The sequence below is a fragment of the Sphingomonas sp. EC-HK361 genome, from assembly GCF_902498785.1.
Taxonomy (GTDB): Bacteria; Pseudomonadota; Alphaproteobacteria; order Sphingomonadales; family Sphingomonadaceae; genus Sphingomonas.
In genome coordinates this window covers 1-42,568 of sequence record NZ_LR701491.1, presented here as the reverse complement: position 1 = coordinate 42,568, position 42,568 = coordinate 1, and the positions used below count along the sequence as shown (strand labels likewise).

The following is a 42,568-nucleotide window of genomic DNA, read 5'->3' as shown; positions in this document are numbered from 1 at the left end:
AGAAATGGCGGCGGGTCTGCCGCCGGATATCCTTCACCACCCGCTCGGCAGAGGCCTTCACCAGCGATTTTGCATTGGAGGATTTGGGCTTCATCTTCGTTCCTTCGTCACTACGACGAAGCCCAAATCCTCCTTACATCACAACCTCAAATCTGTGCCATTGGCGCTGACGGCGGACACCGCTGACTACCGTCCTCGACACCGGCCTGTTCGACGATGCGGAGGCGGAACGGCACCCGCTCTGGGCGAAGGAGCTATACGGCTTCGCGCATCATCGTCCCGAAAGCGAGGAATATGGTATCGAGAGCTTCGTCTATCGCGCCCGCGCGCCGTTCGATCCGGTCCGGTTCCACGCCTTTTCCGAAGGCGGCTGGCCGAACGTGATCCGCGCCAAGGGGCATTTCTGGCTGGCCACGCGCCCGGACTGGTGCGGCGAGCTGGCGCAGGCGGGGGCGCAGACCATGACACAGGCGCTCGGCCGGTGGTGGGCCGCGATCCCGCCCGCACGGCACCCGACCGGCGAAGCATTCCAAGCGATGATGGCCGAGAAATGGTCGCCGGTCTGGGGCGACCGGCGGCAGGAACTGGTGTTCATCGGCATCGGCATGGACCAGGCCGATATCCGCCGCCGCCTCGATGCGTGCCTGCTTCCGGCCACGGCGTTTACGCCACAGCTCTGGGCAGATCTGCCCGATCCCTTTCCCGCCTGGGGCGTGCGGGAGGCGGCGTGATGGCGACGGTCCTCTCTGCGTCTCACGCGGTCGAGCACGACGATCCGGTCGTCCTGCGTTCGATTTTGCAGGAAGCCATCAACATCGCGATCTGGAATCGGCCCCCGCCTTTTCGAGCAACGCAGCATAATCTTGGCGGATTCACCGAGGTTCGCCTGCGTGGCGATCCGACGACAATTGACGCGGCGCTTGCCGCATCGGATCTGACCGATCTGCCGTTTGCCGAAGCCTTGCGTCTCGATATCGCGTTTCTCGCCGCGCGTTTCGCCGATATCATGGCGACCGATGAGGTGGAGGTTAGGCTCGAGCGCGTGACGACCAACGCCTGCTGGAAATTCCACGCCGATTATACAACGGCACGCCTGATCACGACCTATATCGGACAGGGTACCGAATGGTGTGATGCCGCTGCTGCCAAGACGCGCCGATTGGCGACTGGAGCGGTCGGCCTCTTCAAAGGGCGTGATTGGGCACCGGACAATCCCATCGTCCACCGCTCGCCCCCGATCGCAGGTACGGGTAAGGAAAGACTCCTGCTCGTCATCGATCCTGCACGACCACCGCTCGACTGAGGTAAGTGGATTGGTCGACAGCCCAGCAGCCGAACGGGGACAACGGCGAATGCCTCGTAGTCTGTCAATAGCACCCCACCAGCGTGTTGAGCCGAGGTCCGGGTCGATCGGCGGAGCTTGGTGGAGCCGGTGCTTGAACGAGTTGTTGCGCTTCCTGAAAGCTTTCCGGCGACAATCGTTTCACCTTGCCGCGCTGATCAGCCTGCTGGCATTTGTCGCCAACGCCTTGATCCTGCAGGCGCATCGACATCTGGAGCATAGGGGGGTTGGCGCCACGCATCATGTGGCAACCAACGCCGCACCGCTGGTTCTAGTCCAAGGCGCGGATGAGCCGTGTCCGCTTTGCGAGGCACTGTCGTTTGACGAGCCCTATGTGCAACCGACCGCGGTTGCATTCTCCGTCCGTCTCACCCCAAGCTTTTCAGCGTCTCTCCAGTTCACGAAGTCACTGCTGCTCGCGGCTCGCGCGCACGATTGGCAAAGCCGCGCTCCACCCGTTTCCGGTTGATCTGATCATTGGCGATGCAGCGGGGCGGCAGGACCGACCGCTGTGTCGCCTGCATTACGCCGCAAGGCGGATCATCCAGATTCTCGGAGTTCATCATGCGTTCCACCTTTTTGCTGGGCGCGGCCGTTGCCGCGCTCGTTCCCGCCTGTGCGTTGGCGCAAGTCGCCCCCGACGCGACACCCCCGGCCGATACGAGCAAGGACATCGTCATCACCGCATCCCCCATCGAACACGACCGCGACGATACCCCCGCGATCGTCGCCAAGGTCGATGCAGAGGACATACTGCACCAGGGCGGCGCGAGCATCGCCGATTCGCTTGCCAAGGTGCCGGGCATTGCCGCGACGGGCTTCGCGGCGGGCGCCAGCCGGCCGATCATCCGCGGCATGGACGCGACGCGGGTGCGCATCCTGGAGGACGGCACGAGCTCCTCGGACGTGTCCGACATCGGCCCCGATCACGGCATCCCGATCGATCCGCTGGCGGCGCGCAGCATCGAGGTGGTGCGCGGCGCGGGCACGCTGCGCTACGGCAGCCAGGCGATCGGCGGTGTCGTGAACGTCATCAACAACCGCGTGCCGACGACGCTGTCGGACAAGCCGTTCCAGGCAGAGCTCGACGGCACCTATGGCACCGCATCGGACCTGGGGCAGGGGGCGGCGCTGGTCGATGCGACGCTGGGCCATCTTGCGCTGCACGCCGACGGCTTCATCCGCGACGAAGGCGATTACGACACGCCACTCGGCACCCAGCAGAATTCGTTCTTCCGCGGGCACGGCGGGTCGCTGGGCGGCTCCTATTTCTTCGGCGGCAGCAACGACAGCCATGTCGGCGTGGCGGTGTCGCAATATGACGCGAAATACGGCATCCCGAGCGACACGACCTATATCGACATGCGCCAGACGAAGGTGATGACGCGATCCTCCTTCGCGCTGGGATCGGGACTGCTCAAGTCGCTGAACGTCGACGGCAGCTATGCCGACTATGCGCATGACGAGAAAGAGCCCGACGGCACGATCGACACGACGTTCAAGAACAAGGAATATAACGGTCGCGCCGAACTGGTGTTCAACCGCATCGGCTTCATCGACAATTCCGCGCTCGGCGTCGAATATCAGCATCGCGATTTCTCCGCGATCGGCGAGGACAGCTCCTACCTGTTTCCCTCCACGCAGGAGAGCGTCGCCGGCTATCTCTTCACCGACATGCAGCTCGCCGACCGCCTCCACATCGAGGCGAGCGGCCGGGTCGAGCATGTGCGGTTGCAGGGCACGCCGGCATCCGACGTGCTCACGACGCCCGAATACACCCCGGTCAGCGGCGCGATCGGCGCGCTCTATACGGTGATCCCGGCGATCAAGCTGGGCGTGACCTTCTCCAGCACCGGCCGCGCGCCGGCGCTGACCGAGCTGTTCGCGCGCGGCGGGCATGACGGGCCGAACACCTTCGAGACGGGCGATCCGAACCTGAAGATCGAACGCGCGAACTCGCTGGAGGGCACGCTACGCGTCCGCTCGGGCGGCTTCCGGCTCGACGGCAGCATCTACAGCACCTGGTTCCGCAACTATATCTATGGCGACCTGACCGGGCGGACCTGCGACGACGACGGCGTCTGCGCCGTGGGTGGCGACGGCGATCTGCGCGAGCTCAATTACCGCCAGCAGGGCGCGCATTTTCGCGGGGTCGAGGGCGAGGCGAGCTACGATCTCGTCAAGACCGAGCACGGCGTCTACCAGTTCAGCCTGCTCGGCGACTATGTCCGCGCGACGCTGGACGACGGCAGCAACGTGCCGCGCATCCCGCCCTATCGCATCGGCGGCGGGCTGAACTGGAAGGGCGACCGGCTCGATACCGGGTTCAACCTCATCTATTCCGGGCGGCAGGACAAACCGGGCGTGTTCGACACGCCGACGCCGGGCTATGTCGCGCTCGACGGGCAGATCGCGGTGCGGCCGTTCACGCGCTATCCGGGGATCGAGCTGGCGCTGGTCGGCCAGAATCTGACCGACGATGTCCAGCGGCTGTCGACCGCGCTCAACAAGGATCAGGTCGTCATGCCGGGACGCCGGCTGCTCGTTACGCTGAAGCTGGCGAACTTCTGATCGAAGTGACCGCCGCCGGATAGAAAGTTCCGACGGCGGTCATCTCGGATGACCTTGGTTTGCACGTCCATCCGCCTCGGTCACCTCCCGCTTCGATTCATGGGCAAAAGCTGGTAAACGAGCGCCGGTTCGTCCGTCGCGGTCGGCGTCGAATAGTAATGGATGGTCGCGACCTGTCAGCAAGTATCGACTGAGGCGTTCCCATCGACCGCGTTTTAGCGCTCAACGTGCGACACGCCGCCGAAGCTGGCCGGATTTTTTACCAATTGACCGGCTGGCGCGATGACCATCGGCGCGCGTTGTCGTGCGCCCGGCGCTACCGAACCCACAGCGTGCAACGCTCGTATGCCTCTCGAGGCTTGGCGCCTACCGGCGGGCTGGGCAGGCAACCCCGCCATCAAAGGCTGATCGCCTTGTGGCCATACAGGCTGTCGTAAAGTAATGTAGAGAATGTTCTCTGACTTGACGGTGCCGGGCACATGCCAGCCAATTTCAGCCGCGTGACATAGAAATTCTCCAATGATCCGAGTGCCCATTTTTGTCCCCGATGGGGCCCCACGGGGAACAAAGCTGGGAACTCAGGTTGTTGGGAAATTTCGGTCAGTCGCAGTGGTAAAGGCATAGGTCTTGAAATTGCGTGGCCTTGTGCTGTTCGCGGGCTCGAATCCGCCATTTAGTCCCGCGCGTCGCGCAGCGCTTCCAACTCGGCCAGCCTGACGGGGTCGTCGGCTGCCAGCACCTCTTCGAGGTAGTAGCCATACGATATGTTGCGCACCACCTCCTGCGCCTCGCCGCTGTATCCTGCTGCTATGATCGCAAACGCATCCACCAGTTCCCGGAGGAATCCCTTGTCCATCTCTTCGAGATGGCCGCCCAGAGCCTCCATCATCTTTACCGCCGTATCGGGGTTTAATTCCTCTTCATCGGTCAGTTCGAGGAATATGACATACTCCGCAATAATCTCCGCAACCTGCATGGCGATCATGGCTTCACCACCTTTACGTGAATGTTGGTGACGTTCATCTTCTTAAGGAGCTTCAGCGCCTTGATTTTTTGGTCAGGCGTGGGAACTTCCCACGTTCCGATAAGACGGTGTTCTGCCAACACCTCCGACTGCCGCAAAATCTGGGCCCGCGCGTGCGGCCTATCGATGACAGACCATTTCCGGTCGATCACATAATCGCCCTGGATGCCGTCGAACTTCACAGGCCGCTTCGAACCGTCGGCCATCGTCCGCATCAGCGTCGGCGCCTCACCGGCGCGTGCACCGGGCGCGGTGTCGTTATAGGCTTTCCAAGGCTTTTTCGATCTGGTCGTCTCCCTCACCCAGCCGATCTGCGGCGGCTCATATATCGTGCGCGGCCTGGCCATGCGAAGTTGCCGTAATGCGGCAGTCTTGGACAGCGCCGCCCCCGGCGCTGCCATCAGCGCGACGTTTCCGACAACCGTCCCCGTGGCCCGACCGAAATCCCGCGCCGACGCGTTGGCGACGGCATTTGCAGCGCGCGACATCTGGATATGAGCTGGGGTATCCTCGCCAGCGATCGCGGCATCAATCATGCCCGCCACCCCGCGGCCCGCGTTGCGAACGGTGGTCGCTGGATTCGTCGTCAGCGCAGCATGGACTCCCGCCACCGCTTCTTTTCCGACGTCGTGAAGTCCCTCGCCGACGCCATCGACGAATTCGGCGACAGGGTTTGGCTGGTTAGCGGGCCGCGGTGCTGGAACGCGCTTTGGTTGCACGTCGACCGACGGACGCTCTACTGATTTCTGGCGATCTGTTGCAAGCGATCCGGCACGCGGCGCATCTGCCGTTGGCATTGTCGCGGTCCGCAAGTTAATACGATCCCGCATACGCGGGGCGCGCCTGCTACAAGCAGACACGCGACCGCTCGCGCCGTCGGCCGTATTGGTTCCGCTCGCGCTATAACGTTGTCCCGCGCCCGTAAAGGTGAACCGGCCGTCAGCCGGATTGTGCCATGGATTGAACTTGAGTTCGAGACCGTCAGTGCTGAGAGCGGGCGGCAGCTTTCCTGTTCGCAGCCAACATGAAAAAGCGCTCGATCTCTTACCGCCAGATTTTTCGATCATGCCGCCCCGTCCATTGTTGCGGCGAGAACATCTGAGCAACATCTTCCAACAAGTCAAGCGTGAAACGCGGCAACCCCGCAGGCGGGTGCCCGCTTTTGTCTTCTATGAGATGGATTTTCACGAGAGTGGTGCACCACTCCCGATCAAGCGACGGCTCCATGGGTGCCTAATGGTCGGGATCGCCATTAGCCGCGATTTCGAGTGGCTTCATCGGCCCGCTGACATGATTCGATCGGGTGCGACCCAGGCTTTGGCGATGAACTGGCGTGCATAGCCTTGACGGTTCGCGGCGTCACTCGCGCGCAGTTTCGCCAGAAACACCTCGCCGAGCCGATCAACGGCTTGCGCGGTCATTTTGCGATCGGAGGAGGATAACTGCCGCTCGATCAGCAGGATTTCCTGCTGGAGATCAGTGCGGCGGGTTCGCTGGACGGCGAGCCGCGCGGTGAAGTCGACATCGCAGGCGGAGATTAGGCCCTGCTCGGTGAAGTCGAACATATTCTGGACCGCGCCCTCGACTCTGGTTCGGTGCGAAACGCCTTCAGGTGCCTGACACTCGCGCACCGCAGCCGAGCTGTCATCAAGCACGTTGGCTGAGGAACTCGCGAAGTCTCTCGGGACGAAATAGCCGTTCGGCCGCGGTGTCGATGACGATAGCCTAAAGGTTCTCGTCGCGGATGCTCGTGCCTTGGCAGGCAGTCTCGCCGCGCACGCGCCCTGCACATCAGCCGCCAGGTTCCTCAGCGCGCATCGACTGGCGCAGCGGGATCACCTGCGCAGCGCCCTCATAGACCAGCGGGCGTATGGACGCGTGGTTGGCGCCGTCGTGGAAGACGAGCTTCATCTTCAAGGATGGCGGCATTCCCGAAAAAGCCCCCTGTCGCGCCCCGATCGAGAGGGTCGCCGCACGATCGTTCCAGTAGAACGCGATCCGCGTGGCTTCGCCGTTCAGGTGGCCCTGCCCATTCCCCGCATCGTCGTAGAGCACGAAATGCCCGTCGGCGCCGGCATACACATGGATTTCGATCTCGCCGGGGGGCGTCGCTGTCCGATCGAGTCCCTGCACCATCGGCACGATGGCGCCGGCGCGCGCGAACAGCGGATGGCTTTGCAGCGTGATGTCGATCATCGGCGCTGTTCCGCCGCGATGACGCCGCCCGCTATGGAGGTCGTACCAGTCGCGTCCCTTCGGCAGCACGACCGGCAGCGCATGGCGTGCCGGAAGCTGCTGACGGCGGCGGATCGAAGGCGTGATCCATTCGAACCACAGGCTGACCGCGTCGGGAGTTGGCTGGCGCTGCTCCAGCAGGAAATCATAAGCGCGGCCGACGACGAGATCGGCGGTGAAGTCGAAGAATGCATCGCCCTCGTGGCCGCGGAACGACACGCCGCCGGTCGCGCCGTCCGCCTTTGCGGCACCCGACGCGCCATCGACGACGACACGGTGATCGAAGACGAGGCGGATCGCGCCCTTGCCGATGACGCTGAAGCGGTGCGGCCCGGTTTCCTCGGCAACGATGCGGCCGGTCCAGCGCAGCGAATAGGGTTTGCCGGCAAGCGCGGCGGGCAGATCGCCCGACCAGCTCATCTTGATGTCGTCGGTCAGGCGTGAGGACACGCGCCGTTCGAACTGCGCGCCTTCATAATATTCGATCCGCGCAGCGGGCGCCGCAGCGCCCTGGACGCAACGGCTGGGGATGAACTCCTGCATGTTGCGGCTCGCATGCTCGAACGGGCGGTCGACGATCCGCACCAGCAGGTCGCGGCCGAACAGAAACGCCGCCTGTTCCGCGCGGGCCCGCGGGTCGTCCGGAAAGTCCATCGCCAGCGCACGCATCGGCGTGTCTCCGTCATACACGGCCGCAGCCGCGACGGAATAGATATAGGGCATCAACCGATAGCGCTGGCGCAGCGCCGCTTCGAGCGCGTCGTAATGGGGGTCGCCCGGCTCGCCGAACTGCCACAGCTCGCGCGGGATGTGGGTGCCGTGCGCGCGGAAGACGGGCAGGAACGCGCCGAACTGGAACCAGCGGACGTAGAGCTCCTTGTAGGCCGGGTCGGCCAGCCCCTCGGGATAGCGATGAAAGACGAGAAACGCGCCGATGTCGCACGTCCACCACGGAATGCCCGCCATCGAGAAATTGAGCGCCGCGACGATCTGGTTGGCGAGCGTGCCCCAGCTGGCAAAGATATCGCCCGACCAGGTGACCGCGCCGAATGCCTGCTGCCCGGCATAGGCGGAGCGGCTGAGGATGACCGGGCGCTTCGCGGGAATGTCGCGCCGCATGGCGTCGCTCAGCCCGCGCGCCTGATACCAGGAATAGGTGAGCAGATTCTCGGCGATCGGCCCGGCGGCCATCCACCCGTTGGCGGCGAAGCTGGCAGCGGTGCCGTAACGCTCCCCGGTCGATCGCAGCTCGGGTTCGTTGCCGTCGGTCCACAGCCCGTCGACGCCGATGTCGATCAGCCCGCGCTTGATCGACCGCCAGTAGAGTGCGCGGGCGTCGGCGTTGCTGACATCGAAGACCTTGCCGCCAGACCAGTGCTCGCCGGGCAGCAGATAGCCCTTCGCGCCCATCGCGCGGTACAGATCGGTCGCGGTGCCGAAGGCGGGCCAGATCGAGGCGAGCAGATGGACGTCGGCCGCGTGGACGTGATCGACCATCGCCTTCGGATCGGGGAAGGTCGCTGCATCGAACTTCATGCCGCTGAAGTTTTCATTCCCGCCCCAGTATTTGTAATCGAGCACGATCGCGTCGAGCGGCAGGCCGCGGCGGCGATATTCGTCGACGACCGCGACGAGATCGACCTGGCGCGCGTAGCTCTCCTTGCTCTGCCAATAGCCGTACGCCCATTTCGGCAGCAGCGCCGCCGCGCCGGTTAGCGCGCGGTAGCCGCGGATCACCGCGTCCATGTCGACGCCGAGGCAGACATGATAGCGTATCGTATCGCCGGCGACCGAATGATAGTCGATCGCCCGACCGTGCGAGCGGAAATGCGCCGCGGTGCCGGTATCCCACAGCAGTCCCCACCCCGCGGTCGAGACGAGGAACGGGTTCACCGCATCGCTGTTGGCCTGCGCCAGAAAGACGCTTTGGCCGCGGTAATCGAACACCGGTTCGCGAAACTGGCCTAGGCCGTGCAGGCGTTCGGTCGCGCCGATCGTGAAGCCCTGCCGCCGGGTCGTTGCGACACCCGCGAGCGGCAACGGCGTCGGCGCCTCGGCAATGACACGCCCCCCATCCGGCGTATGGAACGCCAGACACCCGGTCCCGCGATCGATCGCGACGCGAATGCCCTGGCCGATCATCGCAAGGACAGGGCCGGTTTCTGCGAAGCGCACGGGCAGACCGTCATGCGCGAAGAAGCCGCCGGCGCTTGCCAGCTTCGCTGCGGGGCAATGGATGACGCTGGCGACCCCCGCCGCGGCGATGCGCACGCGCGTCACGGCCGGGCCCCTGTGGATCAGCACCCCGTCGTGCAGCCGCTCGATCCGATCGACGGGGATGCCCTGGGCGCCCTGCGCCCATCCCGGCAGCAGCGCAGCGGCGACCAGCGGCGAGGCGCCGGCCAGCAGCGTCCGCCGTGTTAGCGCAGGCATACGGAGCCGATCGTCCGTCATCGCTTCACCCTTCGTCACGGCCGCGCCGAAAGAAAAGAAACCGCCGCGCCCCGATTGCGCGGGATCGCGGCGGCCAAGATTCGTCCGGGGAGGACGATGGGAAAACCGCGCCGATCGTCAGTTCCGGATACGGATACCGAAGGTCAGGCGCCGTTCGAAGATGTTCTGCTGGTAATAGAGATTCTCGAACTGGGCATATTGCTGGTCGCTCGCGCTCGTCAGGTTGGTCCCCTGTGCGAAGACGGTGAAGTTGGGGGTGATATCGTAGCTGGCCGAGGCATCGAGATAGCCGACCGGCTTCGAATAGATGGCGAGCACGTCGCCATCGGCCACGCCGTTGACCGACTGCAGCCCGGCAAAGCGCTTCGAGCGCCAGTTATACGCAACACGCGCCTGGACCGGGCCCTTCTGGTAGAAACCGATGAGATTGTACTGATATTTCGAATTGTCCGGAACGGGCAGCGTCTTTCCGAACAGATCCCTGTTCGAACTTTCGCTGTCGGACAGCGTGAAATTGGCGTTCGCGCCGAACCCGCTCAGGAAGCCCGGCAGGAAATCGAACTGCTGCTGATAGCCGACCTCGATTCCCTTGATCTTGCCGCCGGTTCCGTTGCCGGTCGTCGAGATGACGCCGCCGGCGCGCACCACGCCGTCGGCATCGGCGATCGGCTGGATGGTGTTGATCGATTGCGGGAACGACTTCACGTCGAACAGGAACACCGCGGCGCTGAACAATCCGCCCCGCCCGAAATAGAATTCGTACGAGGCGTTGTAGTTGTTCGACTGATACGGTTCGAGATCGGGGTTGCCCGAGTTGCCCTGCAGGAACACCTGCAAATCGGACGGCAGGTTGGGGTAGCGGCCGTTGTTCGCGCCGTAATAGAGCACCCGGCCGGCGCCCAGATCGAACAGGTTGAGCTCGCCCACGACCTTCGCCGCGGCAAAGCGCAGCTTCTGACGATCGTCGATGTCGAGCGTCAGATTGAGCGAGGGCAACCACCGGTCGATCGTCTTGCGCGTGACGTTGGTGCCGAGGTTGATGAACACGCCGTTGTAATTGCCGCCCGTGCCGATGAAGCGGTTCGGATCGGTCGTGTTCGCATAAACGCTGCGGCGCGTCGTCGTGTAGCGCACGCCGACATTGCCCGACAGGTCCATGCCGAACAGCCCGCCATTCTCGGTACCGAAATTCGCCTGGAGGTAGGCAGTGCCCGTCTTCTCGGTCACGCGGAAGCTGCGGGTCGGATCGTTATAGGCCGCATTGCCGGGATACAGGCTGTTCTGAAACGCGAGCGGGTCCGACATCGCGTTCGGATCGATCGCGGGAATGCCGCCGCTCGGCACGCCGCCGAAGATGAAGTTGTTGTAGTTGCGCACGCGGTCGCCCAGCTGCGCGAAGGTGTAGATCGGCAGCACCGAGCGGCCTTCGATCGCCGCGTTGCCGGTATGACCGATGCCGGCATCCTTGAAGTAATACAGATCGCCCGGGCCGTTCAGCGTGCCGAGACCGTCGACCGTCACCGGCGCCAGCAGCTTGTATTCCGATACCGAGACGTCGCGGGTGTTGTAGCGGATGCCGGCGTCGATCGTCTTCAGGAACCCGCCGACCGTGTAGGTGCCATCGGCACGAAACGCGTCGGTCTTGGCGGTGCGTTCGTCGCCATAGCCCCAGGTCGAGAACAGGATCCAGTTGGCCGGATTGCTGACATCGGTGCCGAAGTTGAGCGTCGGATATTTGGTGGTGTAGTCGATGCCGACGTTCACGGCCGGAAAGCCGTTGGGGTTCTGGAAACCCGTGCACGCCGCGGGTGCGGGGTTGACGCGGCAGGCCGCTGTCGTGCCGCGCGTGATCGTCGGGCCGGTGACGGGCTTCGAATCCGCCTGCGATGAATCCGACGTGCGCCGCGCATCGCCGTGCACCCAGCGCAGCGTGCCCTTGAACACGCCGTCATTCTCGTAGGTGAGCTCGAGATTGGTATTATAGGTGCGCGAGCGGCTGTTGGTCGCCAGGCTGTTGGCGGTGAAGCCCGGCAGCGCGAAATTGCCGACCGTGACGACGCCGTTCTCGTCCACCTGCGATCCCGGCAGCAGCGGGCGCGGCGCATAGCCGCTGTTCAGCTGGATGTTGACCGCGCGCAGATCGTCGTTGAGCTTGGTATACGCGACATAACCGGTGAGCGTCAGCTGATCGGTGATCGCGAACTGCGCCGACGCGTTGAGGCCATAGCGCTCGCGCTCGGTCTGGCGGTTGGAGTTGCTGACGACCGCAGGCTGATAGACGTAATCCTTATCGGCGAACTTGTTGCTGTCGGTGATGTCGCCGTCGCCGCGCAGGTCGGTACCCGATAGCGCGTCGGTCGAGATCAGCCAGCTGTTGCCGGTGTCGATGCCGATATTGGCGAGCCTGGCCTTCGAATAGGACCCCGCCACCAGCAGCCCGAACCGCCCGTTGTGATAGCCGAGCAGGCCGGAATAGAGCTGGTTGAACTTCTTGACCCGCGACCCGTACGACGTTTCCGCCGACCCCGTCGCCGTCAGCCCCTCCTTCAGGTCGAACGGGCGCCGCGTCTTCAGGTCGATCGTGCCGCTGACCCCGCCCTCGACCTGGCGCGCGCTCGGCGACTTGTAAACATCAACGCCCGCGAACAGCGACGGGGGAATATCGGTGAAGTTGGGCTGCGCGTTGTCGATGCTCTGGCCGCCGAGGAACTGCTCGCCGTTGAGCGTCACCAGCACCTGCCCCAGCCCGCGCACATTGACGCTCGATCCCTCGCCTGCCGAGCGCCCGATCTGGATGCCGGGCACACGCTGGAGCGAATCGGCAATGGTCGCGTCGGGGAGCTTGCCGATATCCTCGGCGACGATGCTGTCGACGATCTCGGCCGATTGGCGCTTGATCTGAACCGCCGCGCGTTGCGCGCCGCGCACGCCGACCACGACGATGTCGTCCGCCGCAGAGTCCGCGCTCGGTTGACCGGTGGAATTGTCCTGCGCCGCCCCCGATGTCTGCGCGGGATCGCTCGCGGTCGCCTGCGCCCAGGCCGGCTGGGACAGCGCGATCGCGACGAGCGAGGCCGCAGCGAGAACTGCCCCCCGGCGAACCCGGCTTGCGGCGGTGCGATCAAAACCCTTCATCAACCTGCTCCTTCGGCACCGCCCCACTTGTAAGGCGCATTGTCCTTTTGGCCGCCCGCATGGGGGTGACCTGTAGAAAGCCGAAGTGTCGCTGCCGGGACGGGCGCAATCCTGCGCCGCCGATCCGCAACCCCGCCGTCATGCCTGGGTCGCCACATCCTCCCGAGCTGCTCGAACGTCAGCCTTCGTATCGCTCATTCCGCAGCACGCAGTCATCGTCAAGGATTAAATAAAGGAACTTCCTTTTTTATAATGCAAGACGACAAATTGGCCACGCTATTGCAGGATTGACATGTCCCAGGGCAGCCTCAGCCGATCGTGCGAAGGCGGTCGCGTAGCGGCGGATGAGCCGCTTTGTCGTCATGTCCTGATCGAAGACGCCGTACCATCCCTGCGGTTCGTGCGGCGGATCGCCGAGATAGCTTCGGTCACCGGTCCGAAACCGGTGATCGGGATGCTGGGCACGCCCTTCGCCGTTCCACGCCCAGAAATTCAGCCCCGCGAGCGGGCCGCCCGCGCGCGCATCGGCCGCCACGCTTTCCATGATGAGCCGGTAATAGCCATCGCGGTGGATGGTCGGCGTTCCCGGCGCATAGCCGGCATCGCGCGGATAGCCGAACTCCTCGATGACCAGGGGCTTGCCCAGCTTCACCGCCAGCGCGCGGTGATCGCGAATATAGGCCAATGTCTTCGCCTCGCCCACCGCGCGGGTGCCGGCGAGATCGGCCGGATCGATCCAGCCGAAATTCTGCGGCCAGATGTGGATCGTCATATAGTCGACCGGGGCTGCGGCATCGGCGACGCAGGCCATGCTGTTCGCGCACCCGATCGTGCCCTCGGCCCCGCTCGACACCAGATGATTGGCGTCGATCGACCGGATGAGCCTGGCGGTCTTGCGGATCCAGGCCTGATAGGCCGGAAGGATGCGGGCGGTCGTTGCCGGGCTTTCGCCGGGGCGCGGTTCATTGGCGAGCTGCCACGCCATGATCGCCGGATCGTCCGCATAGCGCCGTCCCGTCACACCGTTGGTGCGGCCGACGAGCGCGCAGACATAGGCGTGATACAGCGCCACCGCGCGCGGATGAGTGTAGAAGCCCGCGGTATAGTCCGCGAATTCCGGCCAGGGATGCGCCGGATCGTGGGCGTCGATATATTTCCCGCCATTGACCCAGGACAGGTAGGTCATCATGCCCCCCGACCATTCCCAGAAATTGTTGAGATAGATGACGGCGCGCATCCCGCGCTTGCCCAATTCCGCCAGGAACCAGTCCAGCCCGGCCAGCAAGTCCGGATTATAGACGTCCGTCTTCCCGCGAAACGCCGGCGAGATCGCACCGATAAGCGGCGAGTCCTCCGATGCGCCCAGCACCCGAACATTATCGATGCCGAGCGCGACCAGTCGGTCGAGTTCGCGCCCCAGTCGCGCACGGTCCCCATAGGCGGTGTCGGCACCGAGATAGGCGGCGTACCACATGTTGGCGCCGACATAGCGATAGGGCTTGCCGTGCAGGCGAAAGCCATGCCCCGCAACGGTGACGAAATCGGACGATGTGCGTGATCGCCTTGAACCGGCGATCGCAGGTAGCGCCGTCAGGCCGAGCAGGGAGGTGCCGGCAGCCAGTATCTCGCGGCGGGTCGTCATGGCTTCTCCAGTTGCAGGCGCTCAGTTCGGGATCGGGTTGCGCCTTAATCGCGCGATCTCCGGGGATTTGCCAAAACAAATTTCCTTTTTAAGATGGTGGGCGTCGAAAGGGACGGAAGACGTTGCACCCCGCCCCGGATCGGCGGAGAGCATCTGCATGATCCCAGCAAATCCGATCCGCGAAATCCGCTACGAAGGCGCCGATGCCTTTGCGCAGGCGGTGGCCGACGATCCCGGCCCGCTGGTGCTTCGCGGACTCGCCGCGGACTGGCCTTTGGTCGCGGCAGGTCGCGCCGGGCCCGAGGCGGCGGCGGCATATCTCGCGCGGTTCGATCGCGGCAGCACCGCACGCGCGATGCGCGCCGCCCCCGCCGAACGGGGCCGCTATTTCTACACGCCTGACATGCGCGGCTTCAATTTCGAGACCGCGCAGGTGCCGATGACGGTCCTGATCCGCCAGCTGATCCTGTGGCTCGACCGCGACGATGCGCCGTCGCTCTACGCCGGGTCGGCTTCCACGCCCGAGCATTTGCCGGGTCTCGCCGAAGCCAATCCGATGCCGCTCGCCACCCCCGGCGCGACGCCGCGCATCTGGATCGGCAACGCCTCGCACATCTCGACGCACTATGACGCGTCGGAGAATATTGCGGTCGTGGCGGCGGGGCGCCGCCGCTTCACGCTGTTCCCGCCCGATCAGACCCCCAATCTCTATGTCGGACCGCTGGACATGACGATCGCCGGCCAGCCAGTGAGCATGGTCGACCTGCGCGCGCCCGATCTGGATCGCTACCCCCGCTTCGCCAAGGCAATGAGTGCCGCGCTGAGCGCCGAACTGGAGCCGGGCGACGCGATCTACATACCGACCTTGTGGTGGCACAATGTCGTCGCCGAGGGCCCTTTCAACATCCTGCTGAACTACTGGTATGGCCAGCCACCCAGCGGATCGCCCTTCGCCGCGCTGGTCCATGCGATGCAGGCGGTGCGCGACCTGCCGCACACCGAACGCGAGGCGTGGCGGGTGTGGTTCGACCATTATGTGTTCTCGAAAGACGCCGCGACCCGCGCCGATCATCTGCCCGACCATGCGCGCGGCGTTATGGATGCGCCGTCGCCGACCCGCACCCAGCGCATCGTCGACTATCTCGTCGAGGCGCTCACCCGCCGCTGACCCCCGGCATCGGACAATGCGCCGCGACATAGTCGGCGTGGAGCGGCATCCGCAGCGCCTGCGCGGCATAGCCCGCCCGCATCTCGGCCATCGCGGCGCAAATCCGCGCATCGTCCATCGCGTCGACCAGCGGATCATAGCCCTGCGGCGCGATCCCCTGCCCCAGCATGACCGCGACCCAGCTGGGCACCGCGAACAGATCATGGTCGAAGCGCATCACCCGCCCCTTTTCCCGGAAGAGCGCGATCTTGTGCGCGAGGCTGTCGGGGATCGCCATGTTGCGGACGTAGCGCCAGAAGGGCGTGTCGTCGCGCCGCGTCGCCTTGTAATGCAGCACGATGAAGTCGCGGACATATTCGAACTGCTCGGTCATCAGCCGGTTGTAGGTGTCGCGCTCTACCGCGCTGAAACCTTTGTCGGGAAACAGCCAGAACAGTTTCGAGATGCCGGTCTGGATCAGATGGATGCTGGTCGATTCGAGCGGTTCGATGAAGCCACCCGCCAAGCCGAGCGCGACGACGTTGCGATCCCACAGCCGTTCGCGCACGCCGGCAGTAAAGGACAGGCGGCGCGGTGCAGCGAGCGGCGCATCGACACCCGCGACCAGCGCATCTTCGGCCGCGTCGTCGCTCAGATGCGCGCTCGCGTAGACGAGTCCGTTGCCGGTGCGATGCTGGAGCGGAATCCGCCACTGCCAGCCCGCCGCCTGCGCCGTCGCGCGGGTGAAGGGCGGCAGCGGCGCGGCGCGCGCGGCCGGCACCGCGACCGCGCGGTCGCACGGCAGCCAGTGCGACCAGTCGCGGTAGCCCACGCCCAGCGTCTCGCCGAGCAGCAGGCTGCGAAATCCCGAGCAGTCGATGAACAGATCGCCCGCCACGCGGCGCCCGTCCTCGAGCACGACCGCGCCCACGAACCCCGTCTGCGCATCGGTCTCCACGCCTGAGATCCTGCCCTCGATCCGCACGACGCCCTGCGCCTCGGCGCGGCGGCGCAGGAAGGCGGCATAGAGCCCGGCATCGAAATGATAGGCGTAGGCCAGCTGCGACAGCGGGGCACGCGGGTCCGTCGCGGGCGGGGCGAAGCGGCCCGCCGCGGCGGCCACCCCCGCCATCGCATAGTCCGACAGCACACCGATCCGGGCGGCATGCCGGTGCTTCAGCCAATACTGATGAAAGGCCACGCCCTGGAAATCTCGGCCGTGCTCGCCGAACGGATGGAAATAGCGTTCGCCACGTCCGCCCCAGTCGACGAACTCTATCCCAAGCTTGAAAGTCGCGCCGGTCTCGCGGACGAACTCCGCCTCGTCGATGCCGAGCAGCCGGTTGAAGCCGAGGATCGGCGGGATCGTCGCCTCGCCGACGCCGACGGTCCCGATCGCATCCGATTCGACGAGCGTGATTCGTCGATGGCCATCGTCCAGGAACCGCGCCGCAGCGGCGGCGGCCATCCAGCCCGCGGTCCCGCCGCCCACGATCACGACGGATTCGATCGGGGTCATCGACAATCCTTCAAGCGATCGGCGAGCCACGCCGGATAGGGTGAGGCGGTCGCCAGCGCGCGTGCGGCACGGGCTCGATGCGCGGCGGTCAGGCTGGCTTGCACCTTGTCGTCCCGCGCGATCGCGATCGGCGCCGGGCTATGCTGCGGACAGACGCGGCCCAGCAATTGGCGCCACAGGTCCGGACCGATGCTGTCTTCCTCGACATACGCGATGCGCCCGCGCCGGACGAACTCGGCAACGGTGTGGTCCAGACCCGGCGAACGCACGATGCCGGGGCGACCGAGATGATGCGCCGCCACGAAATCGGCGACCCGGTCGGTCAGCAGTGCCCAGCGCCGGTTATATTCCGCGCGCTCCAGCGGCACGATATCGCGTCCGGGCAGCAGCTCGAGCAGCAGCTCGATCTGGCAGATCGCCAGATGAAGGTTGCACCAGCCGAGCGGCTCGAACACCGCCGCCGCGTCGCCGACCTTGACGGTGCGATCGACCCAGCCCGCCGCGATGCGCCCCTGCGACAGGGGGACGTCGTCCACCGTCGGCTGTGCGTATCCGATCGTAAGCGTGCGCGTCGCAGCCCTGCCAGGCGACGCGATCCGATAGCCCGCCTCGGATGCGGTGACGGTGTCGATCACGGAAAGCGCCGGCGCGCATGTTTCCGCCGCGATGCTGCGCCCGGGCAAGCGATCGCTCCAGTCGATCCAGTTCGACCCGCCCGCTTGCGCGGCGCGCGTGTCGATGATCAGATCGGCCCCATCGTCCGCATCGCCGGCGGCGACTCCGACATGGCGCGCCAGCGACCGCAAACCGCGCAGATGCAGCGCAGGATCGAAGCGCAGCGCGGGATCGAGATCGGACAGCGGATCGTCCAAGGCGTCGCCGGGTTCGGCAAAATATTCTTCCGCTGCAAGCGCCGCGCCGATCGAAACTCCGCCCTCGGACACCGCGCCATAGGCCAGCAGCCACTCGGCGCCTTCACTGGGCCAGCCAAGATATCGGATCGCAAGCCGGTGTGTCGCGGCCGCGCGACCGATCAGGGTGGCCTCATCCATGCCCATCCTTGCATGAAACTGGCCGAGCGACGGCAGCGTGGTATGGGCGAGGTCCGCCAAGGCGTGCGGCGCCACGGGTGCGTCTGCAAGTGCGACGATGGTGTGCGGCAGCGCGCGGCGCAGCGCGATCGCTGCGAGCAGCGCGACCTGGCCCCCGCCGATGACGAGGACGCGCGACAACGGCATACGGGCCGTGACCGCGCGGCTCATCGCATCGCGGCCAGGCTCGCCCGGTGCTCGGGCATGGCGATGGCGGTCGCGCCAACCCGCGCGCGCAAATCCTGCATCGCGCGATCCATCGCGGCATCGTCGGGGATGGCGGCGCGCGGATCATAGGCATCGGGCAAAATGCCTTGTCCGATCAACACCGCGACCCAACTCGGTTCCAGAAACAGTCCCTCACCATAGCGCGCGACGCGCCCCGTCGCGCGCCACAAGGCCAGCTTTTCGGCAAGGCTGTCGGGCACCGCCATCGTCCGCACGTGATCCCAGAAGGTCGAATCGTCGCGCCGGGTCGCATGATAATGCAGGATCAGGAAGTCGCGGATGCGATCATATTCCATGTCGACGAGACGATTGAACGCGTTACGGTCGGCGTCCGCGATGCCGCCTGCCGGAAACAGCTCGATCAACCGCGTGATCGCGGCCTGGACGAGATAGATCGACGTCGATTCCAGCGGTTCGAGAAAGCCGCTGGCGAGGCCGACACCGACCACGTTGCGCACCCAGCTGCGCCGCCGCCGCCCGGCACGAAAGCGCAGGACGCGCGGCTCGGTGAGCGGCTCGCCCTCGACCGCCGCGATCAGCGCTTCGCAGGCTTCGTCCTCCGACACATGGTCGCTGGCAAAGACATAGCCGTTGCCCACCCGGTGCCGGAGCGGAATCCGCCATCGCCATCCCGCCGGCATGGCAACGGCGCGCGTGTAGGGCTCGATCGCGCCCTCGGGCGACGCGCACGGCATCGCGGCGGCGCTATCGCACGGCAGCCAGCCGCTCCAGTCCTCCCATGCTTCGTCCAGCTCGCCGCCGAGCAGCAGGTTGCGAAAGCCGGAGCAGTCGACGAAGAGATCGCCGGCGATCCGCTCGCCGGTATCCAGATGCAAGGCCGCGATGTCCCCGGTCGTGCCATCGCGTTCCACCGATCGGACGGTCGCCTCGGTCCGCGCGACGCCGCGAGCGACGGCGTAGTCGCGCAGGAACGGGCCGAAGCGGGTGGCGTCGAACTGATAAGCATAGCCATAGCTGCCGGCGAGCTCCGGGTCGGCAGGATTTGGATGCGCGAAGCGGTTGGCTTCCGCCGCGGCGACCGCGACCGACCACTGGCCGATCGGCACTCGCCCGCCCGCCCGCAGCCAGTAATGGTGGAATGCCACGCCGGCCAGATCGCGGCCGAAGGTGCCGAAGGGATGAATATACCGGTCGCCGATCGCGCCGAACCCTTCGAACGCGATACCCAGCTTGAAGGTCGCATGGGTCGCCGCCATGAAGGCGCCTTCGTCGATGCCCAGATGTTGCACGAATTGCCGGATATGCGGCAGCGTCGCTTCGCCCACGCCAACGATGCCGATGTCGGCGGATTCGACGAGACGGATGTCGGCGATCGGCGCAAGGTCGTTCGCCAGCGCTGCCGCAGTCATCCACCCCGCGGTGCCACCGCCCAGAATGACCACGCGCGTGCGCGGCCGTGCGTCCGCCATTGCCGCCCCCCCCCTGATCGACTTGTGGCGCGTCCGGAGCCCGACGACTAGCCCTCCATCTTAGTTTAATCAATTTTCCTTTTTCATCTTGCGCGGTCGCGCCGCATGCGAGATGTAACGTTCAAGCGATCTTTAGGGAGGATCGCGCACTGGAGCCGGCAAAAGACCGCGCGCCAGACAATGGAGGGGCAATCATGGATTTTTCGCGTTCGCGATCATCGCGCAATCAGCTTTCCAGGTTTTTCGGCGGCGTATCCGCGATCGCGCTCGCAGGCGCGACGCCAGCGGCATTTGCGCAGGACACCCCCGAACCCGAGGCACAGACCGCGGCCACGCCGTCGCAGGATGACGCGCCCGCGTATGAGGGCGACGACATCATCGTGCGCGGCATCCGCGCCAGCCTGCAGAACGCGCAGGAGATCAAGCGCAACGCGGATACCGTGGTTGACGCGATCAGCGCGGAGGACATTTCCGCGCTGCCCGACCGGTCGGTGAACGAAGCGCTTCAGCGCATCCCCGGAGTCGCGATCACCCGCTTCGCCGCCCCTGACGACTCACAGCATTTCTCGGTCGAGGGGTCCGGCGTCGTCATCCGCGGGCTTGGCTATGTTCGCGGCGAGTTCAACGGCCGCGACGCCTTTGCCGCCAGCGGTGGGCGCGAGATCGGCTTCAGCGACGTGCCGACCGAACTCGTCGGCTCCATCGAGGTCTTCAAGGGCCTGACATCCGACCTGATCGAAGGCGGCATCTCCGGCACGGTCAGCATCAACACGCGCAAGCCCTTCGACAGCACGAAAGACATCTATTACCTCTCGACTTCGGTAAATTACGGCGATTTCGTGAAGAAGTCGGCGCCGGGGTTCGCCGGCCTGGCCAGCAAGACCTTCGACCTGCCGGGCGGCGGGCGGATCGGCGTGCTCGCGTCGGGCAGCTACAACCGCCAGTATAATCGCTCCGACCGGGTGTTCCTGTCGTCCTTCCTGCCGCGCTTCAACGCCCCGAACGACGGGGTCGACGGCTATGCGGTCAACGGCAACTATCAGGGCTCGCAATATGACGGGCAGCTGTGCGACGGCAACAATCCGAACGAAGGCCGCATCCTCAACCAGGGCACGCCCTATGCCGTGCGCGCCTGCGACGCGTTCAACGTGCCGGCGGGGTTCGACACGGTGTACACGCCGCTGGGCGGCGGCTTCGGCTCGCAGGAATTCGACCGGCTGCGGACCAGCTTCTCCGGCGCGCTGCAATATGAGAATGCCGACCGATCGCTGCTCATCACCGGCCAGTATCTGCGCGCGCTGAGCAAGGAGAACTGGGTCGAGCGCACGACCGAGCCATCGGTCTATTACAATGATATCGGGAATACCTTTCCGGCCGGCACGCTCGCGCCGAACCAGTTCAGCCCGAACGGCATGACCACGCCGGGCGGCTTCGCCTACAATCCTGCCAACCAGTTCACGTTCGACAAGAACGGCATCTTCACCAGCGGCACGCTGGAGGAGACGAACACGACCCAGCAGCATAATGTCACGACGCCGTGCGTGATCCCGAACCAGGGGTTTCCGTACACGAATACCTACTGCCCCTATCCGCAGCTGGTGCGCACCGGCACCGGGGTGCGCTTCACCAACCGCTACAATGCGACACGCTCGCTGGCGCAGGACTTTTCGCTCAACCTGAAATGGACGCCGACCGAGCGGCTGCACCTGACGTTCGACGGGCAGTATGTGAAGTCGGAGGCCGATCAGATCGACGACATCGTCGACTTGCAGACCTATGCCAATCCGACCATCGACCTGACCGGCAAGGTGCCGCAAATCTCGTTTGCGACGCCGGGCTTCGACACCGCGCGCTATTTCTCGGGCGTCGACAGCACGATCTTCTACAACGACGCCTACAACAACCGGAACATCAGCGACGGCGACGAATGGGCGTTCCGCGTGGATGCCGACTATGATCTGTCGGACGACGGCTTCTTCCGCAAGATTCGCGTCGGCGGCCGCTATGCGGACCGCAAGCAGACGGTGCGCACCAACGACTACAACAATTGGGGCAGCCTGTCCGCGACATGGACCGATCAGGGCCCGCGCTTCGTCAACGAGGTGACGCCGAACGACGTCGGCCTCTACAGCTACGGCAATTTCTTTCGTGGCGGCACGACTGCGCCGCCGGCATCGCCGTTCATCAACGAGAGCATCCTGCGCAACCACGATGCCCTCATGGACTTGCTCGTCAACCGCGCGAAGGATCCGTCGGGGCAGTTCAGCTACACCCCGATCGAGGATCGCGGCACGGACCTGATCGACGGGTATTTCCGGCCCGGCGAAATCTACGAGAATTCGGAAAAGACCTATGCCGGCTATGCCCGGCTGGACTTCGCGACCGATTTCGGCGGCGGCCGGCGCCTGTCGGGCAATATCGGCGCGCGCTACGTCCATACCCGCGACGATTCGGTGGGGGCGATCACCTTCCCTTCGCGCACCCAGGTCATCTCGACCTTCCCGGATTTCGCGAGCTACTGTGCGGATCAGCAATCGCAGGCCAATCAGCCGCCCCCGCCCGGCCCCGTCAGCAACGCGCCGCCGCAAACGCAGCTGCCCGCGCTATGCCGCCCCGGCGTGACCGACGCGCAGCGCAATGCCGTGCTGGCCTTCGCCGACGGATCGCAATTGCCGCAAACCGCCAGGCAGGAATTCGACAATTTCCTGCCGGCGCTCAACCTGCGTTTCGATGCGACCAACAAGCTGCTGTTCCGCTTCGCCGCGTCACGCGCCATATCGCGGCCGAATTTCGGCGATCTGCGCAACTTCCTGTCGATCGGCTTCAATGGCTCGACTGGGGCGTTCGAGGCGCGATCGTCCAACCCGTTCCTGCGACCGATCACCGCGGACCAGTTCGACCTGACCGCCGAATGGTATTTCGCAAAAGTGGGCTCGTTCACCGCCGCGGCGTTCTACAAATCGCTCAAGAACGTGATCCTCGCGAACAGCGGGTTTAGCCGCGACGTATCGAACAACGGCTCCACCTACACGCTCCAGTTGAGCGGCCCCGCCAACGCGCCGGGCACGACCAAGATCAAGGGCCTCGAGTTCGGCTATCAGCAGACCTATGATTTCCTGCCCGGTGCGCTTGCCGGTTTGGGCGTGCAGGCGACCTATACCTATATCGACGCGGGCAAGGTCCAGATCGCCCCGCCCGACTATCGTGCGTCTGCCGACCCCACGCCGCTGGAGGGCGATGGCTATCAGCCACCGCTCGACGTGCAGGGCCTCTACGACAATCTCGAGCTTCCGGGTCTTTCCAAACACAATTTCAACGCGTCGCTTTTCTATGACCGCAACGGGCTGTATCTGCGGGCGGCCTATAGCTGGCGGTCGAAATATTTGCTGACCAACCGCGATTGCTGCTTCCCGTTCCTGCCGGTCTATGCAGCGTCTTACGGCCAGCTGGACGGTTCAGCCTTCTACGCCGTCAATCAGAGCTTCAAGATCGGGATCGAGGTGCAGAATCTGCTCGATGCGACGACCAAAACGGTCTTCCGCCTCAACGGCGAAGGACTTGAATCACCACGCCAATATTCGAAGGCGGATCGCACCTACACCATCAGTGCGCGGATGAGCTTCTGAGCGGCACCCGATGGCGGCGATTGCACGAGCATTCGCCGCCGCAAGGGCTGCGACGATGCCGATGCCGGTTCTGCCGCAGTTTCGGGAATGCCAGACATGAAGCCAATACGAGATCCGATGCCGCTCCCCGAAACAGGGGGGCGGGGGATGCCGGTGTTTGCCGGTATCGAGCTTGGCGGAACGAAATGCGTCTGTACGCTCGCGCACGGCCCGGGGGCGATCGTCGAACAACGCACCATTCCTACCCAACAGCCCGAGCCCACGCTCGGTGCGATCGACGGGATTCTCGATCGATGGGCGCATGACCACCCGTTCGCGGCGATCGGTATCGGCAGCTTCGGACCGGTCGATCTGGATCCCGACTCCGCCAACTACGGCTACGTCCTTGCGACCAACAAGGGCGGGTGGACCATGACCGATGTCGCGCGGCGACTGTCGTCGCGCCACCCCGTGCCGATGGCGTTCGATACCGACGTCAATGGCGCGGCGCTCGCCGAGATGGCCTGGGGTGCAGGAAAAGGCCTGTCCGACTTTGCCTATGTGACCGTGGGCACCGGGGTCGGCGTTGGGCTGATTGTCCGGGGCCAACCCACCCGCGGTGTGGGCCATAGCGAGCTAGGCCACATCCTGGTGCCGCGGCTCGATGGCGACGATGGACCGAGCGCCTGCCGCTTCCATCGTGACTGTGTGGAGGGCCTCGCATCGGGTCCGGCGATCGAGGCGGTTCTCGGAGAAACACCGGTTTCCGACATCGCTGCCGATCATCCGGTCTGGACGCGCGTGGCCGATGCCGTCGCGAAGCTGTGTCACAGCCTGATCTGCACGACCGGGCCGCAGCGTATCGCGGTGGGTGGCGGGGTGTTCATGAAGCAGGACCATCTGCTGCCGCGCATCGAGCCTATGCTGCGCGCGAGCCTGAACGGCTATCTGTCGCTGCCCGCCAACGGCCCCTACATCGTTCCGCCGTCCCTCGGAGCGCAGGCCGGACCGCTCGGCTCGATCGCGCTGGCCCGCGCGGCGCTCGCTGTCGAACCGGGACACTGACATGCGCGACGCTGTGATGAGGTTCGGATTGCTGGGTTGCGCATCGCTTCTCCTTTCGGCCACGAATCCGCCCGCGAACGCAGCGCGCGCCATCGGCGCTTGCGTGAATATGGCGAACCACCTTGAGGCTCCCCGCGAAGGCGCATGGGGGCGGCCCATCGCCGACGCCGATTTCCGCATCATCGCCGACGCCGGATTCCGCACCGTCCGAATTCCGGTCCAATGGTCCGCCCATGCCGCCGTGCAGCCGCCCTATGCGATTGATCCGGCGTTCATGGCCCGGGTCGATCATGTCGTCGGCAAGGCGCGGGCGGCGGGTCTGGGTGTGATCCTGAACCTGCACAATTACGATGCATTGATGACGGAGCCGGCCGCCAACACACAGCGCTTCGCCGGTCTGTGGCGACAGATCGCAGCGCATTTCGCGAACCGCGACGACGCGCTGTGGTTCGAGCTGCTGAACGAGCCGCACGACAAGCTGACCAACGCGAACCTGCTCGTAACCCTGGGTCCGGCGCTTGCCGCGGTGCGCCGCACGAACCCGACGCGCAAGGTGGTGATCGGGGGGCAGAACTGGAGCAACGTCGACTCGCTAGCGACGCTGCCGCTTCCGGACGACAGGAATCTCGTCGTGACCTTCCACTATTACGAACCCTTCGCCTTCACCCATCAGGGCGCAAGCTGGGTCAACCCGTCTCCACCGGTCGGACGGACCTATCCGATGCCGGGCGATGCCGCGGCGCTGGCCGGCGACGTCGCCAAGGTCCGCGCCTATGCGACGCGGACCGGGCGCCCGATCTTCATGGGCGAATATGGCGCGCACGATCCCATCGCGATCGACCAGCGCGCCCGCTATTACGGCGCGGTGCATGACGCCTTTGCGCGCATCGGTATCGATGGCTGCGCCTGGGGCTATACCAACGGCTTCGCGCTGCGCCGCGGCGATCGCTGGATCGATCCGATCCTCCGCGCGATCGGGCTCGGCAAACCGCGTTAGTCTAGCGCGCCGCTGGATTGGCGTAGAGATTGGGCAGATCGGGCTCGAACAGCGTCATCGGCGATTTCTCGAACTGCACGAAGTCCGCAGCGCTCGCCTGACCGCGGTACGGTGCAAAGAAATGCTCGCGCTTCTCGCGCGCCGCGTTGGCATTGCGCCAGACGAGCACATAGCTGACGCCGCGCGACGAGGGTGCCTGCAAGCCCGGCAACAGCACCTGCGTCCACCACTGCGGATCGGGGAGCTTTTCCAGCCCCGTCTCGGTCAGCGCCGCGATCTTGCCGCGTTCGCCGGCCCAGCGTGTGACCTCGGCTAGCCGGCGCGCGAACACGTCGCGCGTGCGGGTGATTTCGATGCTGTGATAGTCATCGAACCCGAGCATATCGACCCACCGGTCGCCCGGATAAAAGGCGAAATAATCCGCAGCGCCGTCGAATATGTCGGTGGAATAGGCGTAGAGCAGGTTGTGCACGCGCCGTGTGTCGCGCAGATAGCCGACGGTGAAGCGCCATAACGCGACGAAATCGGCGGCGCTCGCGTTCCCCCGGCCCCACCAGAACCATGCGCCGGTCTGCTCATGAAATGGCCGGAACCAGACCGGGATCGGGCGCCCCTGCGCGTCTTTCAGGCTGGCCAGAAAGGTCGCGGCGATATCGAGCCGGCGGCGATAGGCATCGTGCAGCCGCCCGCCCGGCAGGATCGCCGCGACCGCCGGGCTCACGTCCCAGGCATCGGTGCCCGTCACGGGATTGGGCATGTGCCAGCTGAAGGTGTTCACCCCGCCGCGCGCGTGCGCCGCCGCCACGAACGCGCGCAGCCGCGCCGCCTTTGCCGGATCGAGCCGATCGGTCTTGTCGGCAAAGATATCCATGACGTCCCAGCCATAGACCGCCGGATAGACGCCGGTGACGTCCTTCACGTCGGAACGATCGGCGTCGCCCGCCCAGTCATGGCCATAGGTGAGCGTATTCTGGTGGCCGAACATCACCCCGCGCTGCGCGAGGCGCTGCATGTTCGCGAACAGATTGCGCGTCTCGCGCGTCGCATGCCCGTCGATCGGCTGGGCAACCGCGGATGTCGCGACGAGCAGCATCGACAGGAGCAGCCAGCGCATCCTCCTGCGCCTTATTACGGACATGCGATGGGCGTCGTGCTGCTCGCGATGCGGACGCGTGACACGTCGATCCGGGTGCGCGCCTGGCTGGCGAAGGTGGCGGGCCGGTCGATCTTCGCCATGTCGACGCCGCGCGCGGCGAAACAGCGCAGCGGGACCGCGACGCTCGTCCATTCGCCGGGCTTGCCGGCGGGCAGGGTGACGGTGCCGCTGCGACTGCCGGCGGCCATGCCGATCGCGACCGGACCGCTCGCGTCGCTCGTCCGGTAATCCACGATCAGGCTGAGCATCCCGTTGGCCTCGCGCGACAGATCGAGCGGATCGCGCAGGGCGAACCCCGCCTCGCCCGCACCGGTCCAGGTCAGCCGGACCGAGTCCTCCTGCGCGGCGCGATCGGTGCGGGTGGCCGCCACCGATCCCGAGGTCGTGATGCGGGCTCCCGGCGCCAGACGCCCCGCCACGAAGATCGCGCCCGGATCGACGGCGGCGACCTTGGGACGCACCTCCGACAACATGGGCACGGTCGCAGGGCTGGCGTAGCTGAGGCCGTAGCCGATCGGGAACAGCGGATCGTAATTCGGATCGCGGCGATTGAGGACATATTGATCGAGCCGCTTGGGCCACGAAAAGCTCAGGCGCCCACGAAAATCCTGCGCGGGTCGCCCATCGGGTTTCGCGATCAGGACGTCGGCCACCCCGCCGCCTTCGGTCCCCGGCAGAAAGGCAGCGACGAACGCATCCGCCGCGTTGAGTTCGGCGTTCACCCACAGCGGACGCCCGGACAGAAACAGCGCGACGACCGGAATGCCGGCTGCCTTCAAGCGCTTGAGCAGCGCAAGATCGGATTTGTCGCCCGGGCTGTATTCCAGCGTCGGCCGGTCGCCGCTGAATTCGGCGTAGGGCGTCTCACCGAACACCACGATCGCCGCGTCGGGCTTGCGCGCATAGCGGCCATCGACGCTGAGCGTGGCGCTCCCGCCCGCCTTCGCCACCGCGTCCCGGATGCCGGCGAAGATCGACTGGCCGTTCGGAAAGTCGGCGTTGGTCACGTCGGTGCCCTGCCACGTGATCGACCAGCCGCCCGACTGCATGCCGATATCGTCCGCGCCGCGGCCCGCGACCAGCAGATTGGCGGACGGTTTGAGCGGCAGCACGCCGCCATTGTTCTTCAGCAGCACCAGCGATTCGCGCACCGCCTGGCGCGCGATCGCACGGTGTGCGGGCGCGCCGATCAGATCGAACTTGCCGGCATAGCGCCGCGACGACGGCCGCCCCGCCTCGAACGTCCCGGCCAGCACCTTCACCCGCAGGATGCGCCGCACCGCATCGTCCAGCCGCGCACGCGGGATGACCCCCGCCTTCGCCTCGCGCAGCGTATTCGCGTAGAGCTGCTTCCAGCCGGGGCCGGAATACATGAACATGTCGAGCCCGGCGTTGATCGCGGCGGCGCAATCCTCGTTGGTGCAGCCGGGCACCTGGCCGTGCGCGTTCCAGTCGCCGACGACGAACCCGTCAAAGCCCCAGCGATCCTTCAGCACCCCGGTCAGCATCGACGCGTTGCCGGTCATCTTCTCGCCGTTCCAGCTGGAAAAGCTGGCCATGACGGTCAGCGCGCCCGCGCCGATCGCGGGCGGATACCCCGCCGCATGGACGTCGCGCAGCACCGCTTCGGGGACGCGCGTGTCGCCCTGATCGCGCCCGCCCGTCCCGCCATCGCCGACGAAATGCTTGACCGAGGAAATGACGTGGCCCGGCGCGAGGAAATCCTTGCCGACGGTACCCTGCACCCCCTCGACCATCGGCGCGGCGTAGCTGGCGACGATCGCGGGGTCTTCCGAATAGCTCTCATAGGTGCGCCCCCAGCGATCGTCCTGGACGACCGCCAGCGTCGGCGCGAAGCTCCAGTCGATGCCGGTCGCGGCGGTCTCGAGCGCGGTCGCCGCGCCAATCTTCCGGATGAGCGCGGGGTCGCGCATCGCGCCCAACCCGATATTGTGCGGAAACAGCGTCGCGCCGACAATGTTGTTGGCGCCGTGCACCGCATCGGTGCCCCAGATCACCGGCACCGCCGGGCGGCCGTCGCTCCGCTTGACCGAAGCTTCGTAGAAGGCGTCGAACAGCTTCAGCCATTCGGCCGGGGCTGCGCGCTCGTCGTTGTTCGGGGCGGAATTGCCGCCGTTCAGGATAGAGCCGAGCTTGTAGGTCTCGAGGTCTTTGGGCGCGATGCTGGCGATGTCGACCTGCAGCAATTGCCCGACCTTGTCCTCGATCGACATCCGCGCGAGCATTGCGGCCACGCGGGCCTCGACCTTCGGGTCGCGGTGCCGCTGCATCGCCGGCTTCGGCCACTGCTCCGGATGGGCGACGGGAGAAAGCGCGGTCTGCGCGAGAAGCGGCGCGGCGGCCGCCGACAGGATCAGCGTCGCGGTCGCGAGCCGGAGGCGTCGTGTCACATTTCTCTCCCTGACGCCGTTCTGATCGCGGCATGGCCAGCAAAGCTTGCAACCGCACCCCTGTCAAGATTTCATATTTCAATTTGGCTTTTTCTGGCAGCTGTGCTGAAAGCACGTCTGTCGAGGCCGAATACGGCGTGGCGAACGGGAGGATTCTTGATGCGGGCGATGAACGCGATTTCGGCACTGGCGCTGGTCCTGGCGGCGCCGCTTGCGGCGCAGACGATCGGTCCGTTCAACGTCGCGATTCCTGCGGGCGGCGACAGCTACACAAAGCGGGTCGGCGCCGACGATGCGCCCGCGATCGGCGCGCGCGACTGGACGCTGGCCGGCTGGATCGAGCGGTCGGCGGGGGATGGCATCGTCGGCGGACTCGGCGACCCGGAAGAAGCGCACCGCTATCTGGCCATCGTCGATGGGCGTCCGACGCTGGTAACCGAGGCGGCCACGGTCCGCGGCACGCGCACGCTGGGCAAGGGCTGGCATCATGTCGCGGCGAGCGTTTCGGGCGGCGTCGCGCGGCTCTACGTCGACGGCGTGGCCGCCGGCTCGGGGCGGATTGCGAACGCACCGGTGGCGCCGGTTGCGGTCTTCGCGCCGACGCCGGGCTTTGCCGGGCGCGTCGCGGGATTCCGCTTTTCGCCGACTGCCTCCGATCCGGCGATGCTGCGCGCAGAAGCGCAGCACAGGCCCGATTTCACCGGCACGGTCTACCAGACGACCAGCCCCGACTGGCCGGTGCAGGTGCGCCAGATGGCCGGCCAGACGGTGCCGCAGGACGCCTGGACGCTGCCGCGCTCCAAGGCACCGATCCCGGCCGCGGTCGCCAAGCCCGAGCCGACCGGCCCGGCGATCGTCGCGACCGGGCCGATGCGGTGGGACATTGCGGGCTGGCGGCTCGCCGAGGCGCCGAAGATCACGGCACAGGCCGCCGCAATCAGCCGCGCCGGCTTCGATGCGCGGCGCTGGTACGCGGCGACGGTGCCGGGCACGGTGCTGACGACGCTGGTCGATCGCGGCGTCTATCCCGATCCCGCCTATGGCCTGAACAACACCGTAATCCCCGAAAGCCTGGCGCGGCAGGATTACTGGTATCGCACCGAGTTCGAGGCGCCGGCCGCCGCGGCGGGCAAGCGGCAGGTGCTGACGTTCAACGGGGTCAACTACGCGGCCGAAGTGTGGTTGAACGGCGCGCGGATCGGCGCGATGAAGGGCGCTTTCATTCGCGGCAAGTTCGACGTGACGGGCAAGCTGCTGCCCGGCCGCAACGCGATCGCGGTGAGGGTCTCGCCGCCGCCCCATCCGGGCATCGCGCACGAGGAATCGCTGACCGCCGGCGTCGGCGAGAATGGCGGGATGATGATGCTCGACGGCCCGACCTTCGGCGCGACCGAGGGCTGGGACTGGATTCCGTCGATCCGCGACCGCAATACCGGGCTGTGGCAGGGCGTATCGCTCGCCGCGACCGGCGCGGCCACGATCGGCGATCCGCATGTGGTCACGACCCTGCCCAAGGCCGACAACAGCGTCGCCGATATCGAGATCACGGCCCCCGTCACGAACGCCTCCGCGCAAGCCGTCACCGCCACCGTCCGCGCCGCGTTCGACGATGTGGCGGTGGAAAAACAGGTCGCCGTCGCGCCGGGCCAGACGGTCGATGTCGTGATGAAACCGTCCGACTTTCCGCAGCTTTCGGTGCGTGATCCCAAGCTCTGGTGGCCCAACGGCTATGGCGATCAGGCGCTGCACGACCTGACTTTGACCACCACCGTCAACGGCACCGCCAGCGACACGCGCAAGCTGCGCTTCGGGATGCGGCAGGTGACCTATGACCTGTCGCTGATGAACCAGAAGGGCGACCTCGAACGCGTCGGCATCAATCTGTCCAGGGCGCGGGCGCGCGGCGAGCGGATCGTCGACGGATCGCACACCGGCATCCGCAAGGTTCGCGGCGGCTGGGCGGCGAGCCTCGTGCCGGGCGCCGAAACCTCGCCCGCGGTCACGCCCGTGAAGGGGCAGGACGGCCTGACCCCCTATCTCGTCATCCGCGTCAACGGCGTGAAGATCGCGGCGCGCGGCGGCAATATCGGCATGGACGACTTCATGAAGCGCGTCGACCGCACGCGCCTCGAGCCCTTCTTTCGCCTCCACAAGGACGCTCACCTCAACATCATCCGCAACTGGGTGGGGCAGAATACCGAGGAGAGCTTTTATGATCTGGCCGACGAATATGGCCTGATGATTCTCAACGATTTCTGGGAATCGACGCAGGATTATAATCTGGAGGCGCAGGACCCGGCGCTGTTCCTTGCGAACGCCGCCGATGTGGTGAAGCGCTACCGCAACCACCCCTCGATCGTCGTCTGGTTCGGCCGAAACGAGGGCGTGCCTCAGCCGATCCTGAACGAGGGGCTGGAGGACCTGATCGCGAAGGAGGATGGCACGCGGCTCTATATGGGCTCGTCAAACCGCGTGAATCTGCAGAACAGCGGCCCCTACAACTGGCGCCCGCCGGTCGAGTATTTCACCGAGCACGCCAAGGGCTTTTCGGTCGAGAGCGGGACGCCGTCGCTGCCGACGCTGGAGGCATGGAAGCGCGCGATCCCTGCCGCGGACCAATGGCCGATCAGCGACGCCTGGGCCTATCACGACTGGCACCAGACCGGGAACGGCGCGGTGAAGACCTATATGGACGCGCTCGCGACGCGCTTCGGTGCCGGCACCAGTCTGGAGGACTTCGAGCGCAAGGCGCAAATGATGCAGTATGAATCCTACCGCGCCATCTTCGAAGGGATGAACGCCGGGCTGTGGACGGAGAATAGCGGGCGGATGCTGTGGATGACGCAGCCTGCATGGCCGTCCTCCGCCTGGCAGATCTTCTCGTCCGACTATGACACGCAAGCCTCGTTCTACGGCGTCAAGAAGGCGTCGGAGCCGGTCCACGTCCAGATGAACCTGCCCGATCACAAGGTCGTGCTGGTCAACAACCGCGTCGGCGGCCTGAAGGGCGTGACGGTGACGGCGAAGGTCGTCGGGCTCGACGGCCGCAGCTTTGCCGATCGCAAGACCATGATCGCCGCGCCGGGGGAGACGGTCAGCGACGCCTTCACGTTGGATCTCGCGCCCGCCCTCGCGGCAGGCGTTGCGCTGATCCAACTCCGCGCGACCGATGCGGATGGCAAGCTGCTCTCGACCAACTTCTACTGGCAGGCGGCGGCGGACGCGCAATTCCGCGCGCTCAACGGTCTGAAACCCGTGACGCTGACGACGACCGTCGCAGCCGGCGGTATGCCACAGGAAGCTGGCATGACCGCGCTCGATGTGACGCTCACCAATCCGAGCGACACGCCCGCGATCGAGACCAAACTGACCGTCATGAATGCCGACGGAAGCCAGGTCCTGCCCGCCTATTTCAGCGACAACTACGTCTCGCTGCTGCCCGGCGAGACGCGGACGGTGCGGATCACCTATCCCACCGACAAGGCAAAGGATGCGCGCGTCACGCTGCGCGGCTGGAACGTGGCGGCGGCGAGCGAGGCGGTGCGGTGATGCGCCACGGCGTCCTTGCCGCCAGCATCGGCACGGCGGCGCTGGCCGGCCTGCTGTTCGGCTTTGACACCGCCGTCATCGCCGGTGTTACCGGTGATCTGACGCGCGTCTATACCCTGACCCCGCAGACGCTGGGCATCACCGTGTCGGCGGCGCTTTGGGGCACGCTGGTCGGTGCGCTCGTCACCGGCAAGCCCGGGGACCGGTTTGGCAGCCGTCGGGTGCTCGCGGTGCTCGGCGTGCTGTATCTCGTCGCGGGGCTTGGCACCGCGCTCGTTACGCAATGGTCCGCGTTCCTCGCCTTCCGCTTCGCCTGCGGGCTGGCGATCGGGGGATCGTCTGTGCTGGCCCCTGTTTACATCGCCGAAATCGCGCCGCCGCGGCACCGCGGGTTCCTGGTCGGGCTGTTCCAGCTGGCGATCGTGACCGGAATTCTTGTCGCCTATCTCAGCAACGCCGTCGTCGGGGCGCTGGTCGACGGCGGCGCCTGGCGCTGGAAACTGGGCGTCACCGCGGCCCCAGCGCTCGTCTTCCTGTTCCTCCTCGCGCGCATCCCGGACAGCCCGCGCTGGCTGCTGGCGATCGGACGCGAGGCGGATGTGCGCCGCGCCCTCGCCCGGATCGGGCTGGATTCGGCGGCCGCCGAGCAGGAGATCGCCGCCGCACAGCAGGCCGCGCTCGCGACCGAGGACGGCGATCAGCTGTCCTGGCGCCGCCATCGCAGGCCCATAGTTCTGGCGGTGCTGCTGGCGATGTTCAACCAGCTCGCCGGGATCAACGCGGTGCTCTATTATCTCAACGACATTTTCGCGAAGGCGGGCAGCCTGTCGCCGGACCGGCAGGCGATCCTGATCGGCGGCGCGAACCTGGCCTTCACGATCCTCGGCATGGCGCTGATCGACCGCGTCGGGCGCCGGACGCTGCTGGCGGTCGGCGCGGGTGGGATGGCGCTGTGCCTCTCGGCCGCGGCGGCGGTGATGTACGGCGCGCTGGGCGAGGCGTTGCTCCTGCCTGCGCTGATCGGCTTCATCGCCTTTTTCGCGACGAGCCAGGGCGCGGTGATCTGGGTCTATCTCAGCGAGATTTTCCCCGCGGCGGTGCGCGCGCGCGGCAGCAGCCTGGGCGCGAGCACGCACTGGCTGATGAATGCGGTGATCGCCGCGATCTTCCCGACGCTGATTGCATGGTCGGCCGGCGCGCCGTTCGCAATCTTCGCGGCGTGCATGGCCGTGCAGCTTGTCGTGGTCTTGCTGCTCTTTCCCGAAACCAAGGGCGTATCGCTGGATATGATGCACAGGAAAATGGAAGCATGATGAAGATGATTGCGGTGCCGATGGGTGCAATGCTGCTTGCCGCATCGATCGGGGTGAACGCACAGACCAGAACGGACCAACAGCAGCCCACCGATGCAGCGGAGATTCGCCTGCATCAGGACTGGGCGTGGCTCGGCCGGTATGCGGCGGCCAACGCCGCGCTGCCCTCCGCGACCGCGCCGCGCACCGTCTTCATCGGCGATTCGATCACGCAAGGGTGGTACGACAAGGTTCCCGCCTTCTTTTCGAACACCCGCATCGATCGCGGAATCGGCGGGCAGACAACCCCGCAAATGCTGGTGCGTTTCCGCGCCGACGTGGTGAATCTGCGCCCTGCCGTCGTCCAGATCATGGGCGGCACCAACGACATTGCGGGCAATACCGGCCCGATGACCGCCGAGCAGACGAAGGACAATATCATGGCGATGGCGGACATCGCCCGCGCCAACGGCATCCGCGTCATCCTCGCCTCGATCCCGCCGGCGGATCACTTCCCGTGGCGGCCCGGTCTGGAGACCGCGAGCAAGATCGCGGCGATGAACCTTTGGCTGAAAGCCTATGCCGCACGGATCGGTGCGACCTATGCCGATTACTGGACCGCGCTGCACGATGGCGATGCCTTGCGCGCCACGCTGACCTATGACGGCGTCCATCCCAACGAAGCGGGCTATGCGGCGATGGCGCCGGTGGCCGAAAGGGCGATCCGCACCGCGCTGTCCAAGCCTGCCCCCGGGCTCGGCAGGTGATCGCCGCCACTCTGCTCGCCGGCGCCCTGAGTGCCGCGGGCCCGGTCGTCGCGACCGACGACGGCCCGGTGCGCGGTCAGGCGATCCCCGGCGGCGGCGGCGTGTTTCGCGGCATCCGCTTTGCCAAGCCGCCGGTCGGTCCGCTGCGCTGGCGTGCGCCGGAGCGGCCGGTGCCGTGGCGCCAGCCGGTCGATGCGATCACGGAGCACGCTGCCTGCCCCCAGCCCGTCTATGGTGACTGGAACCGCGCCGCGTCGGGCGCAGGTGCGGAAGACTGCCTGTTCCTCGACGTCCGCACCCCGATGCTGCGGACTGGCGCGAAGCTGCCGGTGATGGTGTGGATCCACGGCGGCGGCAATCGCGCCGGCGCCGGCAGCGGCACCGTGGAATCGCGGATCACCGATCGCGGCATCGTCGTCGTCAGCATCCAGTATAGGCTCGGCGCCCTCGGGTTCCTGTCCCACCCGGCGCTGTCGCGCGAGCAGGGCGGGCATTCGGGCAATTATGCGCTGATGGACCAGCAACTCGCACTGAGCTGGGTCCAGCGCAACATCGCCGCGTTCGGCGGCGATCCGGCGCGGGTGACGATCGCGGGTGAGTCTGCCGGCGCGCAGGACGTCGCGCTCCACCAGCTCGCGCCCGCGTCGCGCGGGCTGTTCGCGCAGGCGATCCAGGAAAGCGGTACCGCCGGCTTCGGCGTTCCGCCGCGCAGCCTCGCGCAGAACGAGCGGCTGGGCATGCTGATCACAGCAAAGGCAGGACTGGCGGCAGCGAGTGGCACAGCGGCGCTGCGCCAGCTGCCGGTCGGGCGCATCATCGCCGCGCAGGAAGCGGTCGACGTACCCGACCTCGACGATGACAGCTTCATCTGGCTGCAGGCGGTGGTGGATGGGCGCGTGCTGCGCGACACCCCCGCGCGGTTGCTGGAAAGCGGCCGGGTGAACGCCGTACCATTGCTGATCGGCATGAACGCGCGCGAGCTGACGCTGCATGGCGGGCGTCCGGCCGCCGTCGCGACCATACGCCGCGAATTCGGCAATAATGCCGACGCAGCACTTGCCTTTTACGGCCTTCAGCCGGGCGGCACGCCGGTCGACGACCCGCGGCTGGGCGATGTCACGCTCCAGCTTGCCGATGACCTTACCTTTCGCTGCCCGACGATCGCCACGTCGGTGGCGCTATCGGCTCGCGGGGCACCGATATGGCAGTATCAGTTCGACTATACGCCGCCCTCCGGCAGCGCGGTCTCGCACGCGAGCGAGGTCCGCTACGTCTTCGACCGGTCGAGGACGGGCGAGCCGCCGCTTCAGGACTATTGGGTTCGCTTCGTGAAGACCGGCGATCCCAATGGAACGGGGCTGCCGGCGTGGCCCGCCTTCACGCGCGCCAGACCTGCGTATCTCGGCTTCGGCAATGCCGGTCCGGTCGCCGGTAAAGGGCTTCGCGCATCGATCTGCCGACTGCGGGACGTTCCGTGATGACCCGGTCGATGCACTGGAACCGGTAAAGACAATCATTTTTTACAAGGAACCACCGTCCACGGACCGCGCCAGGGATGACGCGGACCGACGCTTCCCCTATCGGAAGGCGCAAGGCAGACGAAGGCGTATGAATGCCACCGGAAAACCAGGATCAGGAAACGACACGCCGGCAGCCAAGCGGCGCCGAGCAGCGCGACGGACGGTTGTCCCGAAGCCTGTCGGGCACCAATCTGGAACGCGCGGGCGATTACAACCAGCGCACCGTGCTCCAGGCCATCCGGCTGGCCGGCGACACGACGCGGGTCGAGATTGCCGAACAGACCGGGCTGACAGCGCCCGCGATCGCCAACATCACGACACGCCTCACCGATCTCGGCCTGGTCCGCACCGCCGGACGAAAGCAGGGGGCGCGGGGCCAGCCCGCGCTGCGCCTCCAGATCGCGCCTGATGGTGCGTACGGCATCGGCCTGAATATCGACCGCGATCACCTGACGCTGGTGGTCCTCGATCTCGCAGGCGAGGTCCGTTTCCGTACCAGCCGCGAGATCGCGTTCGCCATGCCCGCCGACGTGACCGCCTTCGTCGCTGCGGAACTCGATCCCGGCCTCGCGTCCGCCGGTATCCAGCGGGATCGCATCCTGGGTGTTGGCATCGCCATTCCCGACGATCTCGGACGGATCACGCTCGCGCACCAGCCCGCGGGCTATGACGTCTGGAACGACCTGCATGTGCCCGATCTGCTGGCGATGCTCCCCTGGCCAATCCACTGCGACAACGACGCCGCCGCCGCCGCGCTCGGCGAGGCGCAATATGGCGCTGCCTTCGAAAGTCCCAGCTTCTTCTATCTGCTCATCAGCGCCGGGCTCGGCGGCGGGCCGGTCATCGACCGCACCTACCATCGCGGCGCCCGCGCGCGCAGTGGCGAGATCGGCCTGATGCCCGATCCGGGAGGCATGCCGGGCGCCATCGTGCAGGACATTGTGTCGCTGTCGGCGCTGCACGCGCGGCTGGAACAGGCAGGTCTGCCCGATACCGATCTTGCCGCACTGACCGCAACCGACGCTGCAACCACCGCCGTGATCGATCGCTGGATCGAGGATTCGGTACGCGCACTGACCAGCCCGTTGGTCGCTATCAACTGCCTGCTTGATCCCGATGCGATCCTGATCGGCGGTCGCCTGCCGCTTCCGCTCATCGAACGTTTGGCGGCCGAGCTCACCGCGGCGCTCGGCGCACTCCCGTTGCCCGCGCACGCTGTCATCAGGCCGGCGGTCATGGCGCAGGATGCGCCAGCGATCGGCGCTGCGATTCTGCCCTTCCTGGATCATCTCCTCCCATCGGATTCGATATTGATTCAGGCCGGGCGCTGAGTACCCAACGACTATCGACGAAGATCCCGCGCTGTGCCGGATCGCGTTCAGTTTCGGTTTAGGGTCGGCGCGTATCGGCGCCGGGCGGGGAAGCGGGGACCATGGCGCCAGAAGAGCAGGACGGATCGGCCCGGAAGACGCGGCGTTTGCCCTTCGATCGCACGCTCGTGATCGTCATCGCGCTGCTGGCCGTCGCGGCGATGGCCTGGTATCTGTTCGGGCGCAAGCGCCAGAGCACGCCGCCGCCCGCACCGCTGCTGGTCCAGACGATGACCGTCGTGCCCAAGGTGGTGCCAGACATCATCGAAGCCTCGGGCACGATCGTCTCGCCGCAGACCGTCGAGGTAAGGCCGCAGACCGACGGCGTGCTGGAATCGGTACGGATCGCAGACGGTGCGCAGGTGCGTCGCGGCCAATTGCTCTTCACGATCGATCCGCGCCCGCTACGCGCCGCAATGGGTGAGGCGCAGGCGACGCTGGCGCGCGATCAGGCGCTGGCGGCGGACGCCGCCGACACCGCGAGCCGCTACGCGCCGCTGGCGCAGACCGGCGCCGTCGACCGGAAATCCTATGTCACCGCGGTCGATACCGAGCGTTCGCTGCGCGGCACCGTCGCGTCCGACAGGGCGCAGATTGCGCAGGCACGGCTGTCGCTCGCCTACACCCAGGTCCGCGCGCCGATCAGCGGCCGTGCCGGCGTTGTCCAGATCCGCGCGGGCAACGTCGTGACCGCCAATTCGTCGACGCCGCTGGTCACGCTCAACGTCGCCGCGCCGATCGAGGCCAGCTTCGCGCTGCCGCATGTCCAGGTCGATGCGGTGCGCCGTGCCGGCGGCAGCGGGCTGCCGGTGCTGGCGCTCGATTCGGTAAGCGGAAGGCCACTCGACCGCGGCCGTCTCCATTTCCTCGATAACGCCTTCGATGACAGCAGTGGGACGCTCACCGTGCGGGCGCGTTTCGCCAATCGCGGCGGCACGCTGATGCCGGGCCAGTTCGTGACCGTGCGCGTGATCCTGTCGGAACACCCGGGCACGCTCGCGGTGCCCGAGACCGCGCTGCAACAGGGGCAGGCGGGACCGTATGTCTATGCGCTGGTCGGAGGCAAGGCGGTCCTGCGCCAACTGACCGTGGCGCGGATGGTCGATGGGCAGGCGGTCGTGACGAAGGGCATCAAGGCCGGCGATACGGTGATCCTGACCGTGCCCAATGAGCTGCGCGAGGGCAGCGCGGTGCAGTCGGTCAACCAGAAGGCCAGGAACCAGCCAGCGTCGAAGACTGCCGCGCGGTGAACATTTCCGCCATCTTCATCCGGCGCATCGTGATGACGTCGGTGCTGATTCTGGCGCTGGTCCTGTTCGGGGGAATGTCGTTCTTCAAGCTGCCGGTCAGCGAGCTGCCGAGCGTCGATTTCCCGACGATCACGGTCAACATGTCGCTGCCGGGCGCAAATCCGGAGACGATGGCGGCGGCGGTCGCCACCCCGCTCGAGCGCCAGTTCAGCGGGCTGCAGGGACTCGACACGATGTCGTCGACGAGCAGCACCGGCTCGACCCGGATCGTCCTGCAGTTTGATCTCGACCGCAACGTCGATTCCGCCGCGCAGGACGTGCAGAACGCGGTGTCGCAGGCGGCCGGACTGCTCCCGCGCGAGATCGATCCGGCGGAGGTGAGCAAGGAAGACCCAAGCGCCGCGCCGATCATGCACCTTGTGCTGCGCTCGAAGACGATCGCGCTGCCCACGCTCAACCAGTTCGCCAAGGACCGGGTGGCGCTGCGGCTCGCCTCGGTGCCAGGCGCGGGGCAGATCGACGTCAACGGGTCGCAGAAATATGCGGTGCGGCTGTTCGTGAACCCGCATTCGCTCGCGGCGCGGCGGCTTGGCTTCGATCAGGTTGTGTCGGCGGTGCAGGCGGGGAACAGCAACGCGCCGGCCGGCACGCTGATGGGCAAGGCGCGGTCCTACACGGTGAAGGCCGACGGGCAGCTCAAGACCGCGGCCGACTTCAACAAGCTGGTGATCGTCTACAAGGACGGCGCGCCGGTCCGCTTTCAGGATATCGGCCATGCCGAGGACAGCGTCGAGAACCTGACGACCTCGGCCTATGTCAACGGCCAGCGCGCGATCGAGATCAACATCCACCGCCAGCCCGGCGCCAACACGCTCGCGGTGACGCAGGGCATCCAGCAGGCTCTCCCCGGAATCCGCGCGCAGCTGCCCGGCGATGCCCAGCTCGACGTGCTCTACGACCGCGGCGATTATATCGGATCGTCGGTCGAGGACGTGGAGTGGACGCTTGTCGGCTCGCTGGTCCTCGTCGTCGGGGTCATCCTGCTGTTCCTTCGCAGCTGGATGGCGACGCTGATCGTCGCGCTGGTGCTGCCGACCTCGCTGATCGGCACGTTCGGCGTGATGCACCTGCTCGGCTACAGTCTCGATAATATCTCGCTGCTGGCGCTGACGCTCTCGGTCGGCTTCGTGGTCGACGACGCCATCGTCGTGATCGAGAATATCGTGCGCCACCGCGAGGAGGGCGCCGGGCGGATGGAGGCGGCGCTGGCGGCATCGAAGGAGATCGGGTTCACTGTTCTCTCCATGACCATCTCGCTGTCGGCGGTGTTCCTGCCGATCGTATTCATGGGCGGGCTGGTCGGCCGGCTGTTCGCCGAATTCGGGATGGTCATCGCGATCACCGTGATTCTCTCAGGCGTCATCTCCTTGAGCCTGACGCCGATGCTCGCGAGCCGCTGGCTCGATACGAAGAAGAGCAACGGCTGGGTGTTCGAACGCTTCGACCGGGTGATCGCCGCATCGGAGCGCGGCTATGCCCGGTCGCTCGAATGGTCGACGGGGCATATCGGGCTGATGATCCTGATCGGCGCGGCGACGCTTTTCGGCACGGTCGGCGTTTACCAGATCGTCGAGAAGGGCTTCATTCCCAAGGTCGATTCCGGAAAGATCGACGGCGACACCCGCGTGCCCGAAGGCATGGCCTATGCCGACTTCGTCAAGAAGCAGAACGAAGTCGTGAAGATCATCCAGGCCGATCCCAACGTCGCCTCGGTGCTGTCGGTGATCGGATCGGACGGGACGCTGGGTAATAGCGGGCGGCTGCTGATCGGGCTGAAGCCGCTGTCCGACCGCAAGGGCAGCGCCGACGACGTCATCCAGGAGGTCCGCGCCAAGACCGACAGGATCGAGGGCATCACGCTGACCATGCGCAACCCGCCCGCGATCGACATGGGGCCGACCGCGTCGAGCGGATCGCTGCAATATGTCCTGCAATCGACCGACCAGAAGGCGCTCTACGCGCAATCCGACGCGATCCTGCAGAAGGTGAAGGCACTCGACGGCATCCAGGACGCGCAGAGAGACCTGCAGATCAAGAACCCGGAAATCCGCGTCAACCTGCACCGCGAGCAAGCCGCCTCGCTCGGCGTCACCGCCGCCGGACTGCAGGATACGCTGCAAAGCGCCTATGGCGGGCGCAAGATCAGCACGATCTATGGTGATACCGATCAATATGAGGTGCTGCTGCAGGTCGAGCCGGGCGCGCAGGCCGATCTCAACGCGCTCGACGCGCTGTCCTTCAACGGCAGCCAGACCCCCGGCATCACCGCGATCGGCACGCAGACCTCGAACAGCAGCTCGGGCACCGCGTCGGTGCTGACCCAGGCCGGTGGACCGATGGTGCCGCTGCGCGCGGTGGCCGATGTCGCGACCGATGTCGGCCCGGTCGCGATCAATCATTATATGAGCCTGCCCGCGGTGACGCTGTCGATGAACCTCGCCCCCGGGCTGTCGCTGGGCGACGCGACCACGCGGGTCGGCCAGTTGATGGCGAATACGCTCGGCAAGGGCGACGCGACGGCCATCACCGGCACCTTTGCCGGCTCCGCGCAGGCGTTCGAGAACTCGATGAAGACGCTGCCGATGCTGCTGCTCATCACCGTGCTGCTGATCTACGGCGTGCTGGCGATCCTCTACGAGAATGCGCTGCACCCGCTGACCATCCTGACCTCGCTGCCGCTCGCCGGCTTCGGCGCGATCCTGATGCTGGTGATCTTTCAGCAGGAGCTCAACCTGTTCAGCTTCGTCGGGCTGATCCTGCTGGTCGGGCTGGTCAAGAAGAACGGTATCATGATGGTCGACTATGCGCTCGAGCTCGAGCGGTCGGGCGACGAGCGCTGGGCCGATCCGCGCGCGGCGATGACCGAGGCGGCGAACGTGCGTTTCCGCCCTATCATGATGACGACGCTGGCGGCGATCCTCGGCACGCTGCCGATCGCGCTCGGCATCGGTGCGGGCGCGGAAGCGCGGCGCCCGCTCGGCATCGCGGTGGTCGGCGGGCTCATCTTCTCGCAGGCGCTGACGCTGTATCTTACCCCCGCCTTCCACATCGCGATGGCGCGCTGGATCGCGAAGCGGAAGGCGCGGGGCGGAAGCGGCGATGCTCAGGCCGAAACGGCGCCGGCCTGATGCGCCGCGCCCCTGTCCTGCGGGTGGTGGCACCGCGTCGGCGGGCGCAGAGCCTAACAGCTGCAGCGTCCGGAATAGCTCCAGCTTCAGCGACCGGGATTGAGACCGTCGTTGCATGGGGGATCGCGAACGAGCGCAATCGGTTCGGCTGCCGGCGGCCGGCGATCCCGCTCGGGCGTGAGGGCAAGTGCATGAACCCGACGGCTGTATCGCGAGGAGCGGCTGACGGTGCGAAACGCGGCGGTCGAAAGCGCGCGCTGGGCAGGCGGGCGGCGATGGCGATCCCGCAGGAATTTAACCAACGCTGGTCGCTCGCCAAAGCGCTCGGATGCATTGGCCTGCGGCCGGTGGTTTCGCATGCTAAGCGTCATCGACGACTACAGCCGGAAATGCCTGGCCTGCATCGTCGACACCTCGTTGTCGGGCCGGCGGGTTGTTCCCGAGTTGAGCGCCATCGCCGAGCGCCGCGGCCTGCCGTGCATGGTGGTGGTCGACGACAATGGCACCGGGCTGACCAGCCATGCCGTCCTCGCCTAGTGCCAGGACACCGGGGGCGAGCGGCACTCCATCGCGCCGGGCA

General features: G+C 66.2%; 26 protein-coding genes and 1 pseudogene. 16 read left to right on the top strand and 11 right to left on the bottom strand.

Going from position 1 to position 42,568, the window contains the following annotated elements; translation table 11 throughout:
* Positions 1-182: 182 nt before the first annotated feature.
* The 4 genes from BOS5A_RS00340 (at position 183) to BOS5A_RS00325 (ending at position 3,913) form a co-directional block, all read left to right on the top strand.
* Complete coding sequence (locus BOS5A_RS00340; RefSeq protein ID WP_151953241.1) at positions 183-731, top strand: GTP-binding protein; 549 nt, start codon at positions 183-185, stop codon at positions 729-731.
* Entirely contained in the window at positions 731-1,303 is a 573-nt protein-coding gene (locus BOS5A_RS00335) for a DUF1826 domain-containing protein (RefSeq protein WP_151953240.1), read from the top strand. The genes BOS5A_RS00340 and BOS5A_RS00335 overlap by 1 nt, the downstream gene beginning before the upstream one ends.
* A 133-nt stretch (positions 1,304-1,436) precedes the next feature.
* Complete coding sequence (locus BOS5A_RS00330) at positions 1,437-1,811, top strand: hypothetical protein (protein WP_151953239.1); 375 nt, start codon at positions 1,437-1,439, stop codon at positions 1,809-1,811.
* Between the two features lie 95 nt (positions 1,812-1,906).
* On the top strand, positions 1,907-3,913 hold the full coding sequence (locus BOS5A_RS00325) for a TonB-dependent receptor (protein ID WP_151953238.1): 2,007 nt from the start codon (positions 1,907-1,909) through the stop codon (positions 3,911-3,913).
* Between the two features lie 673 nt (positions 3,914-4,586).
* On the opposite strand, the gene BOS5A_RS00320 is transcribed toward BOS5A_RS00325, so the two are convergent.
* From BOS5A_RS00320 to BOS5A_RS00295, 6 genes are all read right to left on the bottom strand, one after another.
* Positions 4,587-4,898: a hypothetical protein gene (locus BOS5A_RS00320; protein WP_151953237.1), complete on the bottom strand. Its 312-nt coding sequence runs from the start codon at positions 4,896-4,898 to the stop codon at positions 4,587-4,589.
* Positions 4,895-6,004 (bottom strand): hypothetical protein, encoded by a 1,110-nt coding sequence (locus BOS5A_RS00315; RefSeq protein WP_151953236.1) that lies wholly within the window; start codon positions 6,002-6,004, stop codon positions 4,895-4,897. Before BOS5A_RS00315 ends, BOS5A_RS00320 begins: the two co-directional genes overlap by 4 nt.
* A gap of 207 nt (positions 6,005-6,211) precedes the next feature.
* Positions 6,212-6,502, bottom strand: a complete 291-nt coding sequence (locus BOS5A_RS00310) for a hypothetical protein (protein ID WP_151953235.1) — start codon at positions 6,500-6,502, stop codon at positions 6,212-6,214.
* Positions 6,503-6,728: 226 nt separating this feature from the next.
* Positions 6,729-9,605, bottom strand: a complete 2,877-nt coding sequence (locus BOS5A_RS00305) for a TIM-barrel domain-containing protein (protein WP_234419115.1) — start codon at positions 9,603-9,605, stop codon at positions 6,729-6,731.
* A gap of 138 nt (positions 9,606-9,743) precedes the next feature.
* Complete coding sequence (locus BOS5A_RS00300) at positions 9,744-12,761, bottom strand: TonB-dependent receptor (protein WP_151953234.1); 3,018 nt, start codon at positions 12,759-12,761, stop codon at positions 9,744-9,746.
* Between the two features lie 247 nt (positions 12,762-13,008).
* Positions 13,009-14,403 (bottom strand): glycoside hydrolase 5 family protein, encoded by a 1,395-nt coding sequence (locus BOS5A_RS00295; RefSeq protein ID WP_151953233.1) that lies wholly within the window; start codon positions 14,401-14,403, stop codon positions 13,009-13,011.
* Between the two features lie 157 nt (positions 14,404-14,560).
* On the opposite strand from BOS5A_RS00295, the gene BOS5A_RS00290 reads away from it, so the two are divergent.
* Positions 14,561-15,571 carry a cupin-like domain-containing protein gene (locus BOS5A_RS00290; protein WP_151953232.1) on the top strand — a complete coding sequence of 337 codons (1,011 nt, stop codon included), beginning with the start codon at positions 14,561-14,563 and terminating at the stop codon, positions 15,569-15,571.
* Here the strand turns inward: BOS5A_RS00290 and BOS5A_RS00285 are convergent.
* Genes BOS5A_RS00285 through BOS5A_RS00275 form a run of 3 tightly spaced genes read right to left on the bottom strand, consistent with a single transcriptional unit; the run spans position 15,558 to position 19,818 of the window.
* On the bottom strand, positions 15,558-17,069 hold the full coding sequence (locus BOS5A_RS00285; protein ID WP_151953231.1) for a tryptophan halogenase family protein: 1,512 nt from the start codon (positions 17,067-17,069) through the stop codon (positions 15,558-15,560). The two genes, BOS5A_RS00290 and BOS5A_RS00285, sit on opposite strands and share 14 nt — an antisense overlap.
* Positions 17,066-18,331 (bottom strand): tryptophan 7-halogenase, encoded by a 1,266-nt coding sequence (locus tag BOS5A_RS00280; RefSeq protein ID WP_151953230.1) that lies wholly within the window; start codon positions 18,329-18,331, stop codon positions 17,066-17,068. The genes BOS5A_RS00285 and BOS5A_RS00280 overlap by 4 nt, the downstream gene beginning before the upstream one ends.
* Entirely contained in the window at positions 18,328-19,818 is a 1,491-nt protein-coding gene (locus tag BOS5A_RS00275; protein ID WP_151953229.1) for a tryptophan halogenase family protein, read from the bottom strand. The genes BOS5A_RS00280 and BOS5A_RS00275 overlap by 4 nt, the downstream gene beginning before the upstream one ends.
* A gap of 194 nt (positions 19,819-20,012) precedes the next feature.
* Here BOS5A_RS00275 and BOS5A_RS00270 point away from each other — a divergent pair, with 194 nt between their 5' ends.
* The 3 genes from BOS5A_RS00270 (at position 20,013) to BOS5A_RS00260 (ending at position 25,485) form a co-directional block, all read left to right on the top strand.
* Positions 20,013-23,444: a TonB-dependent receptor gene (locus BOS5A_RS00270; RefSeq protein ID WP_151953228.1), complete on the top strand. Its 3,432-nt coding sequence runs from the start codon at positions 20,013-20,015 to the stop codon at positions 23,442-23,444.
* 147 nt (positions 23,445-23,591) lie between these two features.
* A complete protein-coding gene (locus BOS5A_RS00265; protein WP_199857150.1) occupies positions 23,592-24,488 on the top strand; it encodes an ROK family protein in 897 nt (298 codons plus the stop codon).
* Positions 24,489-24,597: 109 nt separating this feature from the next.
* Complete coding sequence (locus tag BOS5A_RS00260; RefSeq protein WP_151953227.1) at positions 24,598-25,485, top strand: glycoside hydrolase family 5 protein; 888 nt, start codon at positions 24,598-24,600, stop codon at positions 25,483-25,485.
* Between the two features lies 1 nt (position 25,486).
* Here the strand turns inward: BOS5A_RS00260 and BOS5A_RS00255 are convergent, their stop codons facing one another.
* Together BOS5A_RS00255 and BOS5A_RS00250 are read right to left on the bottom strand one after the other, a co-directional pair.
* Complete coding sequence (locus BOS5A_RS00255; protein ID WP_199857149.1) at positions 25,487-26,599, bottom strand: glycoside hydrolase family 26 protein; 1,113 nt, start codon at positions 26,597-26,599, stop codon at positions 25,487-25,489.
* Between the two features lie 14 nt (positions 26,600-26,613).
* On the bottom strand, positions 26,614-29,052 hold the full coding sequence (locus tag BOS5A_RS00250; protein WP_442800488.1) for a glycoside hydrolase family 3 N-terminal domain-containing protein: 2,439 nt from the start codon (positions 29,050-29,052) through the stop codon (positions 26,614-26,616).
* Positions 29,053-29,211: 159 nt separating this feature from the next.
* Here BOS5A_RS00250 and BOS5A_RS00245 point away from each other — a divergent pair, with 159 nt between their 5' ends.
* From BOS5A_RS00245 to BOS5A_RS16040, 8 genes and pseudogenes are all read left to right on the top strand, one after another.
* Positions 29,212-32,601, top strand: coding sequence for a glycosyl hydrolase 2 galactose-binding domain-containing protein (locus BOS5A_RS00245; RefSeq protein WP_151953225.1), 3,390 nt, complete (start codon positions 29,212-29,214; stop codon positions 32,599-32,601).
* Positions 32,601-33,914, top strand: coding sequence for a sugar porter family MFS transporter (locus BOS5A_RS00240; protein WP_234419114.1), 1,314 nt, complete (start codon positions 32,601-32,603; stop codon positions 33,912-33,914). The genes BOS5A_RS00245 and BOS5A_RS00240 overlap by 1 nt, the downstream gene beginning before the upstream one ends.
* Entirely contained in the window at positions 33,911-34,660 is a 750-nt protein-coding gene (locus tag BOS5A_RS00235) for an SGNH/GDSL hydrolase family protein (protein WP_442800487.1), read from the top strand. Before BOS5A_RS00240 ends, BOS5A_RS00235 begins: the two co-directional genes overlap by 4 nt.
* A complete protein-coding gene (locus tag BOS5A_RS00230) occupies positions 34,657-36,138 on the top strand; it encodes a carboxylesterase/lipase family protein (protein ID WP_234419113.1) in 1,482 nt (493 codons plus the stop codon). Before BOS5A_RS00235 ends, BOS5A_RS00230 begins: the two co-directional genes overlap by 4 nt.
* 134 nt (positions 36,139-36,272) lie before the next feature.
* A complete protein-coding gene (locus BOS5A_RS00225; RefSeq protein WP_151953223.1) occupies positions 36,273-37,511 on the top strand; it encodes an ROK family transcriptional regulator in 1,239 nt (412 codons plus the stop codon).
* Positions 37,512-37,612: 101 nt separating this feature from the next.
* Positions 37,613-38,800: an efflux RND transporter periplasmic adaptor subunit gene (locus tag BOS5A_RS00220; protein WP_199857148.1), complete on the top strand. Its 1,188-nt coding sequence runs from the start codon at positions 37,613-37,615 to the stop codon at positions 38,798-38,800.
* Entirely contained in the window at positions 38,797-41,988 is a 3,192-nt protein-coding gene (locus BOS5A_RS00215) for an efflux RND transporter permease subunit (protein WP_151953222.1), read from the top strand. Before BOS5A_RS00220 ends, BOS5A_RS00215 begins: the two co-directional genes overlap by 4 nt.
* Positions 41,989-42,110: 122 nt before the next feature.
* Positions 42,111-42,522, top strand: a pseudogene (locus BOS5A_RS16040) (IS3 family transposase); the annotation flags it as partial.
* Between the last annotated feature and the right edge of the window lie 46 nt (positions 42,523-42,568).

Excerpts from the sequence above, each read along its gene's own strand:
- BOS5A_RS00335 (WP_151953240.1), top strand. The coding sequence starts at position 731 with ATGGCGACGGTCCTCTCTGCGTCTCACGCGGTCGAGCACGACGATCCG.
- BOS5A_RS00325 (WP_151953238.1), top strand. The coding sequence starts at position 1,907 with ATGCGTTCCACCTTTTTGCTGGGCGCGGCCGTTGCCGCGCTCGTTCCC.
- BOS5A_RS00320 (WP_151953237.1), bottom strand. The coding sequence starts at position 4,898 with ATGATCGCCATGCAGGTTGCGGAGATTATTGCGGAGTATGTCATATTC.
- BOS5A_RS00315 (WP_151953236.1), bottom strand. The coding sequence starts at position 6,004 with ATGATCGAAAAATCTGGCGGTAAGAGATCGAGCGCTTTTTCATGTTGG.
- BOS5A_RS00310 (WP_151953235.1), bottom strand. The coding sequence starts at position 6,502 with ATGTTCGACTTCACCGAGCAGGGCCTAATCTCCGCCTGCGATGTCGAC.
- BOS5A_RS00305 (WP_234419115.1), bottom strand. The coding sequence starts at position 9,605 with ATGCCTGCGCTAACACGGCGGACGCTGCTGGCCGGCGCCTCGCCGCTG.
- BOS5A_RS00300 (WP_151953234.1), bottom strand. The coding sequence starts at position 12,761 with ATGAAGGGTTTTGATCGCACCGCCGCAAGCCGGGTTCGCCGGGGGGCA.
- BOS5A_RS00295 (WP_151953233.1), bottom strand. The coding sequence starts at position 14,403 with ATGACGACCCGCCGCGAGATACTGGCTGCCGGCACCTCCCTGCTCGGC.
- BOS5A_RS00290 (WP_151953232.1), top strand. The coding sequence starts at position 14,561 with ATGATCCCAGCAAATCCGATCCGCGAAATCCGCTACGAAGGCGCCGAT.
- BOS5A_RS00285 (WP_151953231.1), bottom strand. The coding sequence starts at position 17,069 with ATGACCCCGATCGAATCCGTCGTGATCGTGGGCGGCGGGACCGCGGGC.
- BOS5A_RS00280 (WP_151953230.1), bottom strand. The coding sequence starts at position 18,331 with ATGAGCCGCGCGGTCACGGCCCGTATGCCGTTGTCGCGCGTCCTCGTC.
- BOS5A_RS00275 (WP_151953229.1), bottom strand. The coding sequence starts at position 19,818 with ATGGCGGACGCACGGCCGCGCACGCGCGTGGTCATTCTGGGCGGTGGC.
- BOS5A_RS00270 (WP_151953228.1), top strand. The coding sequence starts at position 20,013 with ATGGATTTTTCGCGTTCGCGATCATCGCGCAATCAGCTTTCCAGGTTT.
- BOS5A_RS00265 (WP_199857150.1), top strand. The coding sequence starts at position 23,592 with ATGCCGGTGTTTGCCGGTATCGAGCTTGGCGGAACGAAATGCGTCTGT.
- BOS5A_RS00260 (WP_151953227.1), top strand. The coding sequence starts at position 24,598 with ATGGCGAACCACCTTGAGGCTCCCCGCGAAGGCGCATGGGGGCGGCCC.
- BOS5A_RS00255 (WP_199857149.1), bottom strand. The coding sequence starts at position 26,599 with ATGCGCTGGCTGCTCCTGTCGATGCTGCTCGTCGCGACATCCGCGGTT.
- BOS5A_RS00245 (WP_151953225.1), top strand. The coding sequence starts at position 29,212 with ATGCGGGCGATGAACGCGATTTCGGCACTGGCGCTGGTCCTGGCGGCG.
- BOS5A_RS00240 (WP_234419114.1), top strand. The coding sequence starts at position 32,601 with ATGCGCCACGGCGTCCTTGCCGCCAGCATCGGCACGGCGGCGCTGGCC.
- BOS5A_RS00235 (WP_442800487.1), top strand. The coding sequence starts at position 33,911 with ATGATGAAGATGATTGCGGTGCCGATGGGTGCAATGCTGCTTGCCGCA.
- BOS5A_RS00225 (WP_151953223.1), top strand. The coding sequence starts at position 36,273 with ATGCCACCGGAAAACCAGGATCAGGAAACGACACGCCGGCAGCCAAGC.
- BOS5A_RS00220 (WP_199857148.1), top strand. The coding sequence starts at position 37,613 with ATGGCGCCAGAAGAGCAGGACGGATCGGCCCGGAAGACGCGGCGTTTG.